At 55.7% G+C, this 56,634-nt stretch carries 58 protein-coding genes and 1 tRNA gene (1 of these 59 only partly in view); 29 read left to right on the top strand and 30 right to left on the bottom strand.

What is annotated here, in order from left to right; translation table 11 throughout:
* Positions 1-342, top strand: the 3' portion of a protein-coding gene (locus AACZ86_RS14265; RefSeq protein WP_339693644.1) for an ABC transporter transmembrane domain-containing protein. The gene continues 1,473 nt to the left of window position 1, outside the view; only the last 342 of its 1,815 coding nucleotides appear in the window; the start codon falls outside the window, past its left edge; it ends in the stop codon at positions 340-342.
* A gap of 45 nt (positions 343-387) precedes the next feature.
* On the opposite strand, the gene AACZ86_RS14260 is transcribed toward AACZ86_RS14265, so the two are convergent.
* The 5 genes from AACZ86_RS14260 to AACZ86_RS14240 all read right to left on the bottom strand — a co-directional run bounded on the left by AACZ86_RS14260 (position 388) and on the right by AACZ86_RS14240 (position 3,779).
* Entirely contained in the window at positions 388-1,014 is a 627-nt protein-coding gene (locus AACZ86_RS14260; protein WP_339693642.1) for a hypothetical protein, read from the bottom strand.
* 148 nt (positions 1,015-1,162) lie between these two features.
* Entirely contained in the window at positions 1,163-1,615 is a 453-nt protein-coding gene (locus tag AACZ86_RS14255; protein WP_339693640.1) for a biopolymer transporter ExbD, read from the bottom strand.
* A gap of 46 nt (positions 1,616-1,661) precedes the next feature.
* Complete coding sequence (locus tag AACZ86_RS14250; RefSeq protein WP_339693639.1) at positions 1,662-2,183, bottom strand: biopolymer transporter ExbD; 522 nt, start codon at positions 2,181-2,183, stop codon at positions 1,662-1,664.
* 106 nt (positions 2,184-2,289) lie between these two features.
* Positions 2,290-3,045: a MotA/TolQ/ExbB proton channel family protein gene (locus tag AACZ86_RS14245; protein WP_339693637.1), complete on the bottom strand. Its 756-nt coding sequence runs from the start codon at positions 3,043-3,045 to the stop codon at positions 2,290-2,292.
* Positions 3,046-3,125: 80 nt separating this feature from the next.
* Positions 3,126-3,779 (bottom strand): energy transducer TonB, encoded by a 654-nt coding sequence (locus tag AACZ86_RS14240; protein WP_339693635.1) that lies wholly within the window; start codon positions 3,777-3,779, stop codon positions 3,126-3,128.
* Positions 3,780-4,044: 265 nt separating this feature from the next.
* Here AACZ86_RS14240 and AACZ86_RS14235 point away from each other — a divergent pair, with 265 nt between their 5' ends.
* Together AACZ86_RS14235 and AACZ86_RS14230 are read left to right on the top strand one after the other, a co-directional pair.
* On the top strand, positions 4,045-4,881 hold the full coding sequence (locus AACZ86_RS14235; RefSeq protein WP_339693633.1) for a hypothetical protein: 837 nt from the start codon (positions 4,045-4,047) through the stop codon (positions 4,879-4,881).
* An 87-nt stretch (positions 4,882-4,968) separates the two neighbouring features.
* Positions 4,969-6,267, top strand: coding sequence for a homoserine dehydrogenase (locus tag AACZ86_RS14230; RefSeq protein WP_339693631.1), 1,299 nt, complete (start codon positions 4,969-4,971; stop codon positions 6,265-6,267).
* On the opposite strand, the gene AACZ86_RS14225 is transcribed toward AACZ86_RS14230, so the two are convergent.
* Positions 6,268-6,750: a hypothetical protein gene (locus AACZ86_RS14225; RefSeq protein ID WP_339693629.1), complete on the bottom strand. Its 483-nt coding sequence runs from the start codon at positions 6,748-6,750 to the stop codon at positions 6,268-6,270.
* A gap of 61 nt (positions 6,751-6,811) precedes the next feature.
* Between AACZ86_RS14225 and glpX the strand changes: the two genes are divergently transcribed.
* The 3 genes from glpX to AACZ86_RS14210 are packed head-to-tail and all read left to right on the top strand — an operon-like array spanning position 6,812 to position 9,611.
* A complete protein-coding gene (glpX, locus tag AACZ86_RS14220) occupies positions 6,812-7,786 on the top strand; it encodes a class II fructose-bisphosphatase (RefSeq protein WP_339693627.1) in 975 nt (324 codons plus the stop codon).
* Between the two features lie 2 nt (positions 7,787-7,788).
* Positions 7,789-9,024, top strand: coding sequence for an alpha/beta hydrolase (locus AACZ86_RS14215; RefSeq protein WP_339693625.1), 1,236 nt, complete (start codon positions 7,789-7,791; stop codon positions 9,022-9,024).
* Positions 9,021-9,611, top strand: a complete 591-nt coding sequence (locus tag AACZ86_RS14210) for a uracil-DNA glycosylase family protein (protein WP_339693623.1) — start codon at positions 9,021-9,023, stop codon at positions 9,609-9,611. Before AACZ86_RS14215 ends, AACZ86_RS14210 begins: the two co-directional genes overlap by 4 nt.
* Here AACZ86_RS14210 and AACZ86_RS14205 read toward each other — a convergent pair.
* A complete protein-coding gene (locus tag AACZ86_RS14205) occupies positions 9,608-10,099 on the bottom strand; it encodes an NAD(P)H-dependent oxidoreductase (protein ID WP_339693621.1) in 492 nt (163 codons plus the stop codon). The two genes, AACZ86_RS14210 and AACZ86_RS14205, sit on opposite strands and share 4 nt — an antisense overlap.
* Before the next feature lie 65 nt (positions 10,100-10,164).
* Between AACZ86_RS14205 and recJ the strand changes: the two genes are divergently transcribed.
* The 4 genes from recJ (at position 10,165) to AACZ86_RS14185 (ending at position 13,240) form a co-directional block, all read left to right on the top strand.
* Positions 10,165-11,931, top strand: a complete 1,767-nt coding sequence (recJ, locus tag AACZ86_RS14200; RefSeq protein ID WP_339693619.1) for a single-stranded-DNA-specific exonuclease RecJ — start codon at positions 10,165-10,167, stop codon at positions 11,929-11,931.
* 13 nt (positions 11,932-11,944) lie between these two features.
* Positions 11,945-12,328 (top strand): VOC family protein, encoded by a 384-nt coding sequence (locus AACZ86_RS14195; RefSeq protein WP_339693617.1) that lies wholly within the window; start codon positions 11,945-11,947, stop codon positions 12,326-12,328.
* An 81-nt stretch (positions 12,329-12,409) separates the two neighbouring features.
* Positions 12,410-12,484, top strand: a tRNA-Glu gene (locus tag AACZ86_RS14190).
* A 477-nt stretch (positions 12,485-12,961) separates the two neighbouring features.
* The gene (locus AACZ86_RS14185) at positions 12,962-13,240 is read left to right on the top strand and encodes a hypothetical protein (RefSeq protein WP_339693615.1); all 279 of its coding nucleotides are present in this window, start codon (positions 12,962-12,964) and stop codon (positions 13,238-13,240) included.
* A 33-nt stretch (positions 13,241-13,273) separates the two neighbouring features.
* On the opposite strand, the gene AACZ86_RS14180 is transcribed toward AACZ86_RS14185, so the two are convergent.
* Genes AACZ86_RS14180 through AACZ86_RS14140 form a run of 9 tightly spaced genes read right to left on the bottom strand, consistent with a single transcriptional unit; the run spans position 13,274 to position 22,042 of the window.
* The gene (locus tag AACZ86_RS14180) at positions 13,274-14,176 is read right to left on the bottom strand and encodes a VOC family protein (RefSeq protein WP_339693614.1); all 903 of its coding nucleotides are present in this window, start codon (positions 14,174-14,176) and stop codon (positions 13,274-13,276) included.
* Between the two features lies 1 nt (position 14,177).
* Positions 14,178-14,942, bottom strand: coding sequence for an enoyl-CoA hydratase-related protein (locus tag AACZ86_RS14175; RefSeq protein WP_339693612.1), 765 nt, complete (start codon positions 14,940-14,942; stop codon positions 14,178-14,180).
* Positions 14,939-15,805 carry a polysaccharide deacetylase family protein gene (locus AACZ86_RS14170; protein ID WP_339693610.1) on the bottom strand — a complete coding sequence of 289 codons (867 nt, stop codon included), beginning with the start codon at positions 15,803-15,805 and terminating at the stop codon, positions 14,939-14,941. The genes AACZ86_RS14175 and AACZ86_RS14170 overlap by 4 nt, the downstream gene beginning before the upstream one ends.
* The gene (locus AACZ86_RS14165; RefSeq protein ID WP_339693609.1) at positions 15,805-16,605 is read right to left on the bottom strand and encodes an SDR family NAD(P)-dependent oxidoreductase; all 801 of its coding nucleotides are present in this window, start codon (positions 16,603-16,605) and stop codon (positions 15,805-15,807) included. Before AACZ86_RS14165 ends, AACZ86_RS14170 begins: the two co-directional genes overlap by 1 nt.
* Complete coding sequence (locus tag AACZ86_RS14160) at positions 16,605-16,928, bottom strand: REDY-like protein HapK (RefSeq protein WP_339693607.1); 324 nt, start codon at positions 16,926-16,928, stop codon at positions 16,605-16,607. The genes AACZ86_RS14165 and AACZ86_RS14160 overlap by 1 nt, the downstream gene beginning before the upstream one ends.
* Entirely contained in the window at positions 16,925-18,121 is a 1,197-nt protein-coding gene (locus AACZ86_RS14155) for an amidase (protein ID WP_339693605.1), read from the bottom strand. Before AACZ86_RS14155 ends, AACZ86_RS14160 begins: the two co-directional genes overlap by 4 nt.
* An 8-nt stretch (positions 18,122-18,129) precedes the next feature.
* A complete protein-coding gene (locus AACZ86_RS14150) occupies positions 18,130-19,491 on the bottom strand; it encodes a phenylacetate--CoA ligase family protein (RefSeq protein ID WP_339693603.1) in 1,362 nt (453 codons plus the stop codon).
* Positions 19,488-20,795, bottom strand: a complete 1,308-nt coding sequence (locus AACZ86_RS14145) for an MmgE/PrpD family protein (RefSeq protein ID WP_339693601.1) — start codon at positions 20,793-20,795, stop codon at positions 19,488-19,490. Before AACZ86_RS14145 ends, AACZ86_RS14150 begins: the two co-directional genes overlap by 4 nt.
* Entirely contained in the window at positions 20,792-22,042 is a 1,251-nt protein-coding gene (locus AACZ86_RS14140) for an MmgE/PrpD family protein (RefSeq protein WP_339693599.1), read from the bottom strand. Before AACZ86_RS14140 ends, AACZ86_RS14145 begins: the two co-directional genes overlap by 4 nt.
* Positions 22,043-22,068: 26 nt before the next feature.
* Between AACZ86_RS14140 and AACZ86_RS14135 the strand changes: the two genes are divergently transcribed.
* Positions 22,069-22,821, top strand: coding sequence for a GntR family transcriptional regulator (locus AACZ86_RS14135; protein ID WP_339693597.1), 753 nt, complete (start codon positions 22,069-22,071; stop codon positions 22,819-22,821).
* Between the two features lie 5 nt (positions 22,822-22,826).
* Here the strand turns inward: AACZ86_RS14135 and AACZ86_RS14130 are convergent, their stop codons facing one another.
* From AACZ86_RS14130 to AACZ86_RS14110, 5 genes are all read right to left on the bottom strand, one after another.
* Complete coding sequence (locus AACZ86_RS14130) at positions 22,827-23,960, bottom strand: CoA transferase (RefSeq protein WP_339693595.1); 1,134 nt, start codon at positions 23,958-23,960, stop codon at positions 22,827-22,829.
* Entirely contained in the window at positions 23,914-25,107 is a 1,194-nt protein-coding gene (locus AACZ86_RS14125; protein WP_339693593.1) for a CoA transferase, read from the bottom strand. Before AACZ86_RS14125 ends, AACZ86_RS14130 begins: the two co-directional genes overlap by 47 nt.
* 82 nt (positions 25,108-25,189) lie before the next feature.
* Entirely contained in the window at positions 25,190-26,371 is a 1,182-nt protein-coding gene (locus tag AACZ86_RS14120) for an acyl-CoA dehydrogenase family protein (protein ID WP_339693591.1), read from the bottom strand.
* Positions 26,372-26,395: 24 nt separating this feature from the next.
* The gene (locus tag AACZ86_RS14115; protein ID WP_339693589.1) at positions 26,396-26,905 is read right to left on the bottom strand and encodes a MaoC family dehydratase; all 510 of its coding nucleotides are present in this window, start codon (positions 26,903-26,905) and stop codon (positions 26,396-26,398) included.
* 32 nt (positions 26,906-26,937) lie between these two features.
* On the bottom strand, positions 26,938-27,747 hold the full coding sequence (locus AACZ86_RS14110) for a CoA ester lyase (protein WP_339693588.1): 810 nt from the start codon (positions 27,745-27,747) through the stop codon (positions 26,938-26,940).
* Between the two features lie 112 nt (positions 27,748-27,859).
* On the opposite strand from AACZ86_RS14110, the gene AACZ86_RS14105 reads away from it, so the two are divergent.
* Positions 27,860-28,768 (top strand): DUF1838 family protein, encoded by a 909-nt coding sequence (locus AACZ86_RS14105; protein ID WP_339693586.1) that lies wholly within the window; start codon positions 27,860-27,862, stop codon positions 28,766-28,768.
* Between the two features lie 81 nt (positions 28,769-28,849).
* Here the strand turns inward: AACZ86_RS14105 and AACZ86_RS14100 are convergent, their stop codons facing one another.
* A complete protein-coding gene (locus tag AACZ86_RS14100) occupies positions 28,850-29,533 on the bottom strand; it encodes a hypothetical protein (protein WP_339693584.1) in 684 nt (227 codons plus the stop codon).
* A gap of 148 nt (positions 29,534-29,681) precedes the next feature.
* Between AACZ86_RS14100 and AACZ86_RS14095 the strand changes: the two genes are divergently transcribed.
* The 6 genes from AACZ86_RS14095 to AACZ86_RS14070 all read left to right on the top strand — a co-directional run bounded on the left by AACZ86_RS14095 (position 29,682) and on the right by AACZ86_RS14070 (position 37,869).
* Entirely contained in the window at positions 29,682-32,156 is a 2,475-nt protein-coding gene (locus AACZ86_RS14095; RefSeq protein ID WP_339693583.1) for a TonB-dependent receptor, read from the top strand.
* A gap of 121 nt (positions 32,157-32,277) precedes the next feature.
* Positions 32,278-33,570: an MFS transporter gene (locus AACZ86_RS14090; RefSeq protein ID WP_339693582.1), complete on the top strand. Its 1,293-nt coding sequence runs from the start codon at positions 32,278-32,280 to the stop codon at positions 33,568-33,570.
* On the top strand, positions 33,570-35,120 hold the full coding sequence (locus AACZ86_RS14085; RefSeq protein WP_339693581.1) for an FAD-binding oxidoreductase: 1,551 nt from the start codon (positions 33,570-33,572) through the stop codon (positions 35,118-35,120). The genes AACZ86_RS14090 and AACZ86_RS14085 overlap by 1 nt, the downstream gene beginning before the upstream one ends.
* Positions 35,121-35,225: 105 nt before the next feature.
* The gene (locus AACZ86_RS14080; RefSeq protein ID WP_339693579.1) at positions 35,226-36,281 is read left to right on the top strand and encodes a nitrilase-related carbon-nitrogen hydrolase; all 1,056 of its coding nucleotides are present in this window, start codon (positions 35,226-35,228) and stop codon (positions 36,279-36,281) included.
* Positions 36,278-37,510, top strand: a complete 1,233-nt coding sequence (locus AACZ86_RS14075; protein ID WP_339693577.1) for a class I SAM-dependent methyltransferase — start codon at positions 36,278-36,280, stop codon at positions 37,508-37,510. Before AACZ86_RS14080 ends, AACZ86_RS14075 begins: the two co-directional genes overlap by 4 nt.
* A complete protein-coding gene (locus tag AACZ86_RS14070) occupies positions 37,507-37,869 on the top strand; it encodes a hypothetical protein (protein WP_339693576.1) in 363 nt (120 codons plus the stop codon). Before AACZ86_RS14075 ends, AACZ86_RS14070 begins: the two co-directional genes overlap by 4 nt.
* A 25-nt stretch (positions 37,870-37,894) precedes the next feature.
* Here AACZ86_RS14070 and AACZ86_RS14065 read toward each other — a convergent pair whose 3' ends face one another.
* Positions 37,895-38,587, bottom strand: a complete 693-nt coding sequence (locus tag AACZ86_RS14065) for a hypothetical protein (RefSeq protein ID WP_339693575.1) — start codon at positions 38,585-38,587, stop codon at positions 37,895-37,897.
* A gap of 108 nt (positions 38,588-38,695) precedes the next feature.
* Here AACZ86_RS14065 and AACZ86_RS14060 point away from each other — a divergent pair, with 108 nt between their 5' ends.
* Complete coding sequence (locus AACZ86_RS14060) at positions 38,696-39,424, top strand: hypothetical protein (protein WP_339693574.1); 729 nt, start codon at positions 38,696-38,698, stop codon at positions 39,422-39,424.
* Between the two features lie 94 nt (positions 39,425-39,518).
* Here the strand turns inward: AACZ86_RS14060 and AACZ86_RS14055 are convergent, their stop codons facing one another.
* The 5 genes from AACZ86_RS14055 to AACZ86_RS14035 form a co-directional block, all read right to left on the bottom strand.
* Positions 39,519-40,541: an NAD(P)-dependent alcohol dehydrogenase gene (locus tag AACZ86_RS14055; RefSeq protein ID WP_339693572.1), complete on the bottom strand. Its 1,023-nt coding sequence runs from the start codon at positions 40,539-40,541 to the stop codon at positions 39,519-39,521.
* Between the two features lie 103 nt (positions 40,542-40,644).
* On the bottom strand, positions 40,645-42,075 hold the full coding sequence (locus AACZ86_RS14050; protein WP_339693570.1) for an aldehyde dehydrogenase family protein: 1,431 nt from the start codon (positions 42,073-42,075) through the stop codon (positions 40,645-40,647).
* The gene (locus AACZ86_RS14045; protein ID WP_339693568.1) at positions 42,075-42,995 is read right to left on the bottom strand and encodes a polysaccharide deacetylase family protein; all 921 of its coding nucleotides are present in this window, start codon (positions 42,993-42,995) and stop codon (positions 42,075-42,077) included. Before AACZ86_RS14045 ends, AACZ86_RS14050 begins: the two co-directional genes overlap by 1 nt.
* Positions 42,992-43,876 (bottom strand): polysaccharide deacetylase family protein, encoded by an 885-nt coding sequence (locus tag AACZ86_RS14040; protein ID WP_339693567.1) that lies wholly within the window; start codon positions 43,874-43,876, stop codon positions 42,992-42,994. Before AACZ86_RS14040 ends, AACZ86_RS14045 begins: the two co-directional genes overlap by 4 nt.
* On the bottom strand, positions 43,873-44,553 hold the full coding sequence (locus AACZ86_RS14035; protein WP_339693565.1) for an isochorismatase family protein: 681 nt from the start codon (positions 44,551-44,553) through the stop codon (positions 43,873-43,875). The genes AACZ86_RS14040 and AACZ86_RS14035 overlap by 4 nt, the downstream gene beginning before the upstream one ends.
* Positions 44,554-44,639: 86 nt before the next feature.
* Between AACZ86_RS14035 and AACZ86_RS14030 the strand changes: the two genes are divergently transcribed.
* From AACZ86_RS14030 to AACZ86_RS14005, 6 genes are read left to right on the top strand one after another with little or no spacing between them, the layout of a single operon-like run.
* Positions 44,640-46,031 (top strand): alpha/beta fold hydrolase, encoded by a 1,392-nt coding sequence (locus tag AACZ86_RS14030; protein WP_339693563.1) that lies wholly within the window; start codon positions 44,640-44,642, stop codon positions 46,029-46,031.
* Positions 46,031-46,531, top strand: a complete 501-nt coding sequence (locus AACZ86_RS14025; RefSeq protein WP_339693562.1) for a DUF3598 domain-containing protein — start codon at positions 46,031-46,033, stop codon at positions 46,529-46,531. Before AACZ86_RS14030 ends, AACZ86_RS14025 begins: the two co-directional genes overlap by 1 nt.
* On the top strand, positions 46,528-47,907 hold the full coding sequence (locus tag AACZ86_RS14020) for a 3-isopropylmalate dehydratase large subunit (protein WP_339693655.1): 1,380 nt from the start codon (positions 46,528-46,530) through the stop codon (positions 47,905-47,907). The genes AACZ86_RS14025 and AACZ86_RS14020 overlap by 4 nt, the downstream gene beginning before the upstream one ends.
* On the top strand, positions 47,907-48,524 hold the full coding sequence (gene leuD / locus AACZ86_RS14015; protein WP_339693561.1) for a 3-isopropylmalate dehydratase small subunit: 618 nt from the start codon (positions 47,907-47,909) through the stop codon (positions 48,522-48,524). The genes AACZ86_RS14020 and leuD overlap by 1 nt, the downstream gene beginning before the upstream one ends.
* A complete protein-coding gene (locus AACZ86_RS14010) occupies positions 48,521-49,453 on the top strand; it encodes a hydroxymethylglutaryl-CoA lyase (RefSeq protein WP_339693560.1) in 933 nt (310 codons plus the stop codon). The genes leuD and AACZ86_RS14010 overlap by 4 nt, the downstream gene beginning before the upstream one ends.
* A complete protein-coding gene (locus tag AACZ86_RS14005) occupies positions 49,450-50,625 on the top strand; it encodes a CaiB/BaiF CoA-transferase family protein (protein ID WP_339693558.1) in 1,176 nt (391 codons plus the stop codon). Before AACZ86_RS14010 ends, AACZ86_RS14005 begins: the two co-directional genes overlap by 4 nt.
* A gap of 237 nt (positions 50,626-50,862) precedes the next feature.
* Here the strand turns inward: AACZ86_RS14005 and AACZ86_RS14000 are convergent, their stop codons facing one another.
* The gene (locus AACZ86_RS14000) at positions 50,863-51,117 is read right to left on the bottom strand and encodes a hypothetical protein (RefSeq protein ID WP_339693556.1); all 255 of its coding nucleotides are present in this window, start codon (positions 51,115-51,117) and stop codon (positions 50,863-50,865) included.
* A gap of 52 nt (positions 51,118-51,169) precedes the next feature.
* Between AACZ86_RS14000 and AACZ86_RS13995 the strand changes: the two genes are divergently transcribed.
* From AACZ86_RS13995 to AACZ86_RS13980, 4 genes are all read left to right on the top strand, one after another.
* A complete protein-coding gene (locus AACZ86_RS13995) occupies positions 51,170-51,853 on the top strand; it encodes a hypothetical protein (protein WP_339693554.1) in 684 nt (227 codons plus the stop codon).
* Between the two features lie 673 nt (positions 51,854-52,526).
* Positions 52,527-52,769, top strand: coding sequence for an XrtV sorting system accessory protein (locus AACZ86_RS13990; protein ID WP_339693552.1), 243 nt, complete (start codon positions 52,527-52,529; stop codon positions 52,767-52,769).
* 223 nt (positions 52,770-52,992) lie between these two features.
* On the top strand, positions 52,993-53,643 hold the full coding sequence (locus tag AACZ86_RS13985; RefSeq protein WP_339693550.1) for a PEPxxWA-CTERM sorting domain-containing protein: 651 nt from the start codon (positions 52,993-52,995) through the stop codon (positions 53,641-53,643).
* 384 nt (positions 53,644-54,027) lie between these two features.
* Positions 54,028-55,392, top strand: a complete 1,365-nt coding sequence (locus AACZ86_RS13980) for an exopolysaccharide biosynthesis polyprenyl glycosylphosphotransferase (RefSeq protein ID WP_339693548.1) — start codon at positions 54,028-54,030, stop codon at positions 55,390-55,392.
* Positions 55,393-55,556: 164 nt separating this feature from the next.
* Here the strand turns inward: AACZ86_RS13980 and AACZ86_RS13975 are convergent, their stop codons facing one another.
* Complete coding sequence (locus AACZ86_RS13975) at positions 55,557-56,561, bottom strand: acyltransferase (protein ID WP_339693546.1); 1,005 nt, start codon at positions 56,559-56,561, stop codon at positions 55,557-55,559.
* Positions 56,562-56,634 lie beyond the last annotated feature (73 nt).

Below are 56,634 nucleotides of genomic sequence, written 5' to 3'. Positions count from 1 at the left end.
CGATTGTCCGGCGGCCAGCGCCAGCGCATCTCTATTGCCCGCGCCTTGCTTCGCAACACGCCGATATTGCTGCTCGACGAAGCGACCTCCGCCCTGGACGCCGAAAGCGAAAAGCTGGTGCAGGACGCGCTCGACCATTTGATGCAGGACCGCACGACTATTGTCATTGCCCATCGCCTCGCGACTGTCCGGTCCGCCGACCGCATCATCGTGATGGATGAAGGCCGGATTGTCGAACAGGGCGACCATGACAGCCTGATTGCCCAAGACGGACTATATGCGCGGCTTGCCGACCTGCAATTCAACAGCGCGGAAACAAGCCGCTCAAAAATCACGTCCTGACCAGTTTCGCGCTATAACGGCGGTGGTAATGGTTCACCGCCGTGCCTAATCCGCTTCTCGCGACTTTCGGAGACGGCGCCAGAGGAAACAGGCGAACAGATTGATCACCAGCAGGCTGGAAAGCGACGGAACGACGGCGGCTGCACCCGCCCCTTCCCCCAATGCCAGGCTGACGATGATTTTCATGACGGTTCCGACGTTGATCACCAGCAGACCAAACCAGGGATTGCGCTGCCAGAATGCGTAAAACAGCAAGAACAGGAATATCAGGACCGCCGTGATCAGCGCAAGGAGCGGCAGAATGCTCGCGTTGGAGAAAAAGAGGTCCGCCTCCCATTGCAGATATTCCCTGATCGCCGGATCGGCCGCATCAGGAGCAGCAAACCAGAAAAGACTGGTTGCGAGCAGCAGCATGAAACCGAGGACATGCCAGATTTTCCGCCGATAGGCATAATATGCTGCGGGAATGATGAACAAGGGGCGGGAATACCATGAAAAGAGATTCTGGTGTCGTTCCCAGACCCATGCACCCATATCCGTTCCGGACAAATAGGCGGACGTGAAGATGATGGCCGAATAAACCAGCATCAGCCCGATTATCCAGAGCAGGAGCAAATCGATTTTCGCTGATGTGGTCTTTGGCATTGCCTGTCCCCCCGCATATGGCTGCATGGGATACATCCTGCACGCAACTAAGTAGCGTGCTGCAATTTCCCCGGGCCCTTGTTGCAGAACGACAGTCTGGCTGGTGTCGGGCCTGCACCATAAAAAAGGGTCGCGATATTGCTACCGCGACCCCTTTCAATTCATTGCGTCGACCCTAATTCGGTGCGCGGCTCGCTTTGTTGAAGCTGCCATATTGTTCGTTACCGACAAATCCGAATTTCGTCACGCCGCTGTCCTTGATCACGGCCAAAGTGCGATCGGTGGTCAGATAGGCGCTCAGCGGATCGGGCTGGAACTGAAGCTCTGGTTCCGGAACCATTGATTTCGTCTGAGCCAGATATTGTTTAACCTGATTCAGCGTCACCTCTGTGTCGTTCCAGACGATCTGGTTGGTTGCCGTGATCCCGAGACGGTTTTTTACCGGATCGACAAAATTTGGCGGTGGCGGACTGTCATCCGCAACCGGCAGGTCGATTTTAACCGCGTGCGTTTGCACAGGGATTGTGATGATGAACATGATGAGAAGAACCAACAAGACGTCGATGAGCGGCGTCGTGTTCATCTCCATCATTGGCTCGCCGTCATCGTTTCCGCCACTCATTGCCATTCGTGAGTCTCCTTAAACCTTGTATAATTCTAGCTGTCGTTCGAAACTATTCGACGACAATCGGTGTGGACAAAAAGCCCACTTTCGCGAACCCGGCGCGCTGCATGGTGTATATCGCGCCACCAATGCACTTGTAGGGTGTGTTGATGTCTCCGCGGATATGGACTTCCGGCATATCTTCCGGCGTCATATTTTCGACGCCGCCAAAGGCTTCAATCTGGTCTTCCAGCTGTTTCACAGCTCTGGTCACCAACTCGGTAGAATTCACCGGAGTGGTGTTCCAGTAGACACGGCAATTACCGCCGGGAGTGGCTCCCGAATATTCGGCATCACCCGGGTCCCGTCCTGCGGCATCAGTCGTCGTGACGGACAGCAGCACATTCTCGCGCTTCGTCGTTGTCACTTCAAACGGAAGTACCGGAAGCTCGAGTTCCACGGACTGGATGACCACCGGAACCGCGATCAGAAAAATGATCAGCAGGACCAGCATAACGTCCACAAGTGGGGTTGTATTAATATCGGATAGAGGAGTTTCCTCTCCGCTACCGCCCCCAACATTCATCGCCATAGGATTTTATCCTCTCAAAACTAAACCATCTGAAGGGAACGAAGGCCCCCTTTTCGTGCGTTGGTCCGGTTGCCAGCCAAATGTGGCTGGCAACCCGACCTACGGCTTATTTCTTTGCGGCTGGTGCAGCAGGTTTCGCAGCAGCTGCAGCAGCGGCTGGAGCGATTGGTTTAACGCCGCCGTCCGAAGCCATATAGCCCAGAACATCGTTGGAGAAGGCTGACAGCTGTTCAGCGATCCGCTTGTTGCGTCCCTGCAGCCAGTTGTAAGCCAAAACGGCTGGAACAGCCACACCAAGACCAAGTGCGGTCATGATCAGAGCTTCACCAACAGGGCCAGCAACAGCATCAATCGAAGCCTGGCCAGCGATACCGATTTTGATCAGCGCGCGGTAAATACCGATAACTGTACCGAACAGGCCAATAAACGGCGATGTCGCACCAACGGTTGCCAACCATGGAAGGCCGGTTGCGAGTTTGGACTTGATCAGATCCTGTGACCGTTCGATCGATCCGTGCAGCCAGTCATGCGCTTCAACCGGGTCGGTCAATTTTGCATGGTCTGAATCAGCCTTGATCGCGTCGTCAACAATCTGGCGATAGGCGGAATTCTTGTCGAGCTTCGCAGCGCCTTCCTTGAGGGTGCCTGCACGCCAGAAAGACGTGCGCATGGCCTGGCCCTGTTTCATGACCTTGTTCTGCTCGAACAGTTTCGAAAACAGGATATAGAAAGAAGATACAGACATGATCGTCAGAATTGCAAGAACAGACCAGGCGATGACGCCGCCCTGCTGCATGGCTTCCCAGAAACCAAAAGCGTTTTGTGGTGCTGTCGAACCAGCGGCCAAAATTTCAATCAACATTTTAATATTCCCCTCAGGATAAATTAATAGCAAAAAATCTGTGCGGGAAGGACATCACATGATGCCCTCCCCAGTGTTCATTATTGAGGTATTTCCCAACGAACGGCGTTGGAATAATAGCCGGTTGTCGGATTTCCGTTTGAGTCCAGAGCAGGTCTGAATCGCGCACGGCGGGTCAGGTTTTTGCAAGCAGCCTGATCCAGATCGGAATGGCCGCTAGAACCAGTGATCTGACAATCGCTTACCCTGCCGTCGGCGTTGACAGTCAGCCGGAAACGGGTCGTACCTTCACGTTCCTCGCGCAGAGCCCGCGAAGGATAGTCATTCGCGTTAGCCCAGTTGCCAGGGTTGCCACGGGCCTCGGGATTCGCCCGCTGTGGCGGAGGAGGTGGCGGAGGAGGTGGGGGAGGTGCCACCACCGGTGCCGGCCGTGGCGGCGCGGTTGGAACCGATTGGATCACTGGCCTCGGTGCAACCACAGGCGCCACGATGGGCGGTGGCGAGACCACAGGAGGTGGTTCAATCGGCTGTTCAGGAGGTGGAGGCGGTTCATCCGGTTCTTCCGGCGGCTCTTCCTCTTGAATGTCGATCATGTCCAGTTGCGATGCAACCTTCGTGACGGCCTTATAGGCTAGTCCGGTGACTAGCGCATAGCCAAGTAACAGATGGATGACTACGACAAGAAAAATTGATATAATCTTGCTCGAACTCATCTCTTGGTCAGCATAAGCCATTCAGAAATGTAACTCCTTTTTCCCCATCAAGGTCGACGCTTCATCACTGAAGCCCTAGTTAAAGGGCATGGGGCTTGAAAAAACCGTCGCGACCTTTGTTATCCCGTATGACAGCTTTTCATTCACTTGGAAGCTGTCTTAAATTTGTTTTAACGTGGTAGTTCCAAGCAGGCAATCGCTTTGTTGGTTCAGCACCGATTAAGCTGTTAAAGACCTACAACAGGGGTTAAATGCAGCCTCCTGAAATCCTGTTCCAGAGAAAATCATGCGCCCTTTTATGATACTCGCCTTTACACTGTTTTTTAGCCAATTTGCGTCGGTTCCGGCTTTTTCGCAGGTCCCGGAACAGGCAGATCCGTTGCAATATGCCGACCTCGCCGACCTCAGCGCGGATGCCCCGATAATTGTGCATGCAACGGTTAAAGAAGCGATGAAAGTGGCCCCAGAACGGGCGCCAAATGCACCGCCGGGAACCCAGCGTTTTTATATTATCGCATCAACACATGCCCTGATTCGTGGTCAGGGAGGGGTCGGCGAAACGATTCGCTATATAATTGATCTTCCGCTTGATGACCGTGGCCGGGCTCCGAAAATCAAGAAAAAGCCATTCATTATCTTTGCCCGTCGTTCGGCGGGCGGCGGCGACAATGTACAGCTGGTCGCCAAGGATGCACAAATTGCCTGGACCCCCGACCGTGAACAGCGGGTCCATTCGCTGGTCCGCGAATTGCTGGCCCGGGAAGCACCGCCAGCCATTTCCCGCATCGCCAGCGCTTTTCACGTGCCCGGTACGATTATAGGCGAAGGCGAAACCCAGATATTCATGGAAACCGAGACCGGATCGCCGATTTCAATCACGGTGCTAAAACGGGCGGGACAGCAGAAATTCTGGGCGGTGTCGCTCGGCGAAATTGTCGACGAGGCCGCACGTGCTCCAGTCAGGAACGGCCTCCTCTGGTATCGCCTGGCCTGTTTTCTCCCCCGTCAATTGCCTTCCGGGGCGCTGGCCGGCGACACAGGCGCAAATGCGCAGCAGGCGCGGAGTGACTATCAGATGGTTCTCCGCGATCTCGGCAACTGCCCGAGGTCACGTCAGCCCTGATACGGCAGAACTAGTACTGGCATTCGTCAAGGGCGGCGCTAATAAGGCGCCAACAATCTCACCTGAAACGAAAAGAGGCCAATGATCATGACTGCTCCCCTTCGCATAGCGCTCGCTGGACTGGGCACCGTCGGGACTGGAGTCATCCGGCTCATCGAAGAAAATGGCGCGATGATTACGCAACGGGCCGGACGGCCGATCGTTGTAACCGCTATTTCCGCCCGCGACCGGAACCGGGATCGCGGCATTGATCTCGCGGCCTATCCATGGTTCGACCAGCCCGAAGACCTTGCATCGCTTGATGATATAGACTGCGTAGTGGAAATGATCGGCGGCTCCGAAGGCACGGCACTGGATCTGGCACGCAAAAGCCTGGCGTCAGGCAAGTCTTTCGTCACAGCGAATAAAGCAATGATCGCCCATCACGGGATGGAATTGGCCAAGGCTGCAGAATCCGGAAATCTGTCGCTGAGATATGAAGCCGCTGTTGCGGGCGGTATTCCTGTTATCAAGGGACTCCGCGATGGTGCCTCAGCCAACCGGATCGAGCGGGTTTACGGCATTCTCAACGGCACCTGTAACTATATTCTCACCGCGATGGAAAAACACGGCCATGCCTTTGACGATGTGCTGAAGGAAGCACAGGAGATCGGCTATGCCGAAGCCGATCCCAGCTTTGACATTGATGGCGTCGACGCAGCCCACAAATTGGCCATTCTCGCAGCGTTGTCCTTTGGCAAGGCGCTTGACTTCGAAGGCGTGGAAATCGACGGGATTCGTCACATCATGGCGGCGGATATCGGTCAGGCCAAGGCATTGGGCTATCGCATCCGCCTGCTCGGCATGGCCCGGCTCGATGACGGAAAATTATTCCAGCGGGTCAATCCCTATCTGGTGCCGGAAAGCCATCCTCTTGCCCATATCGACGGATCGACCAACGCAGTGGTTGCCGAAGGCAATTTTTCCGGCCGCCTGATGTTTCAGGGTGCTGGCGCAGGTGAAGGACCAACGGCCTCCGCCGTTGTCGCCGATCTGATCGACATTGCCCGTGGCGATGCCGGCACCGTATTTGCCGCGCCAGCCAGTGCAATGGAACCATGCGAGCGCGCCGAGAACGGCAACCGGGTCGGCAAAAGCTATATCCGCTTCATCGTCGCCGACAAGCCGGGTGTTCTGGCTGAAATTACCGCAGCTATGCGCGATGCCAATGTATCAATCGAGAGTCTCATCCAGACCGAGAAAGCCGCCGAGGGATCGGTGCTGATTTCCATGGTTACCCATGACAGCCGTGAACGGAATGTCGCGCGGGGTCTCGCAGCCCTGTCCAGTTCGACCAGTTTAAAGGCCGCTCCGGTAGTGATGCATTTGCTGAGTGATCAGGACTGATCAATCCGGTTGTTCAGGCGACAGGGGCCTGACCATCGCCTGCCGGACATAATCTTCATCAGGCACCTCCGGATCTATCACATTCCAGAGCCGGCCAGCGGCTCCGCCACCGCTGCCGCCGGCTCCTCCGAAGCTCACTTTAACCAGCGACACGCCCTTGAAGCAATTTCGCTCGTCCATGGTCACATAGCAACGGCCCTGCTGGATGATTTCGGGATTGGCTTTTGGCAGGGGTTCCCGGATTCGTTCTCCGGGTTTCGTCTCCAGTCCGGGAAACGGCAGGCGCTGCTGTCGATCAATTTCCGGGGTCCCGCAGACCACAATCTCGTCATTGGTCCGGTGGAGGAGACAGCCATCGGCATCAACAGCGACCAGTCGCCGGGCATGTTCTACCAATTGCCGGGTTCGGTCGTCCGGTGACACTGCCTGCGCCATCGCGCTGGACGGGATCAGCAAAAAGATCAGGAAAACCGGTCTCGACATTATAATATCGCTCCCCTATCGAGAATTCAAAATTACCCCTATAGAAGGACTACTCCACAATATGCCCGAAGCAAGCCAAATATTGGATCGCGTACTTGTCATGGAAATGGTACGCGTTACCGAAGCGGCGGCCATATCGGCGGCCAACCTGATCGGTCGCGGCGACGAAAAAGCGGCTGATGCCGCCGCTGTGGAAGCGATGCGCGCAGCGCTGAACGAGTTGGACATATGCGGCACCGTGGTCATCGGCGAAGGCGAACGGGACGAGGCTCCGATGCTTTTTATCGGCGAGAAAGTCGGGCGCGGCTGTGAAGGCGAAGCGCCGGCCATTGATATCGCGCTTGATCCGCTCGAAGGCACGACCATCACCGCCAAGGCAGGTGCCAATGCATTGGCCGTTCTTGCTATCGCGGAAAAGGGCAATCTGCTGAACGCGCCAGATGTGTACATGGACAAGCTGGCCGTCGGACCAGGCTATTCACCCGGCATCATCGATCTCGACAAGTCGGTTACCGAAAATGTAGCCGCCGTCGCCAAGGAAAAGGGCGTCGAACCCTCGGAAATCATCGTCTGCGTTCTAGACCGTCCGCGCCATGACAAGATCATTGCCGAATTGCGCGGGATCGGTTGCGGAATCATGCTGATTCCCGACGGCGATGTCGCCGGTGTGATTGCAACGTCGGACGAAGACACGACCGTGGACATGTATATGGGCAGCGGCGGTGCGCCCGAAGGCGTGCTCGCGGCTGCTGCGCTGCGCTGCGTTGGCGGACAGTTCAAGGGCCGTCTGTTGTTCCGCAACGATGACGAGCGCCAGCGCGCCTATAAATGGGGCATTGAAGATCTCGACAAAATCTATGACCTGAAGGAATTGGCCAAAGGCGATGTCATCTTCGCTGCGACAGGCGTTACCCACGGCTCGCTGCTCGAAGGCGTGAAGAAATTGCGCGGCGGCAAGATGACCACCGAAAGCGTAGTGATGCGCGCATCGTCCGGCACCGTGCGCTGGGTGAAGAGCGAGCATCGCAAGACCTGAATATGGCAATGGCAGGCCGTCAGATATTGAAGAATATTGCGTCGAGGGCCCGCTGGACAATTCTGGCATTGCCATGGTTGATCGCCGGCTGTGTGACGCCGGTGGAATATGGTGAAATACCGCATTCCGCCTATGTTGCCGCCGACCGGTGCAATCCGACTGCGAGCGATACGGTCGATGGCAACGACAAGCCTTTTTTCTTCGTCACGAGCCGGCTGCCGGACTGCCTGACCGAAAATATCAGCCTGCTCAATCATCGCGGAGACAAGGTCCGCTACGGCCGTTTCGCCGGACCGCGGGATGTCGAACGCGAACCGGGCAAAACGACCCGTACCATTCCGCTGGCTTTCTCCAATTCTCAGCTTTGGTGGACAAATCTTTCCAGCGAAATGAAAGCTGCCGACGGGCGGGTGCTGCTCTATGTCCACGGTTATCGGGAAACATTTTTTTCGAGTTCGAGCGATGCGGTCCAGATTGCGCGGCTGGCGAATTTCACCGGCCCTGCCATTCAATATAGCTGGCCTTCGCAAGGCGCCCTGCTGAAATATCCGGTTGATGAAACCAACATGTATTGGGACGAACGCAATTTTCGCAAATTCCTGATGCAGCTGGCGCAACTCGAAACGACGAAAGAAATCGTCCTCATTTCCCATTCGCTCGGCGCGCGACTGGTTTTGCCATCGGTGGAATATGTCGACCGCAATGTAACCAATAGCGATTCCAGCGTTATTTCGAACATCATTCTCGTTTCCCCCGATGTCGACACACAGGATTTCGAACGCGACATTGCTGAAGAGATATTGTCGGACCGGCGAGTCCGCAACGACCGCAGGATCACGGTTTACGCGTCGCTGCATGACCGGGCTTTATCCCTGTCCGACAATTATCACGGCTATCCCCGCCTTGGCTATCCGAGATGTTTTGATCCCTTTGAAGCTGCTGATCTAAAGGCGAAGAATCTGCCCGAGAGATGCTATGCAAAGCATCCAAAATATGTGGAGGCTATCGACAAAACGGCTCTGACCATAATCGATAGCACTGCTATCAGTCGCGGAACATCGGGTCACAGCAACTATCTGCTGAGCGCGCCGGTTTGCAAGGATTTTGCGGCAGTGGTCAACGGCGAGAGAACACCGAAGGGCAGGCAGGCAACGCATCTTGCGCATGTATTCACTCTTGTGCCGCCGCCAAAAGACGCGAAACCCGACCATTTGGCGATTTGCCGCCGGACAGAATGACGACAGGCGATCCCGATCGACTGGCTAAATTGCTTGCCGAGGTTCGCGCCTGCACGATCTGCTCTGGCTTGCCGCTCGGTCCCAAACCGCTGGTGCAAGCGGATAGCGCAGCACAGATTCTGCTTGTCGGGCAGGCTCCCGGCAGCAAGACCCACGAAAAAGGCAGGCCGTTCGATGATGCCAGCGGTAAGCGGCTGCGCGACTGGCTGGGCGTGACCGAGGATCAATTTTACGATCCCCGCCTGTTCGCCATCATCCCGATGGGTTTCTGCTTTCCCGGAACCGGCAAGGGTGGCGATATGCCGCCGCGACCGGAATGTGCGCCGGCCTGGCGCAAGCCGCTGCTAGAAGCCTTGCCGAACATCAAGCTGACACTGGTACTCGGCCAATATGCGATGAACTGGCATCTCGGAGATCGGAGACCCCGCACGCTGACCGAAACCGTGCAACGCTGGCAGGAATTCTGGCCGGAGCTTCTCCCCCTGCCCCACCCCAGCCCGCGCAATATCCGCTGGTTCAAGGCCAATCCCTGGTTCGAGGCGGACGTGATACCGGTCCTGCAGGACCGTGTGCGCGAACTGGTCTAGAAGACACCCATGGCTAAACCCGCCGATAGCGTGGCCCCGATCTCCGAACATTTTGCCAGATCGGTCGGTCCAATCGTTTTCTGCGCGAGTATCTCTTCTTCGGTCTGCGCATGGGTACAGATTATCTGGCTATCGATGACTTTCTTGAGCCGCCAGCCGGTCGCGATCCGCTCGACTTGCTTCCTGGCATTTTCGCCATCCGATCCGGCGCAGATCATCGCAGCATAAGGCCGTCCCTCGATCTTTCCGAGCAGGGGATAATAGCAGCGGTCGAAAAAGGCCTTCATCACCCCGGCAATCGCCGCCAGATTTTCCGGCGTCGCAAAAATATAGCCGTCGGCGGACAGCATGTCTTCCGGCTGACAGTCTTCGGCCCGCATGACGCATATCTCGCTACCTTCTTCCTCCCGCGCGGCATCGGCGGCAGCCTCGACCATCTGGGCGGTGCCGCCGGTATAGCTGTAATAAACGATCAGAAGTTTTTTCATCCCCCGCTCTCTAGCAAGCAACAGACCGATTGTCAGCGCCGCAGCTTTCACGCATAGCACCGACCATGAATGCAGTATTGAACGTAGAAAAATCCCTGTCCGGCCAGACCTGGCGCTGGCGCAGTACCAGCGCCGACGCGCGCGATCCCGGGTTCCAACCGGATGATCTGGTCACCCAATTGTTGCTCGCCCGTGGTGCCAGCCGGGAAACGCTGGAGGTCAACCGCGACCCGACGATCCGCGGCTTCATGCCCGATCCCTCGGTGTTTCAGGATATGGACAAGGCGGCGGACCGCCTGGCGCTTGCCATCAGGAATCAGGAAAAGGTCACAATATTCGGCGACTATGATGTCGATGGCGCGACCAGCGCTGCCTTGCTGATCCGCTTGCTGAGGGACCTTGGACTGGAAGCGAGCTATTATATCCCGGACCGGCTGATGGAAGGCTATGGTCCGTCGGGCGAGGCTCTGGTTAGGCTCGGCGAACAGGGCAGTAATCTGGTGGTCACCGTCGATTGCGGGGCAATGGCCTTTGAAGCGCTCGACATGGCCCATCAGGCCGGTGTCGAGGTGATCGTGGTCGACCACCATAAATGTGCGGTGGAACTGCCCAAGGCGCTCGCGCTGGTCAATCCGAACCGGCTGGACGAGAGCGATGCGGGCGCCGAACACGGCCATCTCGCAGCGGTCGGCATGGCGTTCCTGCTCGGGGCTGCTCTGGTCAGAACTCTGCGCAAGCAAGGCTTCTTCAAGGATCGAACCGAACCGAAATTGCTCGAGCTGCTGGATATCGTCGCTCTGGGCACGGTCGCCGATGTCGCGCAGCTGCGCGGCCTTAACCGGGCCTTTGTCGCGCAGGGCATCAAGGTGCTCGCAGGGCGCCAGAATATCGGCCTGTCGGCGCTGATCGACGCCAGCCGGCTCAAACGCGCACCGATCTGCTCCGACCTCGGCTTTGCTCTCGGTCCGCGGATCAATGCCGGTGGACGGGTCGGCAAATCGGATCTCGGCGTGCGATTGCTGATCACGCAAGATCCGGAGGAAGCGCAGGCCATCGCCGCCGAACTCGACCATTTCAATCAGGAACGTCGGGCGATCGAGGCCCATGTGCTCGAGGAAGCGGATGCCATGTGTTCCTCGCAGCAAAATCAGGCCGTAGCGGTACTCTCCGCCAAAGGCTGGCATCCCGGCGTGATCGGTATTGTCGCTGGCCGGATCAAGGAAAAGCTGAACCGTCCGGCGATCATCATCGCGCTGGACGAAGAGGGAATCGGCAAAGGTTCGGGACGTTCGATTTCCGGCATCGATCTCGGTGCCGCGATCATCGCCGCCAAGGATAGCGGTCTGCTTATCGCCGGCGGCGGCCACGCGATGGCTGCGGGCATCACCATCGAAGCGGACAAGGTCGACGCCTTTTCGGAATTTCTCAACGACCGGCTCGCGGACAGCGTCGGCAAGGCGCAGGATGGCAAGGCGCTGCTGCTCGATGCGGTACTGTCGCCGAAGGGTGTCAATCCGACGATGGTCGAAGCGATGGATGGCGCCGGCCCCTATGGTATGGGCTGGCCCGCACCGCGCATCGCCACCGGTCCGGTGCGAATCATCAAATGCGATATTGTCGGAACCGACCATGTCCGGATGATCGTCGCCGGCGATGACGGCGCCTCGATCAAGACGATCGCCTTTCGCGCTGCGGAAAGTGATCTCGGTCAGGCATTGCTCCACGCTCCGCGAGGGCGGAAATTGTGGATAGCAGGCCGCGCGAAGATCGATGACTGGGGCAGCCGCCCGTCGGCGGAAATCCATCTGGAAGATGCCGCCTGGGCCGATTGAGGGAGAAAAAAACATGTTCAGCCACATCACTTTGGGAATCAATGATTTCGCCGCTGTCGAACCCTTTTACGACGCGATCATGAAAACACTGGATATCGAACCTTTCCTGCGCCACGAAACCGGCAAAGCCTATGGCACCGCGACCGGTCCAAAACTGTTCATCGGCCCGGCTTTTGATGGCCAGCCTGCCCAGGCCGGAAACGGTAATCATGCAGCCTTTCTCGCGCCATCGCGTACCGCCGTCAATGCTTTTCATGCCGCCGCACTGGCGCATGGCGGGAGCGACGAAGGTGCCCCGGGACTGCGTCCCCATTATCATCCCAACTATTATGGAGCCTATGTTCGCGACCCGGAAGGCAACAAGCTGCAGGCGGTCTGCCACAGCGCCAGAAAATAGGCCGTATTTCCGGCGAAAAGAGGGTTGACCAAAGTCCAGCGCACCCCTAATGGCCGTGGCTCGCTGACCAGCAATTGGTTTGGCCCCTTCGTCTAAGGGTTAGGACGCGGCCCTTTCACGGCTGAAATACGGGTTCGAATCCCGTAGGGGTCACCACTACTTCACACATATCGCAGAACTCCGTGTGGGACGGTATCAAACCGTCCTTTCAACGGTTGAACAGACGATATTATCACGCTGCCCAACAGGTTTTAACGGATCATCTTTGATCAAAGTTGAATAATGGAGCGGTGATAGCACTACCGCTTCCTGGCTTTGCGGCGGCGGCGTGACAAGCGCCGGCCTTTTTCTCCCCGACAATTTCAAGCGACCTTCAATGCCCCGCTTTATACTGGGTGCGTTGATGATCAGACAGATTGCAACAAAGTCGGAAGCGAGAGGCCGAATGGAACAAGGTTCTGGATATGGACAAACTGAAGCAGATTGTCGCTCATTGGCAAATATAGATTTGGCTAACCGATTCCAGGCAAGATTTAATCGTTGAACCAGCCGAACATGAAATAGCGAATCAGGCCCGAGAAAAACTCAGCGACTGGCACAGACGATATACCAGGGCACCGGCCCCGCAATGGCTTGAAGATATTCACCGCAGCAGAACGCGCAGCGCTCGACCTTGCCTTTGCTGCGGGACAGGTCCCCAACGCCGCCACCGACGAACATTTCGCTGCACTGGATGTGCATTTTGACGAACGCCAGAAGACCGAAATCATGGCCGTGATCAGCATGTTCGGCTTTCTCAACCGCTGGAATGATAGCCTGGCGACCGCGCTTGAAGACAAGCCGTTTGAATCGGCGAGCAACTTGTTTACGCCAGACCAGTGGCAACCGGGGCAGCATCGCAGGACATCCTGAAACCGTCTGCCGGGTCACACTCGGCTCTCGATGCTACAGGATTTCGATCAGCTCCAGCAACTCCCCAGCAGGCCCTACGGTCGTCGCCGAGCGCCGTCCGCAATAAGGCGCTGAATCGCGCTTCTGCGGTACCGTGATCCATTCGACATCGATCTTGTCGAGATCATCGACGGCCAGGCTGACCAGCGCATTGCCCGGCGGCAACATGCCGTCGTGCCGTTCACGAACGGTAGCTTCCACGGGATAGTCATCAACTTCGATGATCGGCAGCCGGTCTTTTTGCACCATCGTCAGATCGGACAGCGCGTCCGCCGGTTTTCCGAAGGCGTCATTGATCATGCTGTAGGCCAGCGTATAGGTATCGCCCTCTGACAGAGCAAGACGCTCGCGATACCATTGGACCGTGGCGGCGCGATCCGGCGCCGCGAGAATGACGATGAAAATATGGTCCGTCGGCGAATGGGCCTTTGGCAGGTCGGAGGAAGGCGTGTTTTCGCGAACCTCGTTGAGATAGACCATCTCGCGCCCTGTCCCCAGCACCTGCATCGGAACGAAATAGGGCAGCCCTGCCAGTTCCTTGGGCGGACCGACAATATCAAAACCGCTGCCGTCCAGACGGTCCGGCCAGCCGAACACATCCTGCACGGTCAGCTCGAAGGCCGCCCAGCCAAAACTTGTCGTCGGCCTGAAGTCGAGACGATCAGGCTGTTCGACCAGACGGATATGGCAATCGGCACCGCTGGCCGGTTGCAGCGCAGCCATGGCGCAGCCAGCGCTGTCCGGGCAGCCCCAGCTGTCCGCGAGGTCGGACGACAGCGCACCCTGTTCGACAACGGACATGCCGAGTATATCGCGATAGCCCCGCAGTGCGGCTTCCAGATCAGGCACAACCGCTACGCCGCCCAGTATCGAGCCATGTTGTAGATTATGGGTCATATTAGAATTCCGGCTTTCTCTTCTCGAGAAACGCACTCACGCCTTCCTTGAAATCGTCGCTGTCAAACGCGGCGTTGAACAGCGCTTTGGTTGCGGCATCGTCGTCCGGCTGCCCTTCGAGGATGCGCTGGATGACATGTTTGCTCATCCGCTGACTGTGGGAAGAAACCGAAGCCATGACATCTACCAGCGCCATTGCTTCGCCATAGGGGTCGTCGGCCAATATGGTGATCAGGCCGATACGCAACGCTTCTTCGGCAGACAGGATCTGACCGGTGAACAGGATGCGTTTCGCCTGAGACGGGCCAACGGCATCGACCAGCAATTTGGTGTCGTGCAGCGGATAAACCAGGCCGAGTTTGGCCGGCGTGATACCAAAGCGGGCGGCAGCGCCGGCAATGCGCAGATCACAGGCCAAGGCAATCCCGCATCCGCCGCCGATGCAATCGCCGTCAATCACCGCAATCGTGGGCTTCGGGGCTTGTGCCAGTTCATGCTGGACCTTGCCGATTGCTGCCTGGTTTTTCGCTCGCCAGACCGGATCGGTCGATCCTGTGCCAAATTCGCCGATATCGGCTCCGGCGCAAAAGGCGCTGTCCTTGGTGCTGGCATGGACGGTCAAGACGCGGATGGACTCGTCCGCCATCGCATCGGCGAGCAGGTCGGGGAACAGCTCCCACATATCCTGGGTGAAAGCGTTGCGCTTGGCCGGGCGATCGATGACCAGATGCGCGATCTTGCCGTTTTTTTCCAGACGCAGAGTCATGCCGGATCCACCTTGGCCAGATGCTGGGCGATCTGGTGGCGTGAGGCGATCCAGACATCCTTCTTCGAACGGACATGTTTGAGAAATTCTTCAAACGCCCAGATCCGGCCCGGGCGGCCGATGATCCGCAGATGCAGGCCAAGCGACATCATCTTGGGATTGCCCTCTTCGCCTTCGCGGTAAATCTGGTCGAAATTATGCTTGGCATAGTCCAGCCAGTGCTGTGGCGTCATCGCCGGATCGGTCCACATTTTCATATCGTTGCTGTCCAACTGATAGGGCACGATCGTCAGAGGTTTGCCCGGCACGGTGTCCTTGTCCCAAAAAGGAATATCGCCCGAATAATCATCCATATGATAGGCGAAGCCTTCCTCGATCAGAAGCCGTCTGGTGTTGTCGGTATGGAAATAGCGCGACAGCCAACCATAAGGGCGGACGCCCACGGTCTTCTCGATTGAGCTGACCGCCTTGCGGATGAATTCGCGTTCTTTTTCCTCGTCCATCTTGAACTGGTGAACCCAGCGATAGCCGTGACTGACCGGCTCGTGTCCCAGATCGGCAATCGCGTGGGCAATCTCCGGATGGTTCTCCAGGCTCATCGCGGCGACGGTCCAGCTGGCCATGATATCAAATTGCCTGAGCAATTTTACCACCCGAGGGGCACCGGCCTTGATGCCGTACAGATAATTGCTCTCGTTGCCATAATTGCGGATCGGCGACTTGATATGGATGCCCAGTTCATCGACCGGCTCCATGCCGCGGTCGCCGCGAGCGATTGTCATCTCGCTGCCTTCTTCGACATTGACGACAATGCTCAGCGCCATTTTGGCGCCGTCCGGCCATTCCATGCGTTCTTCTTGCATCAGTGCATTTCCTCCCCGCCAGACACGTTCAGCGCCTCGCCCGTCATGTAGAAAGCGTCATCGCTAGCCAGCCACGCACACGCCGCAGCGGTATCGCTTGGCAAGCCCGGCCTGCCCATCGGGTTCTTGACGCTCATGTTGGCGACATATTCCTCGACCGTGTCAAACCCCAGAAGTTTGGAGAAATATTCATTCTGCTGCGCGCCGAGACCGGTCGTCACATGGTTGGGACAAACCGCGTTGACGGTTATGCCGTGCGCGCCCAGTTCGACTGCACTCGCTCTGGTCAGGCCGATCATGCCATGTTTCGAACTGACATAGGCCGGAAGATGCGGGAACGCCGTCTTGGCTGCCTGGCTGGCGATATTGATGATGCGCCCGCCATTGCCGGTTTTTACCATCGCTTTGGCCGCTGCCTGTGTGCAGTAGAAGGCGCCGGAGAGATTAACACCGATGACCGTCGCCCAATCTGCGGGATCGACCTCCAGCAATGGCTTCATCATGAAGCCGATGCCGGCGTTGTTGATGAATATATCGACTGCCCCGAAGGCTTTGACGGCCTGATCGACCAGCGCCTGACACTGGGCTGCGTCGCTGACATCGCAGGCAATGGTCGCAACCCTGACTCCGCGTCCGCGCAGTTCGTCGGCCACCGCCTGTTCCTCTTCGCCGATGACAAGGTCGGAAACAACGCAATTGGCGCCTTCATCGGCAAAACGCTGCAATATTCCCTGACCGAGCCCCTTCTGCTTTCCCGATCCGGTTACGACGACGGTTTTTCCGTCAAAGCGGCCTGCCATTAGATATCCTCGGTCAGAATGAATTGCGGATTATCGGCGAAATCCTGGAACGGGGCAGCAATCGCCTGAAATTCTTCGGTCGAGATATCGGCGACAAAATCATCCATGCCGTTGATGTCGAGCACTTCAATATATTGATAGGGCGAGGCTTCGTCCGACCCAAACAGACCGGTCGCCTTGTGGACCGTGAAGCCGTTTACCGAACCGAGCTTGTTCACGCCCGGGATATCGGCGGTCTTGGCCCAATTTTCATAATCGGAGGCGCTGACGCCCTGTTTGAGGTTGAATATGACGATGATGCGCATGATCTTTTTCTCCTTCATTTTCCGTAAAATAGGGGCGGTTGGCGATAGGCCGATAATTGGCCGTCGAGTTTTTTGGCCAGTTGCATCAGCCCGGCTTCGTTGCCGGCCGCTCCGACAAGCTGGACACCGACCGGCAGGCCTTGATCGTTCCACCCTGCAGGAATGCTGATCGCGGGCAAGCCGGCGATATTGGCAAGACAGGTGAAATCCGCCTGATTGGCGGGAGCCCTGTCGGCATGACTGAAAGCGGCCTGCGGAGCGGTGGGCAGCAGAATCGCGCCATGTTGTTCGACAACCGCATTTACGGCTTCGCTGACCTCGGCCAGAATTTTCCTGTCTTCGGCAAGATCGGGTTCACTGCGTTGGGGACCAAAGGTCATCAGAAACTTGAGATTTTCAGATATTCCGTCCGGATGGGTCGTCAGCAGTTCGCCAAGCGATTCGGACAAGGCGAGAGACGTCGAAATGAACCCCGCATAGCGGATGCGGGTGAGCGGATAGGGCAAGCAAAAACCGTCGGTGGCGTTCAAAGCCGCACAGGCTTTTCCGTAATTCTCCAACACGGCAGCCTCGCAGACCACGTCTCCGAGATTCTCCAACAAAGCAATATTATCAATGACTTGCGGAGAGTTCCATTCCATCAAGACCCGCGAACATGCTTCCAAATCTTCCAATGATCGCGCCAACGGACCGATGCTGTCGAGGTTCGCTTCGGCAATTTCGAGACCGTCCTGACTGATCGCGCCCCGTGTCGGCTTCAATCCATATATGCCGCAATAGGCCGCCGGTATCCGGACCGATCCCATCGTATCGGTGCCCAAGGCAACATTGCACAGTCCGGCAGCAACCGCCGCCGCGCTACCGCCCGACGATCCGCCGGGCGTATAGCCGAGGCGGTGCGGATTCTGGGTCGCACCAAAAAAGGGATTATCGGTCTTCGCTCCGAGCGCAGCCTCTTCCATGTTGAGCGTTCCGATGATCGCCGCTCCTGCTTTACGGAGCCTGGCCACAGCATCGGCATCGCGACTGGCGATGCGGTCACGATAGGCACCGATCCCGCCGGTCCAGGGCAATCCCTTGACCGCGATATTGGCCTTGACCCCGATCGTAAAGCCATTCAGCGGGCCGTCGCCGCATTGCGCGCTTTCGTCAAAGTCGACGAAGGCGTTAAGCGCGGCATTTCTGGCCTCAAGATCTCCCAACTGGATCATTGTCCGGTTCAAAGCCCCCGTTCGTCGATCAGCCGGATCGGCTTCTGCCGCACATCGATCTGGCTGGCTGCGGCGGTGCCGCCCACGTCGACCAGATCAACCGTAATCTCGATACCAAGCCCCTTGCGCAGAAGATCGGAAAGCTGGGATATGTCCGATCCGCCACGGCTTTCAAGAACGACTCTCATGTCGTCCCGGCCTTTTTCATCGCGGGTAACATAGCAGACATATTCACCGGTAAGATCGTCCCGGTTTTCGATAATCGAACCGACGGCATGCGGGAAAATATTGATCCCGCGTAGCTTCACCATATTGTCGCTGCGGCCCTTGAAACCCGATATCCGCTTGAACACCATACCGGTTGCATTGGTATCGGTCCGTTCTTCGGTAATGTCATGGGTGTTGAACCGTATACACGGCGCGATGTCGTCCTTGAACAGGCATGTCACTACCATATCGCCAGTCTCACCGGGAGCCACTGGCAGGCCGTCGTCGATGCCAAGCAACTCCAGATATTGCGCGTCTTCCCAGACATAGAGGCCATCGCGGTCCGGTCCTTCGCCAGCGATGCTGCCGGTGTCACCGACTCCGTACCAGTCAAAGGCTTTCGCCCCGTGCCACGCCGCCTCGGTCGAAGCCCGGTCCTCGGTTCCCAAATGGCCGATAATCATCTTGAGATTGATCCGGTCGAACAGATTTTCCGCTTCCGCGACATCCGCCAGTTTGCGGACATAGTCGACAAATCCGACCATGCAGGTGACGCCGAAATCCGCCATCAGATTGACCTGGTTGATAGAACGCGTCTCGATGCCGGTTCCCGCGCTCAGGAACAGGGAGTTGGTGAAATGGGTTACCGATTCCCGGATATAATGGCCGCCGTTGATCATCCCGTGCCCGTAGACCGATTGCACCACATCATCCCGGCCCAGTCCCATCCAGCGATACATACGACCGACGAGAAGATTGGTGATTTCGCGGCCTTTAGGGCCGAACATCAAAGGCTGCGGGCGGCCTGTCGTGCCACTGGTCGTGTGGAAGATAACCGGTGTGTCGCCGCGCCCGTCAAAGTCGCCATAAGGCGGATGGTCATTGACCGATGCCATGAGATCGGACTTGTCATAGACCGGCAATTTGGTGATATCGACCAGGCCCCTGATGTCGCCCGGCTCGATTCCCTGAGCGCCCCACAGACGCTGGTAGAAGGGGATTTCCCATCCGCGTTGCATCAGTTTCAGAAATTGCTTGTCCTGAATAGCGTAGAGTTCATCGCGGGACATGGCGGTGTAGCGACTAACGAAATCATCCCCTACCGGATATTGGTCCAGCATCTGTTTGGCGTCGAAAGTTTCGAAATAGGTCGGAAAGGTCATTGGGGCTCCGTGGCATAAGCTAGAGGATCATCAAAAATTCGGGGGTCGTGATTTGAGCTGGCGAGGTTGCGGGCAAGATCGAGCTTGGACCCGGTCTGCGCTTCGGACATTGGCGCAGAGGGGCTACCGAGATTATCGGTGATTTTGCGCTCGACTTTGCTGCCATCGCGCAATGTGATGGTCAGGCTTTGGGGCGTAAGGGCGTTGTGGTCCGGGTTGCCGTCAATCCGGACCGTCACTTTCTCTCCGAGCTTTAACAAATCCGGATTGCCAAATTCCTGCGACGTGAAACAGCGAGGATCAACAATGCCGTCGCGCAGCATCAATGGCACGAGGAAAGGCAGGCACAGCCGCGCATAGCTGGCACTCATATCCGCTTTATAGGGGCGCCCGACAAGACGGTGGATCAACGGCGGCGCAGCAATGTCGAGCGCTACAATCCGGGAGCTGTCGAGCGCGCCGTCGCGCAACATGTTGTCGAGTGCGCCCAATATTCCGTGGCTGGCCCTTCCTGACGGGAAGGGTTTGACACTGACATCTTCGATCAGCCAGCCTTTGCCCATATTATCGGTATAGAGGGTTAGGTCGCCGGGCTCGATGAGTTGGTAATAACCGAACGGTCCTTCCAGAGCATCATGTGGACCGTCCATTCCGGCGCTGACCAGATCGACCGCGGTAATCGCCGCCCGCGCCGCATTGGCAATTTGCAACGGCAAGGCAATCGACGCCTCGACATGCGCCTGCATCGTCCCCGCAGTCTGCGAATAGGCGAGGCCGAGAATGTCGGGAAATTTTTCTGTCGCGAAACCTTCCAGTCTCGCCACGGCCAGCGAAGCACCGATGACTCCTGCTGTCGCGGGGCGGAAAAATTGCATTCCACCGGTGGCGGCAACGCCGAGACCGCTGGCTATGTCAACGCCCACCGCAAGCGCGGTCAGAAAATCATCCTGATCACAACCGCCCATCCGGTCCGACGAAGCAAGCAAAGCCGCTGTGACCACCGACATCGCATGGACCACGGCGGGCTCGTGCACCGCATCCCATTCGAGACAATGAATCGCGAAACCGTTGAACCAGGCGGCCGATGGTGCAGGAAGACGATCACTCGATCCGAGCAGTCGTGCGTCAATTCCCGCTCCCCATCTCTGGACCGCGCTGAGCATCGCTTGCGCTTCGCTGGAAGCCGCTCCGGCCGCTCCGCCGGCCAAAGTGTCACCCAGCAGATATAATGCCGTCGTTTTCACATGGTCTGGCAACGCGTGATCGGCTGCTGCGAATTCGATAATTTTCCGAGTTGCGTTCATGATAACCAATCCGTCAGCATCTTGTCTATTGCACTTGCATCATCGCCATCGAGCGCCAGATCGACCGCCCGCTCGGCTTCCTTTTCCGGCAAACCGCCCCAGGCAATCAGCGAGCGTGCTTTTTCAATTATACCTTCTGTCGAAAGCGGGCGCTCGGGATCACCTCGCGTGTCGACAAGCTCGATCGTTTCGCCTGCGCAAGTGATGCGCGCTCCAAAATGCTGGGGATAACGGGAGCTGATATCGGATGCCTCCAAGACCGTCACCCGGTTCCGCGAACCGGCAAAGGCGGCTATGGCTTCAGGTTCGAAATCGGCGAGTTGCGGCACGCCTGATCCAGCGATAACCGCAACCGCATGCTGAATTGAAAATTTCGCATCATTTACCGACTGCGGTTCTGGCCGATCGCAAAAAGCTATCGCGTCGGCATAAGTCTCGATCAGAATATCGCCTTCGAGCGATCCGAGTCTTGCTTTCAATTCCAGCGCGACATCAATCGCCGGATGGGCGTGGCGACAGGCAGCCCACGGTTTGAAACTTACGTCATGGATGCGCCATTGATCCGGCAAGGTCATTGCTTTGGGATCCTTGCAGGTCGCAGCGTAAAGCCCTTGCGGGCCTTCGAGAATGAAGCGCGGGCCGGCAACCGAACCGCTAGCATAAGTTACCGCATTGATCCCGGTTTCGATAGCATGGACAATGTGCCACTGCTTGCCCTGTCCCGGTTCGTGCCGCATCTGCCAAAAGCCACCAGCGACTGATCCGGCCAGCCCCATTGCGGAAACCAACTGCGATGTCGTTTCATTGGCGGACGGATAGTCAAAGGCAGCAGCAACAGCTCCGAAATATCCGGCTGTCGCGGTATTGTGATAATATTCATAGTGCCGAGCGTCGAAGGTCGAGCCAATTGCGATACAGGCCTCATATCCGCGGACGGCATTATCCAGCATATTGTCCATCGGCTCCAGCCTTCGGCCTAGCAGGCAGGGCCATATCACGGGTCCGGGATGAAGAGTGGCAACGCGGTGAACATCATCCATTTCCAGAACGTTGCCCAGCCATGCGGATTTTCGAATAGCATCTGCTTGCGTGTCATGAACGCTCAGCCTTGCAACATCGCTCTGCCGCGCGCCGGCGACACATCCCAGCCAATCCAGAAGATGCAATCTCGCCCGTTGCCGTGCGGGCTCATCCACGGGGCGCATCAAATGGGCTACAAGTTTCTCTGTCACGCTCTCTTGCGTCATGTCGCTACCCGTCTTAAGGTCATCTTATGTCCGGACAAAAAGCTGAAGCACCGAAGAAAAAGAAGCCGCGTTATCTGGAGCTGGCGGACGAAATCCGTGAGGAAGTTCTGCGCGGGGATTATCCTGATGCCGGTGACTTTCCGACCGAGTCGGTGCTTTGCAAGAAATTTGGCGTCAGCAGGTTTACGGTTCGCGAGGCGTTGCGCAAACTCACGGCCGAAGGTCTGATCGCCCGCAGACGCGGATCGGGTACCATTGTTCAGCCCGCCACTGCGCGAGCCGGTGCGCTGCATCAACCGCTGAGCAATGTCGGCGAGATTATGCAATATGCCCGCGACACCACTATCAGTTTTAAAAAATTGCCGCCGCAAGCCATTCCGGTAAAGATCGCCGAACAGATCGGTATTACCACCAAAGCTGAATGGTTCGTCTTCCATGGCAAAAGGCTGAAACCGGACCGGAAGCGGCCGATCGCGGTAACGGTTGCCTGGATCAACCCCGAGCTCGCCGATTCTGTCGAGAGAATAGACGTCGATGGCGCGACGCTCTTTGGCCAGATCGAAGAATATGCGGATGTCACCGTTAACCGGGTGACCCAGGATATTCAGGCGATTGCGGCAACAAAAAATTTCGCGGGCGACCTTGGGCTTGAAGAAGGCGACCCGATCCTGCGCATCCTTCGTTGCTTTTTTGACGAGAATGACCGGCTGCTCGAGATTTCGGCCAGCTATCATCCTGGCGACCGCTTCGTCTATTCGATGCATATCGAGGTTGACTGAACGGCTCATTTCAAAAGTTCCGGGGCTTCCGACGGCTGCCAGTTATCTTCCGACCGGAATTTAAAAGCGGGGGCGATCTGGTGCGAACCATTTGCTTCGACGAGCAGGCCTCGTTCCTGAACAAAACCCTGATCGAGCGCTTCGCGGAAATTTAACACAGGCGAGAACGCGACATCCTTGTCCGCAAACCATTGCACCCATTGATCGCGGCTTTTGGTCGCAAATGTGTTGCGAAGAAATTCTATAAGGGATTTCTGCGGCTCTCCCGCTTCCATCTCGGCCAACGGTAGCAAATCGATCCGGTCGAGAGCGGTTAGCAGGACCTTCGCAAATTTGACTTCGCGGCCCCCGAGAACGACATGCTTCCCATCCATCGTTTTGTAAACATTATAAAATGCAGCTCCGCCCAGCGAACGCTGCGTCTGGGAGGTGGGAGAGTTTCCACCTTGTATCGCGCTGCCCGCAATATGGGCGCACCATGGCAACATCGAGTCATACATGGCGATGTCGACATAGTCGCCACGGCCGGTTTGTTGACGGCCAAGCAACGCCATCAGCACAGCGGACAATCCGTTCAGTCCCGCCGCCATATCCGCCGAAGGTACGCCCGGTACAACCGGCATGCCGTCCGGACCATCATTGACCGACAGAAAGCCCGAAAGAGCCTGCACTGCCAGATCATGGGCAGGATGATGTGCCATCTCGCCTTCCTGGCCAAAAGCCGAAATCGAGCAATAGACGATACGCGGATTTTTGGCAGCGACCGCATCATAGTCAAACCCGAGACGCTTCGTGACACCGGGCCGAAAGCCCTCGATCATCACATCGGCATCCGCAAGCAAAGCCCAAAGCCGCTCGCGCCCTTCGTCGGATTTCAGATCCAGCGCCAGCGCCTGCTTGCCGCGATTGAGGTTACGGAACCAGACCGACTGGCCGGCCTCGACCGGTTCCATTTCGCGGGCCGGATCGCCCGCAGGCGGCTCGACCTTGATCACCTCTGCGCCATGGTCCGCCATCATCATCGTCAGCATGGGACCCGGCAGAAACAGCGACAGATCGACAACTTTTATACCCGACAGCTTGCCCATAAAATCAGATAACCCCCCCGGCGCGAAGCTGTGCAATAGCATCGTCATCATATCCGATTTCATTCAAGATAGTGTCGCTATCGGCACCAAGCAGCGGCCCTGCTTTATTGGGAAGGCGCTGGCCATTGAGTTTGATCGGGCTGGAAAGAACATCCATCTCGGGATTGTCCGGATGGTTAACTGTGTCGCGCATGCCAATGGTTTGAAGCCATGGATTATCCAGGGCTTGGTTGAGTTCATAGACCGGAGAAACCGGCATATGGCCCTGCAGCAACTTTAGCCACTGCGCGACCGGCTTTTCGCTGAAGACCCTGTCCAGCAGGTCCGAAAGCTCGGTACGGTTGGTCAAACGATTGGCCGGCGTATCGAAACGCGGATCAGCGATCAGAGCATTTTGTCCGATGCGTTCGCATAATATCGGCCAGAATTTTGGAATCTGTGCCATCACAAACATCCACCCGTCGGCGGCCTTGAACATCTGGCTGGGTGTCGCCGATGGATGTGCTCCGCGTGGCACACGTCCGGTGATATCGCCTTCATTCATGTACCAGAGCGCAGGATAGCTGGTCTGGTGAATCGCCGCGGACAGAAGGTCCACATCGACGTCACAACCCTCTCCGGATCGTTGAGCATCAAGCAGGGCGGCGAGCAGACCGACCGCCATTTGTGTGCCTGACATGAAATCGACCATCGACAGACCAAAGCGGACCGGTGGGCCATCGGGATCGCCGGTCAATGCGCAAAAACCCGCTTCGGCCTGCATCAGATAATCATAGCCTGGCCATTTCGCGCGCTCATTGTCGCGACCATAAGCAGAAACATGGGCGCAGACGATGGCCGGATTTACCGCTTTCAGGGAGTCATAGTCGAGACCGATTTTTGCGGGCACATCGCCGCGCAAATTATTCGCCATGACATGCGATTCCCTGACCAGCTTGTGCAGGATTTCCGTACCTTCATCCGTACGAAGATCCAGAGTCAGCGACCGTTTGTTTAGATTGAAGCTCTGGAAATAGAGACTTTCCTGATCGCGCAACCAGTGCGGCCCGACATGCCGCGCCGTATCGCCGCCCTTGGGCGGTTCGATCTTGATGACGTCGGCTCCCAGTTGGGCGAGAAACATTGTACCATAAGGGCCGGCGCCATATTGCTCTGCCGAGAGGACGCGGAAGCCCTTGAGGGGTTGTTTTACGCTCATGACGAAATGTCGTTCCGGCGATCGCCGGAAGCTCCTGAAGATTGCAAATATAGGCGATGATATCCCGGCGTTCTCAAATCCATCAAGCCGGATTCCTTTTTACCCATTGTTTCGAAATAATCATCCGCTGCATTTCGTTGGTTCCCTCGCCGATACACATCAGGATGGAATCGCGATAATAGCGCTCAATGTCATATTCTTTCGAATATCCATAGCCGCCATGAATCCGCAGGCCTTCTTCGGAATTTCTGACAGCGGCTTCGGAAGCAAAATATTTGGCCATACCGGCTTCCATGTCACAGCGCTCGCCGCGGTCATAGATTTTCGCGGCATCCAGCGTCAGCAGACGTGCGGCCCGTGCGCGGGTCACCATTTCACCGAGCTTCAGTTGGATCGCCTGATGTTCGCATATCGGCTTGCCCATGGTCTCGCGTAACTGGGCATATTCTGTTGCCAGCCGCAAAGCGCCGTCCGCGAGGCCAACGCCACGCGCAGCGACGTTGATGCGGCCGAGTTCGAGACCGCCAGTCGCCTGGAAAAAGCCATGGCCTTCTACGCCGCCAATCAGATTTTCCGCCGGGATACGGTAATTGTCGAACATCAGTTCGGCACTGTCGATCGATTTGTAGCCAAGCTTGTCGAATTTCTTGCCGACGCCAAAACCTTCTCCCTTGGGCGCAATCATCAGGCTCATGCCCTTGTAGCGCGGGTCTGCCTTGGGGTCAGTCTTGACCAGCAATGCGAAGCACTCGCCCTTGATGCCGTTGGAAATCCAGGTCTTGGTGCCGTTGATCACATAGTCATCACCATCGCGCGTCGCGACGGTCCGGATCGCTTGCAAGTCGGTTCCCGCATTGGGCTCGGTCAGCGCCAGTCCGCCACGAATTTCTCCGCTTGCAAATTTCGGCAGCCATTTTCTTTTCTGATCTTCTGTTCCGAAACGCTCGACCGCCGCCGCCATGATCAGGTGCGAATTGACGATTCCGGTAATAGCCATCCAGTAGGAGGAGATATAGGCGATGATCTTCGCATAGGTCGTTGCAGGTAGGCCGAGTCCACCATATTCTTCGCCGATGGTGGCTCCGAAAAGACCCATTTCGGCCATTTGCGCTACAAGCTTTTCCGGCCATATATCGCCGTGATCATGTTCCATCACGACCGGAATGACTTCGCCTTCCACCCATTTCTGAATGGCGTCCATGAACGCGCGTTCGTCGTCCGGATCGATGGTTCGGATTTGATTCATATTTACGGCATCAGCCATTTTCATTTTCCTTGTTCGCGAATTCTAATCGTCTGCGCCGCCGAAGCCGCGTTTCCAGATCAACATGGTACGCTCGAATGTGCAAACCACGTCATCATTCTGATTCTTGCCAATTGTCTTGACCTTAACAATGCCTTGTTCCGGTCGTGAGGATGACTCGCGCTTGTCGAGCACTTCGCTCTCGGCATAGAGGGTATCGCCCGGGAACAGAGGGTGGGTAAGACGGATCTTGTCCCAACCCAGGTTGGCAACCGCTTTCTGACTCGTGTCTGAAACGCTCATTCCTACCATCAGCGCTACCGTCAGCGGTGAGCAGACAATCGGCTTCTTGAATTCGGTCTTCTTCGCGAACTCATAGTCAAAATGTGCAGGATGGGTGTTCATCGTCAGCAGCGTAAAGTGAACATTGTCGGTGTCGGTGATCGTCCGGCCGGGACGGTGCTCGTAAATATGACCAACCACGAAATCTTCGAAATAACGGCCAAATGTCTCGCGGAAACGACCGGGACTGACTTCAATAACTCCATCACGCATATCTATTTTTCCTTATCCAATTATAATTTCAATCAGGCGGATTTGATGATCCGCCGGTAGCGTTCCATGACCGGCGCTTCGAGCATCCGGCCATTGTGACTAATCGCTTTGCCACCCGCCTGGTCATAAGCGGCAATTGCTTCCCTTGCTTCGGTGATATCTGCCTCGCTCGGCCGCATCGCCGTTTGAATGGCTGCAATTTGCTTGGGGTGGATGGCTGCCTTGGCATGGAAGCCCATCGCCTTGGCGCGAGTACATTCTTCAGCAAGGCCATCTTCGTTCGACATGTCGATATAGGGCACATCGATCGCCATGATCTGCGCTGAAGCACAGCACATGATGAAAGCCCCCCGCGCAGCCAGAAGCGGCTCCCATTCCAGCTTGGTTCCAAGCTCAGCTGAAAAATCGCCACCACCAAACATCATCGCGGTCACGCCCTTGCTGGCCGCAATAGAATCTCCGGAGCGCAATCCCTTGACCGTTTCGATCAGGGGAATAAGGCCATCGACCTTGTCGCCGAGGATATTATGAGCAATTTGCATTTCGCTCGCGTTTTCTACCATCGGTATCAAAACCAGTGAGGGGCTGTGATCAGCATTCCTCAGCGCTAGCAGATCTGCGAGACCGTCAGCGGTGTTTAGACCATTGATCCGGACAGCGGTTTTTTCCCGATCAAGGCTAGCAAGGGCCGTCAGCACAGATTGGCGCGCAGCATCCTTTTGATCGGCAGGGACTGAATCTTCCAGATCAATGCAGATCAGATCGGCTCCGCTAGACGCCGCTTTTACGTAACGTTCGGGGCGATTCGCCGGAACAAAAAGAAAGTTGGTGAAGGTGATCATGATATCCAATGCTCAAAAATACGATATTGCTCCCTCCCAATTTGTCCGGACAAATATAAAGTCAACCTGAAAGTGAAATTAATTTACCCCATTCACTTGTGGAGAAAGAGCTATGAAAGCAGATTTTAAACTCAGTGTCGCATTAGCAATTGGCGCAGCAAGCACTGTTGTAACCCCCGCATTTGCACGAACTTTAGACCCCAATAAGGCGGAAGATGCGCTCGAAATCATGAAGCGCACGCAATGCGGTGAAGCCGACGGCGTGCCAGCGGTCTATTATTGGTCCGGGAAAGTTTATTCCCGGGTAGCCGGCGAACCTGACCGTCATTTGTTCAACGGCGAAGGCATGAACATACGTCAATGTGTTCGCGTCGAAGACCCGAAGCGCGGAGTCGGTTATCGCCAGGTGAGTCGCGAAGTGATGTTCTATCTTGACCCCAAGACCAACGAAGTGTTGCGGACCTGGGAAAATCCGTGGAGCGGCGAAACCGTCAATGTCATGCAGATCGCCAATGATCCGGTGAACGGCGGCGCCAGCTATCCTTATTCCGCGGACGGAAAGCCTTACAAGATTTCAACGATGCGCCGGCAGGGAAAATGGTTGTTCCTGCCGATGGAAGTACCATTATTCTATCACAATGTTCTGGCCGGCGATTATCAGGATTATGTCGGCAACAAATATCATGCGATGGAGATTTTCGACTTCGCCATGCTGGCCGACGAGATGCTTGATACCAAAAATCCGACCGCCTATCCGACCATCAGCTGGGTTCGTATCTCCGACTGGATGCCATGGATGAAAATGCGCGGACGTCAAGGCCAGATGGTGTTCAATGCGATGGGTGCGAAGCTGAAGAGCTATGATGACCTGCCGAAGGTGATCAAGGACGAGATTGCGCTCAACCATCCGGAATATACTGCGCCGCCTCCCGGTGACGATGCCCGGCCGAATGAAACGACCTGGACAGTGTTCAAGAAAATGGTCGATGCCGAACGGGCTGCCAAGGCGAGCGAGAAATAATACCGGAAGACATGGTTCCTCCCTGGGAGGCCGGTCGGGGGACCGGCCTCTTTTTTTGTCAGGGTGCGTCTTACTATTCGATCAAAATGGTTTGATATTGCCGAGAAATGCGGTCGCAAGTAGTAGAAAATAGACAATCCAGACCCAGATCCGGGTCCGGTTCATGGTGTGGAGCAGCGGGATTTCGGTCTCGTCCGACGATCCTTCGGCGATCAGCTTGCCAAGCTGTGGGCCTACCGGTTTGAAGGCCACGTCAATCATGATCGCAGCTGCAAATATCAGCCCGAACATCAGCGCTTTGGTCGCTAGCCAGACCGGAGCAAGAGGAAAGCCTTGGGATAACGAAACCATTCCGAGGCCGATATAAAAAACCGTCAGGCCAATGGTCAGCGGCTTCTCGATTTTGCGATCACGGGCGGCGCGTTCGGTCTGGTCGTGGCGGTGAGCGTCCCAGACCAGCCAGAGCCAGAAGCCGCCAACCGCCCAAGCCGCGACCAGCGTCCAGACCGGCAGGTCCCACCAGCCACCGGCATCGACCATGGTCAATGTCAGCGGCACCATCAGTGCCCAGGCGGTGCGCGGCACCATGTCAAGATTGACGAGCAGTTGCAGCAAGATCAGCCGTTGCGGCAGGTCATATTTGTCACGCTTGCGAAAATGTTGTCCGAGCATGAACACGCCAACATCCGCACCCAACCACAGCACAAACAAGATAATGTGCACAAAAACAAGTAGTTGGTAAAAACTGACGACCATAAAATCCATAATAATATCCCCCTATGCGCTCTTTTTGCCACAGATGATCGCGCAAATGAAAGCTGAACGAATCAATTTCTTGCCAAACTGTATACACTATGTAGATTTGTCCGGACAAATGGGAACGCTCCGGGAGAATGACATTTTGAAAAATTTAATGCTTGCATCAGTCGCACTGGCCGCTTTGGGAACTGCTATTCCCGCGCATGCGCAATCTGCCAACGAAAACGAGGCCGCTGAACAGGGCGGGCTCGGCGTTATCGTGGTGACCGCCCAGCGTCGCGAGGAAAGCGTGCAGAATATCCCGATTTCGGTCAGCGCTTTCGACGAGGAAGAATTGCTCCGCCGAGGGGTTTCCAATGCGCTGGAAATGGCGCAATTTGTTCCCAATCTGGTTGGGTTGAACAACACCGGTCTGGGTTCGGCAAATTCCTATTATCTGCGGGGGATCGGCAATAGCGAAACGATTCCGACCTTTGATCCGCCGATTGGCACCTATGTCGACGATATCTATATCAGCCGCCAAAATGCCAATAATCTATCGCTGTTCGACGTCCAGCGTCTGGAAGTTTTGCGTGGGCCGCAGGGCACGCTATTTGGCCGCAACACCACCGGAGGCGCGGTCAATCTCTTTCTCAAGGAACCCGGCAATGAATTTGCCGGTTTTGTCGAGGCGGGCTATGGTAGCTACGAAAAATATATGGCGAGGGCCTCGCTCGACATTCCGCTGGCGGATAGTTTTGCGGTCAAGGTCTCTGGATATTACCAGCAGGACGAGGGCTATGCCCAGAATACGACAACCGGTGAAAGGGTGAATGAAAATGACGGCTGGGGCGTCCGTCTCGGCTTTCGCGGCGAGCTGTCCGACACCGCCCGCTGGACCGGTTCCTATATGCACATCAATACCGAGGGCGCGAACATCCTGAATTTCGCTTGCGACCCCGCAAATCCAGCCAATTGTGACGGGCGCTTCGTCACCACCGGCTATACCGAAGACGGAAATCTTGGCGGCCGTTTCACCGGCAAGAAAGACAATTTCGGCCTTGGCAACGATACCGACATGGATTTCATATCGTCCAATCTGGAAATCGGCAGCGGCGAGGATTTTACAGTCAATATCATCACCGGTTATGTCTATACAGCGCAGGATTATGCGCTCGACTTTGCTGATGGCCGGGGGCTGCCAAGCCTGGCCAATCCGGTTCCGGACGTGCTCGGATATACTCTAGGCGGTTTCACCATTGTCAATGAAGGCGAATTTTCGCAGTTCACGCAGGAAATCAAACTGAACGCCTCGCTCGGCGACGGGCTGCTCGATCTGGTCGGAGGTCTCTATTATTTCGAGGAGGATAATTACAGCGATTTTGGCGATCTCTTTTCGATCAGCCTGCCATTCGCTCCGCCACCAGACGGCTTCCCGCTGATTCTGGCGGACCGCACCCTGCGCAATTCGACCAAGGCCTATGCGGGCTATTTGCAGGGCGATCTCAACGTCACCGACCGGATCAAGCTGACCGCCGGTATCCGCTACACGGATGAAACCAAGAAGTTCAGCATCAGCGACAACCGGGCAAGCTGCAACGACGGCACGCTTGAAGCGACCTGCATCGACGATCTGAACCTGACGGCTGCGAACGGCATGGCCATTCCCCAGACCCAGACAACCAAGATCTGGACACCCCGGTTTGCCGTCAATTTCCAGCCCAATGACGATCTGCTGCTGTTTATCTCGGCAACACGAGGATTTAAATCCGGGGGCTGGAACGCACGCGGCACAGCGCCGAGCGAGCTGTTGCCATTCGGACCGGAAACCGCCTGGAACTATGAAGCGGGTATCAAGTCGGAATTACTGGATAACCGGTTGCGGATCAATCTCACGGCTTACTATCTCGATATCGCGAATCTTCAGACGCCGTCCGCCTTCACAAGGACGAACGGGTCAATCGCATTCATAACCCGCAACTTCGCCGACTACGAGAATAAGGGTATCGAACTGGAGGTCACCGCTGTTCCGGTTGACGGACTGAACCTGTTCGCATCCTTTGGATATCAGGACGACAAGTACAAGATTGATGCCAATGCGCCCTTGCTCGATGCCTTTGGTGTCGGTTCGGTAGCCAGCCAGCAAGCCAGTTGCCTTGCCCAGCTGGCCGCCAATCTGGTTCCCGGCGGCGGCGCGGCTGAGGCATCAAACTGCGGTGTCGGCATTATTGCTTCGGACGGCACTCTGGCACAGCCTGTCCGGACTCCGAAATTCAATCTCGCAATCGGTGGCAGCTATGAAGCCGATCTTGGTGGCGGACTTTCACTTGTTCCGGCCCTCAACGCAAGTTGGCGGGACAAAAGCGAAGTGAGCACTAGCCAGTTCAGCCTCTTTAACGGGCCAATTACCAGCTCCACCGGAACCGTGTTCCCGTCTAATCCGTTTGGCGGCGACTTCATCGTCGGATCATTCAGCAAGAGTCGCTGGATCGTCAATGGCAACATAGCCCTGCGGAGCGACACGGGCTGGGCATTGTCTGCCGAATGCTCCAATTGCCTGGACCAGGAAGCCGTAGAATCATCTCTTGCCACCTACAGCTATCTGAACCCGCCTAGGACCTTCCTGATCAAAGCACGGTTCGACTTCTGAAACGATCGCAAGCAGTCTATGCACAGAAAAAAGGCGAGCCGTTTCGGTTCGCCTTTTTTATTCTGGTATAATAGACTGGTGGAGCTATAGTTGTCCGGACAAATTAAAGGCGAATAAATTTATGATGGCAACCACAGAAAAACGCGGCGAGTTTGCGCTTGGCTGGAAAGTGCTATTTGCCAGTGTGCTTGGCGTGGCTTGTGGAGCTTCACCGCTTCCCTTCAACGTCATCGGCTTTACGGTCGAGCCACTGATCGCTGAATTCGGCTGGACCCGGACCCAGATATTGATGCCGATCACCATCTTCGGGATCATTGCATCGCTGCTGGCGCCATTTTTCGGTTCGCTGGCGGACAAATATGGTGTGCGGAAAGTCGCGCTCTATTCGCTGCTGGCCTTCGGCGTATCTTTTGGCATGATTTCGCTCACGCCTACCGCGCAAGTAACGTCCACCCTCTATATTTACTACGCATTGTGGGTACTGGTCGGGCTGGTCGGTATCGGTTCGACACCGGTAAGCTGGAGTCGGGCGATCAACCTGTGGTTCTACAAGCATCGCGGTCTTGCGCTGGGCATATTGTTGATGGGTACAAGTCTCGCAGCACTTACCGTACCCAAGCTCGCGGTCTGGGGAATCGAAAATTACGGATGGCGGTCGATGTTTGCGATTGTCGCAGTCCTGCCGCTGGTTGTCGCTTTGCCGATCGGATATTTCCTGTTCCGTGAACCGCGATCGGACGAGCGTCCGAAAGCGATCAGCAGCGCGAGCGGCAATCTGACCGGCGTTACGCTGAGCACTGCCTTGAGAGACTATCGCTTCTGGCTGATCTGGGTATCGATTGCGATTGTCGCAGGTGCCTTTGGCGGTGCGTTTATCAATCTGCCTACCATGCTCTCCGATCGCGGGCTGGAAGCCCAGACCGCAGCATCGGTAATGGGTGTATTGGGAATCGGAATATTTGCCGGTCGGATTATCACCGGCATGTTGCTCGATCGCTTCTGGGCCGGCTTTGTGGCTTTCCCTCTGCTTTGCCTTCCCGCTATCTCCTGCTATATTCTGCTCGGCGACGGTGTCGCCTTTCCGATGGCCGCCCTGGCAGGTTTCCTGCTCGGTTTTGCGGCGGGCGCAGAGAGCGATCTGATCGCTTATCTTACCGGTCGCTATTTCGGCATGGCCAATTACGGAAAGATATACGGGATGCTCTATATGCCCTTCGGATTCTTCTCGGCCCTGTCTCCGATCATATATGCCTATGTCAGAGACACGACCGGGAACTATGATCCGGTCCTGTCGATCGCCATTTTTGCTTTTGTCATTGGCGGCGGACTACTATTGCTGCTTGGCCGTTATCCGGACAGTTTGCCGGAAGCAGAAGCACTGCCCACGGGCAAATTGGCGACGGAGGTAGTCTGATGGCAAGCAAAACAACTATATCCGCAACGGATCAGATCGCCAAAACCGGTGCGACCGTGCTGACCGAGAGTGCTATTCTCGATTTCTATGCGCATGATATTTATCAGCGCGGCGCGGACTTGCTGGCGGTTGTCAGGCCGCAGAACAAAGAGCAATTGTCGGCAGCTGTCGCAGCGACAACCGCGCAAAATATAGCGGTTATTCCGCGCGGCGGCGGGATGAGCTACACCGGCGGCTACACTTCCAGCCAGCCGGACGCGGTGCTGTTCGACCTCGCTTCGATGGACCGGATTCTCGAGATCAACGAAGTCGATATGACGGTCACGGTCGAGGCTGGCTGCACCTGGGCGGCTCTTTACGAAGCGCTGCAGGTCAAGGGCCTGCGCACGCCTTTCTGGGGGACTCTGTCTGGCCTGAAAGCCAGTATCGGCGGCGGCATGAGCCAGAATGGCGTGTTCTGGGGATCGGGTCGCTATGGCACGGCGGTGCAGAGCTGCCTGGCGATGGAAGTGGTATTGGCCGATGGAACGATACTCAATACCGGTGCTAATTTCACACGACCTTATGGTCCCGACCTGACTGGCATCTTTCTGGCCGACACCGGCGCTCTGGGCATCAAGGCGACCATCACGTTGCGCCTGATCCCGGAAGCGGAAGCTCATGGCTATGCCAGCTTCAGCTTTGAAAGCTATGAGGACACGCTCGCTGCGCTGGGCGAGATCGAACGGTCCGGCGTTTCCACCGAATGCTTCGGCTTTGACCCGGGCTTGAACGCCATCCGCATGAAGCGCGACAGCCTGACCAGCGATGCCAGGGCGCTTGGCAAGATGATGAAGAAACAGGGCTCGGTCTGGGGGGCGATCAAGGAAGGTGCCAAAGTTGTTGCCGCTGGGCGCGACTTCATGGACGAAGCGAAATTCTCGCTCCACGTGCTGACCGAAGCGCGCATTCAGGCGGCGGCCGATGATGATCTTGCGCGTGCGCGGAAAATGGCGCTTGCCAATGGTGCAACAGAGACCGAGAATACGATTCCCAAGATCATCCGAGCCAATCCGTTCGGACCGCTCAATTCCATGCTCGGTCCTGAAGGCCAGAGATGGGCACCTATTCACGGGCTGGTGCCGCATTCCAAAGCGGTTGCATGCTATGATGTGATCAAGGCATTATTTGCAGAACATAGCGAAGAAATGGATAGGCTTGGAATATTCACTGGCACGCTGGTGTCGGGGGTTAGCGGCTCAGGCGTGATTATTGAACCCTGTCTTTACTGGCCCGATGCTTCCAACCCGCTGCATCGCGATACGGTGGAAGATGCCCATCTGGCGAAGCTACCGAAACTGGAGGCCAACCCCGAGGCATGGGCTTTCGCGCAGCGGATGAAACAGGTGCTTGTTGACTTGTTCCACGATCATGGCGCGGTGCATCTGCAGATCGGACGGACTTATCGTTATCGCGACAGCCTCGATCCGGCGGCGGATGCTTTGCTCGTCGATATCAAAAAGTCAGTGGATCCCAGAGGCTTGATGAATCCCGGATCGCTAGGTCTTTAGAGGTCGATGGAGCTTGATCGCAGACAGATGGTGGCCGCCGCGATTTGCGCTTCCATGCCTACGAGGCTTTTTGCAGGTGCACGAAAATATGACAGTGAAAATGATATGACAAACACCAAAACATATGCAGCGGTCGCGATGCAACTGGCAGCGCGATCGGTGGAGAAAGCGCCCGACAAGGCGGCAGCGCGCTCGCAGATGATCGCGATGATCGCTGAGATCGAAAGCAAAATTCGTTCTGCCACCATGTTCATCCAGCAATATGCCGGAAGCCCGGTGAAGCTGGCGGTGTTGCCGGAATATCTGCTGACCAGCTATCCGGGGCGTATTTCCATCCCCGATTTCGCCGACAAGGCAGCCCTGGAAGTCGATGGTCCGGAATATGAAGCGCTCGGCGCGATGGCACAGCGACTGAATATGTTCATTGCCGGCAATGCCTATGAGGTCGACAAGAATTTTCCCGGCCTCTATTTTCAGGCCAGTTTCATTATCGCGCCGTCCGGTGATGTTGTGCTGCGCTACCGGCGGCTGAACTCGATGTTTGCACCGACACCGCATGATGTCTGGTCGAAATATCTCGACATTTACGGGCTGGACGGCGTGTTCCCGGTTGCCAGAACCGACATCGGCAATCTGGCTGCGATCGCGTCGGAGGAGATACTCTATCCTGAAATCGCGCGGGCCCATGCGTTACGCGGAGCGGAAATTTTTGTTCACAGCAGTTCGGAAATCGGTTCGCCGCTCGATACGCCCAAGGATATTGGCAAGCGGGCAAGAGCGCAGGAAAATATGGCCTATGTTATTTCGGCCAATACTGCCGGGATTGAAAATACTACTCTCCCGCTCGCGTCCGCCGACGGCAACAGCATGGTTGTCGATTACAAGGGCCGGGTGCTAGCCGAATCGAATAGCGGTGAAACTTTTACCGCCTTTGCTGACATTGATCTCGGTGCCCTGCGCGCCGCACGCCGCAAGCCGGCAATGACCAATTTTCTCGCACGGCAGAGACTCGAGCTTTTTGCCGCGACCTATGGAGATATACGGATACAAGGCGCCAACGGCCTGATGAAAGACGGAAAGGCGCAAATTCCGGACCGCGACTATTTCTTGCGGACCCAGGAAGAAGTGATTGAACGCATGATCAAGGATGACCTGATATGAGCAGCGACAACAAGCTCGATGTAGCACCTCCCTATACCGCCGTAGCGCGGCATGGCGTATCGCCGGTGGCTTCGCATGACGAAATTGCGCGGTTTGATTTTCTCGCCAATTTCAACAAATTTATGTCCGGTGCTCTCGCACCCGGCAACAAGCTGGCCTACGACGCACGCGTTCTGCCAAAGTTTGAGAAAGAACATGGCCGGCAACCAAAGGACCGGTTCGAGATTCGCCATGCGATGAACGACGACCCCTTTCACCAATTCTGGTCGGCGCTGAAACGCAATTCTATGGAGATGCGGCAGCAGAATGGCCGGGCGATCGTGCTGCGCCAGATTGAAGAACTCAACGCCAAGGCGCGTCAATATAATGAGGGACGCGAGACGCTGGAACTGCATCCCGAGATCGAGATTCCCCGTTATCAAAGCGCTGTCGACATCCACTGTATGCCGGGCAGCTATCACGGAGAGGAATATCCCGGGGATGTTTCTGCCGGCGCAAATTATGATAGCGGACTCTTCGCAACCACGGCTGGCGGTCTTGGCGCTTTATCCGATGGCGGCGGACAGGCGCTGGTTGAATGGATCAAGAAGACCCGTCCCGGCTGGGAACCGCGCCGCGTGCTCGACATCGGCTGCACCATCGGTCACAATATCGTCCCGCTCGCTCTCGCTTTCCCGAAATGCGAAATCTTCGCGATAGATACTGCGGCACCGATCCTGCGCTATGCTCACGCTCGCGCGCAATCGCTTGGAGCGACCAATATCACGTTCATCCAGGCCAATGCCGAGGACCTGTCGCGCTGGGACGACGGAAGCTTTGACTGGGTGCAGACGACCATGTTCCTCCACGAAACCAGCGGCAAGGCGCTGCCAAAGATTCTCTCCGAAGGTTACCGCGTGCTCGCCGACGACGGATTGATGTTGCATCTCGAGCAGCCGGAATATCATGACGGCATGCCCTTGTTCGAGCAATTTCTGCGCGACTGGGATGCCTTCAACAATAATGAACCCTTCTGGTCGTCGATGCACTCGCTCAACATGAAGGACGAAATGGTTGCCGCCGGCTTTGGCCGCGGAGAATTGTTTGAAACCGGTGTTCGTGCCGTGGTTGACCGGGAAATATTCCCCGAAGCGCCAACCGGCGAAGACGAGGACCATGGCCGTGCAGCTTATTGGCATGCCTATGGTGCGTGGAAGAATTCGGACGCTATGCAGGAGGCAGCAGAATGAGCGACGCAGCATTTGACTGGATGGCAGCGGCCAATAAAAAGGCCAAGGGCAAACGTCCCGAATATTTCAATGATCCCCAGGACGAGAGAATGCTCTCCATCCTGATGGCAGTGGTCGGCGAAGTGTCGGTTCTGCGCGAGCGGATGGACACTGTCGAACGGCTACTCGACGCCAAAGGTACGATTTCCCGAGTGGATATCGAGGGCTATGTTCCGGACAAAGCGGCGGCCTATGAGCGCGGCGTGATGATCCGCGAATATATCTATCGGGTGATGCGCGGTCCGCACCAGATGGTCGAGGAACTGAAACAGGCCGAACAGCCGGTAGAAGACGTCAGTCGGGAACTCAGAGAAATCTGAGCACCCTGTTCGATAAGTCGGCCCCCTAGAACGGCTTCACCGCTCCCAAGAAACAGACACCGGAAATCGTGATCCAGTAGATATAGGCAGCAAAGCGCGCTTGGGCGATTTCCCGCTCTAGCGCCGCTTCCTGCACGGGATCAGGCCCCTGAGCCAATATCCGGAACCGCTCGGTCCAGCGACGCATCACCAGCCGCAGGAACAGACCGATGCACAAGGCAAAGGCATAGAGCGCTATTTTGGAAGGATACCAGTGGTTTCCTTCGCCCGTTTCAACTGGCCCGGTGCCTTGAAAGGCCATGAATGAGACGACAAACAGTGCGAGGATCAGCGGATAGCGCAGTTTTTCTTCCAGCATGGTGACGGTGATGCCGATATTCGTTTCCCGCTTGATGAACGCGGTCCAGGTCATGCCCAGCCATACCGCGAAGAACAGCCACATCCACCAGATTCCAGACCCTTCGAGCATCGGCACAAAGCCGTATAGCTTGCCCATATGGAGCCCGAGAGGGAGCAGCAGAACAATCCCGGTGCGCGCCAATATGTCGATGCGATAGGCGGTTTCCATATGACGCTTGCGCTCTTCGAGCGAAAGGTTGCGGTTGGTGACATTATAGCTAGTCTGGAACACGCCCCATTCGCCGCCGAGCCAGTAAACCATCGCCAAGATGTGAATCCAGCGCAAAATGCTCAGTTCGTTTGCGGTTAGAAATTCCATAGCTTGCATCCCATCTATCACTACAAAGCGTATATCCAATTTGTCCGGACAAATTAGCCTTGGCAAGCGAATAATCGGGTGGCATGACAAAAACAAGGAGAAATTGCCATGAAGCATCGCATCATCGAAGGTCGTCTGGAATATACATCGCGCAAATCCGGAATGGAGGGCCAGAACCGGGGCTTCGAGACATTCATGTTCACGCGCCACAGCGATGGCAAAGTGACAATGCGCGCCCATTGCGAAATCGAGGAGCCGGAACCAACGGTCATGCGCGACATAATTTATTCACTGGACGAGAATAGCCAGCCGATGGATCTGCACGTTCGATTGACAGTTGGCGATGCGTTCATGGGAACGGGATGGATGCGGTTTGACGGTAGCCATGTCGAGATGGAAAGCTATGGTCCTTCCATCGGACGCTTGTCTCAACGCGTCGAGGCGGAACTTCCGCTGACCGGCTTTGGCACGCACCCGATCGCGTCCGATGGCTATATGCTTTCGACTCTGGATTGGGAGGCTCAGGACAAGCGGCTGCTGAACTTCTATCTGCCCTCCCCCGATCACCGTGGAGCGACTCCGCCACAAATCGCCCAGGTAAAAATCGGTGCACTATATCACGGCAAGGAAGAGGTGACGGTCCCCGCCGGCACTTTCAAATGCAAGCATCTGCAATTTATCGATGATGCCAGCATCGTGCCTGGCACTGGCGGCATGGCCGGCGAACACCCGCCATATGACGTCTGGATTACCGATGACGAAGACGGTATTTTCGTTCAGGGCGGCGTCGGCGGCTATATGATGACCTGGTATGAACTGGTCGAACTGAAGCGCTGATATTCAGCGGCGTGTAGGAAGCCATTGATCATCGGGACGGGTGCGCAGATCATGCGTTCAAACCGTTCACCGTCCCGATGCTCAGCGCTGACTATCAATCCATGCGGATTAGAATCTTCCCGAAATGTGAACCACTCGCCAGATGACGAAATGCGTCTGGCGCATCGGCAAAAGCAAATTCGTTATCGACGGGGTTGCTGATACCATGTTCCGCGACGATGGCAGCAGCCGCAGCCACCATTTCGCGACTTCCCGATGCAAGCCCTTTAAGGGTTATATTCTTGCCGATCATCTCGCCCTGACTGGCACTGGCTTGCGCTTGTGGTGTTCCAGATAGCGCACCCACTGTACCGATTCGTCCATTGACGGCAGTAGCTGCTACTGTTTCCGCAAGCGCCGGAAAACCCAATGTATCGACGACAACATCTGCACCACGACCACCCGTCTGCTCGAGCAATGCCACCGCCCAGTCCGGCCGATCACGATAGTTGATAACGTAGTCCGCCCCCATCTCTTTCGCTCTCGCCAGCTTTTCATCACTGGATGATGTGATCGCGCAATCCGCGCCGAGGGCTTTTGCCAATTGCAGTGCAAAAATCGACACGCCCCCGGTGCCTTGTGCCAAGACCAACTCGCCCGGCTTGACACCCCCAAACGCAACCATGGCGTGCCAGACTGTACCTGCGACAACCGACAGAGACGCTGCGGTCTGGTCATTGATTCCGGCGGGCAAGGAAATGGCGGCGCTCGCCGGAAGTGTAATTTTCTCTGCCAGCCAGCCATCAGCCGTCACGCCCAAATCGGCAGCGAATATTCCAAAATTATAGGGGCCATCTACCCAATTGACAAAATGTGGCGCCATTACCCTGTCGCCCACTTGGAATCCGGTTACACCGGCCCCAATCGCCTCGACCACACCCATGCCATCAGAAAGGGGTATGCGGCTCTCCGGAAGATCGTGTCCATAGTCACCGGCCAGCACCATGAGGTCACGGTGGTTGAGGCCAGCGGCAGTGATTTTGACCAGCAGTTCACCCGCTCCAAGAATTGGTTCTTCGCGTTCAGACATGCGCAGGCCGCCAATTCCGGTGCGGGCGCCTATTTCCCAGATTTTCATCAATCATACTCCCTTGGACAACATCGCAAATATTCGATCCAGAAATTCGCTCGATCTAGCGTCGCGGCCTGCAGTTGCACACCAAGATGCTACCGATCCACTATCAGCCTTGTGCGAATTTCTCTTCGGCAAAGTCCTGTATTCGTGCCGGTTCTGCAGTCTGGCGCATGAACGCCTGTTTTCGGAAAAAACGGGTGAGGCCACTTTCGCCCATCCGCGATGGCCCCATGCCCGACATTTTGAAACTCGAGTTTTCGGCGTCCCAGACCATGGCCGTCATTGATCCGTCGTTTATTGAAATTGCCCCCGCTTCCAGCCGCGCGCCAACCGCTTCCGCTTCTTCCGACGTTCCCGCCAGAATCGCGGCGGACAGCCCATAAATGCTGTCATTGGCTTGCGCGATAGCATCCTCGACGTGATCAAATGGAATGACAGGCAGCACCGGACCGAAGCTCTCATCCCGGACCACAGCCATATCCGGTGTCACATCAGCGATCACGGTGGGCCGCAAATATGTGCCACCGCCGAGGACTTCGACCGTTCCGCCCGTAAGTATCCGTGCGCCTTTTTCCTTGGCTTCTGCAATCTGTTCAGCAATTTTCTGCCCTTGCGGTGCAAAAATAAATGGTCCGATTTCGCCCTGGTTGATATCGGGATAGTTCAGCCTGACTTTGTCGGCTTCTGCGACCAGCGTGTCGAGAAATACACTATAGATCGGCCGCGCGACATAGAGCCGTTCGATCGACTGGCAAGCCTGGCCGGTTGCCAATACGCTTGCCCGAAGCGCGGTTTTCGCGGCTTCGACGGGATCGGCGCTAGCGAGGATGATCATCGGATCTTTGCCGCCAAGTTCGAGATTGGCCGGGATAAACGCTTCGGCTGCCGCGACCGCGACCTTGCGGCCGGTTGCGACCGAACCGGTGAAGCAGACATAGTCGACATTGGCGACCAGAACCTGTCCGGTCGCGGCATCTCCGACGATGATCTCAAGCACCTGCGCAAGTTCGGGGACGTCAGCAATGCTCGCTCTGAGCGGCTCGACGAATCGCGGGGTTATTTCGGATGGCTTGATCAGAGCTGCACAGCCAGCAAAGAGCGCGGGAATTGCGTCGATCAAACTGAGCGTCATCGGGAAATTCCAGGGCGCGATCGCCCCGAACAGTGGAAAGGGTACCAGACGGGTGCTGTTCATAATTGTCGGATTGGATGACTGGATATTGGCGGGAGAATGACGGTCGATGATGCCGGACGCCTGCGCCGCCCAGCGCCGGATGGTGCCGGGTACGCCGCCGACTTCGATCGCCGCTATTCCGGCCCTGCCGGTATCAATGGTAAGCTGTTCGACGATAGCGCCGGCGTGTTTTTCAATCTCATCGGCCCAGCGCAGCATGATCGCGCATCGTTCATCTATCGGCAGCGCTGCCCAATGGGGTTGATTACCGCGCAGCCGGGCTGCTGCAGCGGCAACGCCAGCGGCATCGATAGGCCTTATCTCGTAATCAAATTCACCGGTGCGGGGATTTCTAACTTTCATTATTGTCCGCTCCAGCTGTCGATTATGGTGTCGCCGCGGGCAAATCCTATGTCCGGGCGATCGGCAAAGTCGGCAATCAGCTTTTCGAAAGCCGAGATCCGATAGGGCAGGCCCATGATATAGGGCGTCAGGTGCATCGGCAGCATCCGTCCGCCAAATTTATCCGCTTCTCCCAGCAGCCAGTCGGCTGCATCGGTCATCTGCTGTGCGTAGCTGTCGACGGACTGCTGCTGGACGTTGATGATCTGGCGATCCGACAATTCATGGTTGAGCGGCAGATTGCTAATCGGTCCTGCCTGCGTCTGAAACGTATAAGGCAATTCGTCATTTGCCCAGTCGCACATATAATCGACACCGGCTTCGGTTAACAGCTTTGCCGTATTGAAGCTTTGCGATCGCGCTATGGAAAGCCAGCCGCGCGGACGCGCGCCAGTAGCTTTTTCCAGAGCGGTCAGCGATTCCATGATCAACGTCTTCTCGTCCGCCTCGTCCATTCCGCCGGCGATCGTGCCGTTCATATCGGTGCTGTGCGCGATAATTTCGTGGCCGCCAGAAAGGATGTCGGCGATAAGTTCCGGATAGCGTTCGGCAATGACGCTGTTGGTCGCAACGGATATTTTTGCGCCGACCTTTTCGAACGCGCCAAGTAAGCGGTAAATACCGATCCGTGTGCCATATTCCCGCGCCGTATAGTGACGATAGTCGGGGTAAGCGGTCTGCATATGGCCCGGCGCACGAAACGGATCGTCACTCGGAACCATCGGGAAATATTCGAGGCTTATAACCGGCCAGATCAAAAGCTTCTTTGCGTTGAACCATTGTAGAGGCTTGCGTTCGAAGAAATTCGAATAGGGATAATAGTCATGGTCCATGCCGCGGCGACGTTTGGGATATTCGAGATAGCTGGGGTCGAGGCTCATGCGCTTTGCTCCCGGAAACGGTCAACGATATCGCCTGCCTTGGTAATCCAGGCCCTGCCATCGCCGGCAATATGTTCCAGTACCGATTCAAACGCCCCGATGCGATGAGGCTGCCCGATCAGATAGCTGTGTAAAGGAATGCACATGACGGTTCCTGACGTCTCGCCCTCGTCCGCTAACCGGTCATATTGCCGGATCAGCGTATCGGCATATTCGCGCGGCGACATATTGTAGATGAAGAAGCCATAATGGTCATTGACCTCTAGGCTATAGGGGATTGCGATCAGCTTGCCGGATTTCACCTTCACATCGGTCGGCTGGTCATCATGATAGAGGTCGCAGGTATAGTCGAGGCCATATTCGGCGATCAGGTCGAGCGTGCGAGGCGTGTGGGTGAGGGCCGGCGCCAGCCAGCCACGGATCCGCTGGCCGGTAACACGTTCCACCGTCTCTATGCTGTCTTCGATGATCGCGCGTTCCTGCGCCTCGTCCATGCCATAGCTGTAACGCGTGTTATAAATGCCGTGACTGAAAAACTCCCAGCCGCGCTGGCTGGCATCCTCGACGACTTCAGGGATATGATCGCAGAGCGCGACCGAGAGGCTGACCGATCCGGGAAAGCCGTGCTTGGTCATCATCTCCGCCATGCGCCAGTGAGACACCCGGTTGGCATGATCGCGGTGGGAATAGCCGACCACGTCGGGATGCGGTTTGGCCCAGCTTTTGCGATGCGGATTGACCGCCGGTTCGAGCTCGTAAAATTCAAGATTGGGAGCCACCCATACAGCGCAGGCCTTGCCATCCGGCCATTCAATCTTGGGCCGGTTCCGGTAGGGGAGATAGTCGTACAGGCCGGGATCGGCTTTCTGAGCGTCGCTCATCGGGCGTCCAGCCAGTCAATCACCGTCTGCACCGGTTCAACATCGGCATATTTGATCTGCAAATCGGTCAGATTGGCGAAGTGATAGCTTTCATGCTTGTCGGCGCAGGTCTCGATCGGGACTATCGTGCGATAGCCATAACTGAGTGCGTCCACTGCCGTCGCCCGGACGCATCCCGATGTAGAGCCGCCGGTAACCACCACGGTATCAACCTTGTGCCAGACCAGATAGCTGGCCAGCTGGGTTTCGAAAAAGGCGCTGGGCATGCGTTTGGTATATTGCAGGTCATTGGCCCCGACCTCACAGCGCGGATCGAGCTTGTGACGCTCGCTGCCATATTTGACATTCTGCAGCGAATCCTCGGTATCAGTGCGCGTGCCCCAGACGCCAGCATCGCCAGCATCATCCTTATAGGCGACCTGGCTCCAGATTACCGGCATATCCTTGGCTCGCGCCAATTTTGAAATCTGGTTGATATAGTCGATCTGCAGGGGATCGGTCTCATAAGCGGTCTTGAACATGTCGGTACGCGTATAGGCCTGCTGCACATCGACATTCACAATCGCCAGCTTTTCGCCGAAGCCAAATTTTTTGCGCGCCGGATTTCCGATTAATTCCTCAAAAATTTCTCTCGCTGTGCGGCCATCTTCCACCATGTTGGTACCAATAAGCGTCATAGTCTTTGTTCTCCGGAATCAATTAAAGCATATTAAACACAAGAAAAAGCTTGTCGAGACATATTTGTCCGGACAAATTGGGGATTATGATTACACGCTATTTTATCGACGTCGAAACCAACGGCAACAAACGCCGCGTTCATTATCGCTTGGCGGGTAGTGGGCCACCGTTGCTGATGGTGCATCAAAGCCCTCGCAGCTCTAAAGAATATGAAGCCCTGATGCAAAAATGGGCGAAGCATTTCACCTGTATCGCGCCTGATACGCCGGGTTTCGGGCAATCCGATCCACTGCCTGGCAAGCCCGAGATCAATGAATATGCCGACGCCTTGATCGAGTTTCTCGATGCGCTCGGTGTCAAAAAATGCGCAGCTTATGGTTTCCACAGCGGCGGAATCATTCTGGTGACAGCGGTGAAACGGCATGCGAATCACTTCACGACCTTGGCGATTGGCGGCTATGCAATCTGGACGCCGGAAGAAATGCAGCTGTTCAGCGAAAAATATCTGCCTGAATTCCATCCGTCGGATTATGGCGAGCATCTGACTTGGCTGTGGAACCGGATATTGGAACAGAGCTGGTTCTTCCCCTGGTTTGCGACGGATAACGAGCATCGCCTATCGGTGGCCCATGGTGATCCGCAACGGGTGGACGCCGTGGTTCGGGAAATGCTTGATGCCGGAAACGCCTATCAGGCCGGTTATGGAGCCGTCCTTCGCGCACCGCGGGATATTCCGGCGGTAGATGCCGATGTGCCGCCCTGCCTGATCAGCGCCTATGACGGCGATCCGCTGCAGGATCATATCGACCGGCTCGGTGCAATGCCGTCGTCATGGTCCGCGATGAAGGTCGCCACACCCGAAGATCATCAGGCAGCCAGCCTTCAGCATCTTCTAACGGCAGAAACCGGTTTGACAGAGGAACTGCATCAGGCGCCTGACGAGGGATTTCTCGCGATTGAAGTCGAGAATTTCAAAGGCCTGATCCATTGGCGCGGCAAGAAAACGTCATCTAAGCTTGTGATCCACGCGCCAGGCAGGGCATTGTCCAAAGACGGAGCCAGCAACGGGGTTCATATCGACCTTGCCGGCCATGGCCTGTCAGATGACTGGCTTGGGAACCCGCCGACCGATTGGCATAGCTGGTCGAAACTCATTGACGCATGTGCAGAACAACTGGGCATTGAAAATATTATCTACGACCCCCTGCCCTCCGGCGACGCCGCATTGCTCTACCCGGATCTTTTACCCGATCGCTTTGGCTGTTATCTTACGAAAGCATGGCAGGCTGTTCGTGCAATGCAGATGTTTGAGCCATGGTATGAGGCAACGGCGGCCCACGCTGTTCCGGTTGATCCCGGCAGCCTGAGACCGGAAATATTGGCCGAACGGCATCTGGAGCTGCTCAACGCCAGAGCGGCTAGGGAATATCACCTTGCATCACTTACAAAATCACCAATCAAACCAAGGAATATATGATGGGAATTCGTGAAGATATGCCGCTGCTGGCCCGCCATGAAGGCGTCTGGGATGGCACTTATACCTATTTTGACGCACAGAATGAAAAAATTGACGAACATGCGTCGCGATTGCTCTGCCGCTTCCCGGATGACGAAAGCAAAGCGCCTTATCACCAGACAAATCACTATAAATGGGCGGACGGAAAGACCGAAATTCGGGAATTCCCCGCTGAATATCGCGACAAGCGTGTGTGGTGGAATAACGATCTGATTATCGGTTGGGCCGCGGAAGTTCCGCTGGATGAATATAACCGCACAGTGATGCTATATTGGCAACGCACTGGCGATCCCTCGCTTTATCTCTACGAGCAAATCCAGATTAGTGATGACGGGCAAGACCGTTGCCGCACATGGCACTGGATCCGCGACGGCAAGTTGGAAACACGAACGGCAATCCAAGAGACGTTCGTCACCAAAGACTGGCGCGCGATCGACAAGGAAATGGGGTACAGCATCTGAGCCAGCCACAAACTCTCTTCGACAAATTGTGGAACAGTCACGTGGTCGCCGATTTGCCCGGCGGTGGCGCTCTGGTTGCTATTGATCGGGTGTTTTTGCACGAACGGACCGGTGCTGCTGCGTTAAATTCCCTTGCCGAGGCAGGGCGCAAGGTGGCGGACCCATCTCGGGTATTTGCCGTGACCGATCATATTGTCGATACGCGGCCGGGGCGGACGGACAAAACGCTGATGCCCGGAGGTCAGGCCTTTATCACCGAGACGAGAGCAGCAGCAAAGGCGTCCGGGATCACACTTTTCGATGTGAACGATCCGGATCAGGGAATTGTCCATGTGATCTCTCCGGAACTCGGCATTGTTCTTCCCGGCTGCACGCTGATTGCACCGGATAGCCATACCTGCACGCAAGGCGCGTTCGGTGCTCTGGCCTGGGGCATCGGTTCGTCGGAAGCCGAGCATGCCATAGCAACCGGGACGCTGCGATTGACCAAGCCGAAATCGATGCGGGTAAAATTTACCGGGAAGTTGAACCGGGCCGTCACACCCAAGGACATGATATTGACCCTGCTGGCGCAATATGGCGCTGCGGGCGGTAAAGGACATGCCGTAGAATTTGCGGGTGAAGCGGTTTTGGCGCTCGATATGGAAGGGCGGATGACGCTCTGCAATATGGCGACAGAATTTTCCGCCATGTCCGGCTTCATTGCACCAGACAACAAGACGGTCGACTATCTGAAAGGCCGCCGCTACGCGCCCGTCGGCGCAGATTGGCAGCAGGCTTTGGCGAGCTGGCTGGTTCTGCGCAGCGATGCCAATGCCATTTTTGATCAGGAAATTGAAATCGATGCAAGTGCGATCACGCCGATGGTCAGTTGGGGCACCAATCCTGGCCAGACGATTGGCATAGATGGAGTGGTTCCCCATGATGCCGAAGCGGCCCCGCTCGAATATATCGGCCTTGCCAGAGGCCAGGCGATCAAGGGCGTCCCGATTGATGCCGCTTTTATCGGCAGTTGCACAAACAGCCGTCTGTCCGACTTGCGCCGCGCTTCGGCGATGTTCAAGGGCAGGAAAATAGCTGACGGTATCAAGGCGATCTGCGTTCCCGGGTCATCAGGGGTCAAACGTGAGGCGGAAGCGGAAGGGATTGACCTGATTTTCAAAGACGCCGGATTTGAATGGCGCGAAAGCGGCTGTTCGATGTGCTTCTATGCGGGCGGCGAGAGTTTTGCCGCCGGTTCTCGTGTCATCTCGACCACCAACCGGAATTTCGAAAGCCGTCAGGGGCCGAACGTTAGGACCCATATCGCAAGCCCCGAAACTGTCGTCGCCAGCGCGATTGCCGGTGTGATTGCTGATCCGGAGGAATTGATCTGATGGCAGAGCCTTTTACTATTCTGACCTCGCTGCCGATGCCGCTGATCCGCGACAATATCGACACCGACCAGATCATCCCCTCCCGCGAGATGAAAAGCACCGGCAAGACCGGCCTCACCGACGGACTATTTGCCGGCTGGCGTTACACCGCAATTGGCGGGCGGGAGCCCAATCCCGATTTCGTGATGAATGACCCGGCCTTTGCCGACAGCAAGATAATCCTTGGCGGTGCCAATTTCGGCTCCGGCTCGAGCCGTGAACATGCGGTCTGGGCGCTCGCCGAATATGGTTTTCGCGCCGTCGTTGCACAAAGCTTCGCGCCCATTTTTGCCGGAAACTGCGTACGCAATGGCATTTTGCCAGCGGTACTGGATGCCGCTGCGATCGAGGTCATCGAACAATCATGCGCGTCGGTGAGCATCGACCTGCAAGCCCAGACCATTGGTATCGCCAGCGGGCAGAGCTGGTCCTTTCCGATCGAGGAAGAAGCAAAATCAATGCTGCTGGAAGGGCTCGACGCGATCGATCTCAGTCTTAAAATGGCTGAGGAAATTACTGCATGGCAGGATGCGGATCGCGCCCTTCGCCCGTGGATATATTTAGGAGCAAATACATGACCAAATCGGTGACGATCAGCGAGGTCGGACCCCGCGACGGCCTGCAAAGCGTGGACCGCGTGATGGCGACCGAGGCGAAAAAGGCATGGATCAAGGCGGAAGCCGAAGCCGGCGTAACCGAGATCGAGGTCGGCAGTTTTGTTCCGCCAACCTTGCTCCCGCAAATGGCCGATACCGCCGAGATTGTTGCTTTTGCCAAAACGATTCCCAATCTCGACGTGGTAGCTCTTGTCCCGAATCTGAAAGGCGCCGAGCGCGCCATTGCTTGCGGCGCTGACAAGATATCCATCCCTTTTTCCATGTCCGAAACCCACTCGATCAACAATGTTCGCAAGGATCATGTTGCGATGATCGCCGAGATCAAGGCCATCGCTGAGCTGGTGGCGCAACAGCCGGAGGGGCAGCGCCCACATTTTGAAGTCGGCTTGTCGACCGCTTTTGGCTGCACGCTCGAGGGGCCGGTACCGGACGACCAGATCGTCTGTCTTGCCCTTGCCGCAATGGAGGCAGGTGTCGCCGAATGCGGTCTCTCGGATACCACAGGCTACGCCAATCCCGCGCAAGTGACGCGGCTGGTCCGCAAGGTGAAAGCGGCGATAGGGACGGACAAGCTCAACACGCTTCATCTCCACAATACGCGCGGGCTAGGGCTGGCCAATGTCATGGCCGGTCTCGCCGAAGGCATCACAACCTTTGACAGTTCGCTAGGCGGGCTGGGCGGATGTCCATTCGCGCCCGGCGCTTCCGGAAATATCGTGACCGAAGATCTGGTCTTCATGCTGGAAGCGATGGGTATCGACACCGGCATCGATCTGGAGAAGCTTTTGAAAGTGCGTGATATTGTTGCCGAAGCCCTTCCCGGCGAGCCCTTATACGGCTTCACACCAGACGCCGGCCTCCCCCTTGGATTTGAGAAAGCAGCAGCATGAATCAACCGACGCCTCTTGCAGGCCTGAAAGTTATCGAATTTACCCACATGGTCATGGGGCCCGCAGTCGGCGCGATCCTCGCTTCGCTGGGAGCGGAAGTTATCCGGGTTGAACCGATCGGCGGCGACCGCACGCGAAATCTGGTCGGTTCAGGATCCGGCTATTTCCCGATGTACAACCGGCACAAGCAGAGCATATCGCTTAATCTCAAGGACCCCGGAGGGCTGGACATCGCCAGAAAGCTGGTCGCTGGCGCCGACATATTGATCGAAAATTACCGGCCGGGCGCGATGGATCGGCTAGGCCTGGGCTATGAAGCCCTGTCCGAAAATAACGAGCGCCTAATCTATTGTTCGGAGAAAGGCTTCCTCCCCGGCCCTTATGAAAATCGGACCGCGCTGGATGAAGTGGCACAGATGATGGGCGGCCTTGCCTATATGACCGGCCCGCCCGGCCAGCCTTTGCGCGCCGGTTCCAGCGTGATCGACGTGACCGGCGGTATGTTCGGCGTCATCGCGATTCTCGCCGCCGTCGAGGAACGGCATCGCACCGGCAAAGGGCAAAAGGTGCAAAGCTCGCTGTTCGAAACCACGGTCTATCTGATCGGCCAGCATATGGCGCAAAAAGCAGTTACCGGCAAAGCCGCCGATCCGATGCCTGCGCGTATCTCCGCCTGGGCGATTTACGATGTGTTCCAGACACAGGATGATCCCATTTTCATTGGCGTTGTAACCGATGCGCTGTGGGAGAAATTCTGCAAATTATTCGCGCTGGACGAACTCTGGGCGGATGAAAGCATCCGCGAGAATAACTACCGCGTGGCTGCGCGCGACCGGATCATGCCGCAAATTCGCGCATTGGTCTCAACCTACAAGCGCGATGATTTGATCGCTTTGCTGGACGGCACAGGTTTGCCTTTCGCACCCATTGCCAGACCAGAAGACATGTTCGACGACCCGCATCTCAACGCAAACGGCGGACTGGAAGACGTTATTCTAGCCGATGGTACAAAGACAAAATTGCCAGCTTTGCCGATCGAAATGAATGGAACCCGACCTTCGGCACCGGCGACGTTGAAAGAAGAGGGTGCCGATTCTGGAGCTATCTTGCTGAGCCTTGGTTTTACCACCGATCAGATCGCTGCTCTGCGTTCGGATGGGACCGCCCAATAATGCGTTGCACAAACTGAAACAGATGTTCTTTGCCCCATCAGCTTCCAAATTTATGTCGTTCAGAAACTCCTCTGCGGTTTTCACATTGAGCTTTTCTATATCGTGATGGTCCCCGTCTGCGATAGAAACTTGCCAACGCTTCACACTCGGAGTCCGCGCGGCATGACACGACACTCGGATTCTATTAACCGATCCCGGCGCTCAGACGTCCTTCCCTGCCTCGGCATCGAGACTAGATCACCCAAAGCCGGTGGAGGAAACCGACAATGACCCATTATGCGGTTTATTCATGCTATAGTCGATTAAATCAGTCCCCACTCTGGCAGCGTTAACTTGGACATCAATCAACTTCGATATTTTCTGGCAGTGCTGGATTCTGGCAGTTTCCAGAAAGGTGCAAAATCGCTCCGGATTACGCAATCTGCGGTAACCCGGAGCGTAGCGAGGCTCGAAGAATATCTCGGTGTCAAATTGCTCGAGCGTGGCCGCCATGGGGCCGCCCCGAAAACCTGGTCGCTGACCCTTCGTGTGAAAGGTTAAAAATTTGCCCCGACTTCACCAATCCACCGGATTGATCAGCTATCGCAATTCCGACGGGTTTGAAGTTGGACGGGAGTGGTTTCGCATCAGTCGCAATGCTGACCGCTCCCGCACGCTTCGCGCCACGAGCGAAATGGATGAAGAACAGATCTTGCGCGACGTGGTGCTCAGCGTGGACGCTGACTGGAAGCTTCAGGATTCTCACGTCCGTTTGTTTGCGGACGGGAAATTTTCCGGATCCAGCTGGTTCTACTTCACCGATGATAAGATCGAGTGCGAAGCCATCCTTGCTGACAAAGGCCGTCTCAGGACCCGGATGGATATTCCAAAACGACCAGCGGTTTTTGCAGCTCATGCTCTGGCCTGTGACGGTTGGCAGGCGGGTGCCTATGATCATGATGATCCGACCGCCTACCAAACCATATTGAGCGCCCATTGCTCGCCGCGACCGGATGGCGGTAGCGGTCCGGAGCTAGGGATCAATTCGAAAAAGATCGAGTATCTTGGCGAGGAAATGATCACCGTCCCCGCCGGGACCTTCAAGACCCGGCGCTACGATATCCATCCCGACCGGACGGACTGGCCGCCCCTGAGCATCTGGTGCTGTGGCGAGGACAATGTCATGGTCAAGCTGGAGTGGGACGTACTCGGCTTCCACTATGTCTTATCCGAATTCGAAGAGGGCTGAAACAGAGCCAAGCGGGCTTGGTGACAAAGGAAAACTCGACATTCTTTGACGAATTGTTCCCTAATAACATCTATCGAAAAAATTTAGGGTCATGGGCTTATAATGATATGCTGTCGGTCACTTGGGCGTATAATGCACGCACTAGAGGATCAATGGGATGAAGAAGCATCCAGAAGGCTCAAGAAAAGGGCCGTTCCGAAGTATTATGATAGTCGGTTTCGCCGGCAGGGCGTTTATCCCATAGCTTTGCATAAGCTAGGACAGAGTGAATTTAGCTTGGCAATTAGCAGCCTAGCTTACCTTGCCACAGTTCCAAATTGTCTGGGAAACGCCGCTCTAAGAGTCCACAATTGCCTCAATTCAAATTTTCAATGTAGGTAAAATTAAGACCTGCTAGGCATAACCCCAATAAGGTTATGCGATCCCCGAAGCTCTGCTAGAGTTGTCTAGCGAGGCGTTTCCGTTATGCTTTATAGTTCATATGCATAGCAGAAACTCGTGGATAGCTAAGGACTCAGACGGCCGCAAAAATGGATAGATATCGAATTCTGGAAGGCCTTTACTGCATTATCCCGACAACACGGTCTTGCAAAAACGGCTAACGCCGCTATTCGCTCTAATTAGAAAACTGCTACGTCTGCTACAAAAATAAACTATCGAAAGTAGTTAGCTCATGGAAACGATTTGGGACTGGATCACAGTAATCGCCTTCGCCGGCTTGGCAACTCTGTTGTTGCAGAGATCCACGGAAGAGGAACCGAGCGATAAACTCTGGCAGTATTTTCCGCCAGCCATCGGCTGTGCGATCACCAACTACGTAGGTAACGAAGGCCAAAATGTGATTGCGGCTGGCATATTCGGTGCTGTCGTGGCTTATATTTTTGTGGTTCTCAAAGTTCGCTTGCCGAATTTTTAAACCCGGAAGCGGGCTGAATTTAACAATTTTTTCGATTGTGCATCATTCTGGGACACTCTGGAATATCTGACCTTTGTCGCTAAGTAGTCGTTAACAATTTGTTTACTTTTTACCACAGCCCACCTATAAACAGTGCGGGGATTCGGAGTGATTCGAGCACGGATGGCATCATTTGTGCTGAGGGCGCTGATCAGGGTCGAGTTTGGTATCTTGGAGCATCGATATGAAAAAATTTATTTTACTCGCCAGCGCGCTTGCGCTCGCACCTGCTACAGCGTCTCATGCTGCAGTGACTGTTTCGGCAGAAGTTGCTACTAACCCTTATGGGGGCCCGCTTCCGACGTATGATTTTGACTTGGGTGACCTTGTTCCCATTGCTGGCGGCACTCGCTACGATGGCTCTGTTGTTTCGGTCGCAACCACCCCTTTCGGCACCGATGGGTCTTTTTATGCGGTTGGTCCGGTAGCCGGTAGCCCCGCGGTATTGTCGCTAGCGGCGTTCACGATGATCGGCTCCCTGAGTCTTTCATGGGGTTCGGTAGACACGCATAACCTTCTGGAAGTGCTTGACAACAGCGCTATTCCGAACGTTCTGGCAACTATCACCGGTACTCAAATACAAGGGTTGGTCGGAACAGCGGGAACCTATTTCCCTCAGGGAGCTCTCGTTACCCTTAATTTTGATGGCGGTACGGAATCTCAGGTGGGTGGACTTCGCTTTTCTTCACGGAGCAATGCGTTCGAATTTGATAATATTGCGGTCGCGCCTATTCCGGAGCCTAGCATCTGGGCCATGATGCTTCTCGGCTTTGCGGCAGTGGGCTTTTCGCTCCGTCGTCGGGACAAGAAGAAACTTCGGGTTCGTTACGCGTAACACGAACAATTAATTATGAAAAAAGGCGCCGGAGAAATCTTGCGCTTTTTTTCGTTTCTCCTGTCACCCTTTCAAATGCCTAATATTTTTGAATCATTTTATCACGACCGCAGCAATCATGCTGAAATCTACAAATATGTAGGCCCAATACCGAATATATATGAGAGCTTTGAAGTTTGCCGGGGAACGACACGGGCAACAATATGGAGCAATATTGTTCCGAGGCATGATCGGAAGCATCAAGTGTCCGATTTATATATTATACCGGATTTCCTCTAATTCATCCTTGAATATATAGGTTTTTATAGGGTTGAAGAAAACGAAATAAATTTCAAGAATTGAATAGAGTGGAGAAGGAATATTCAAGAAATCGTTTCATCACAATTGAATAATAACGGACATGATCAGCGGATAAAATCCTATCCCGCGCGCGATAAGCGGACGTTTCTTTATGCATTTTCGTTGCTGCTGGATATTCTCTCGATGTTCGGCGGCTATGCGGCCGCGCTGCTGGTTCGTGATCCTCAATGGCTGCAAGCAGGCAATCAGGCATTGATCGTTGTGGCGCTGCCGATTTTCATAATGTTCGAGATTGCTCGGGGAGCACAGTCCGCCGAAACGCTTGCAAATCGGTTACTCGCTATCCAGCGCTCTCTTGGTGCGTTGGTCGCCAGCATACTTGTTGTGACTGGACTGACGTTTCTCTTCGGAGCGGGCGAAGTCTCCCGAGTAGGATTCGTCGTCACATTCGCGGCTACCGCAATACTCATCGTGATATCCAAGTTTGTCGTTGACCTGGTGTTTAAAAAAACGATGGATGGCTTGGCGATCGCGACTATTTTGCTAATCGATGGACTTGACGCAAAACCTGAATCCGGTGTCGATATTTTTGACGCCGGGCAAGCCGGATTATGGCCCGATCTGGATCATCCAGAGATGATAGACGCGCTTTCGCGGGTCATCGGTAGCTACGATCGAGTCATTATAGCGTGCAGATATGAACACCGGGCGGCATGGTCGACCTTTCTCAAAGGACATGATGTCGGGGGAGAGATCCTGCTTGACCGCGACTTACTGCATGGCGCGGTAGCGATTGGCTCATATGCTGATAACGATACCATCATAATATCGCACGGACCTCTCAATTTGTTCAATCGGCTTCAGAAACGTGGCCTGGATCTGATTGTGGCCTCGGTCGCGTTGATCTTTCTCTCTCCGCTTCTGCTACTGGTTGCTTTTGCCATCAAGATGGACAGCTCTGGCCCCGTCTTGTTCCGGCAGGTGCGGGTCGGCCAGGGAAACCGCCAATTCCGGATATTCAAGTTCCGCTCCATGCGGGTAGAAAGCAATGATGCCAAAGGAGACCGCTCGACGGGACGTGAAGATGATCGGGTTACGCGTGTGGGGCGTCTCATTCGTCGCACAAGCATCGACGAGCTGCCACAGCTTTTCAATGTACTGCGCGGCGAAATGAGCATGGTGGGTCCACGACCGCATGCACTCGGCTCGCTGGCGGGGGATGCGCTGTTCTGGCGAGTGTCCAACCATTATTGGCTCCGGCATGCCCTGAAGCCGGGCATAACCGGCCTGGCCCAGATACGCGGGTTTCGCGGAGCGACGGATAAAAAGGAAGATCTGGAAAAACGGCTGCGCTGTGACCTTGAATATCTGTCCAACTGGTCCATCGGTCTTGATGTCATGATTCTCGTCAAAACCCTGCCCGTTGTTATTCATAAGAACGCTTTTTAAGCGATGGGAATGGATGGTTGTAGCCGTTGGTATAACAAGATCGGTTACCTATATAATTGAATCTAGCCAGCGTATGCAATTTAGCAACAAGTGCCAGGAAATTTTGACTCCCCGATACCAATTTCGATCTGATCAAAGCGAACACTTACTACATTTTAGTTCAATTACGATTTCCGAGGCCGAGCCCCCCCAACAGAGGCTGCCAGCTTACGACCGAACGTATTGGCAGCTCGCTCGTAGTGAAATGTCGATAAATGGCTGATGCACCATGTCAACACAGCCAACGGTATTCTTAGTGCATATTTTTCAAACTTGCTGGCGTCATGCCCGCCCAATGCCGTGGCAGTAAGCATTCCGTGGAACACGTATAGTGCGTAACTAATCTGAGCTATGTAGCGAGCAATTCTGCTGGTCCACAGACGGTGCAACAGCATCGGAAAAGCGTATAAAGACGAGAGGATGGCAGCTCCGGCTATATATGGTCTGAAATACCCCAATTCGCCTGCTTGAGGCGAGCTGACAATAACCAAGGCAATCAGGAGTACGGGTGATACTGCCGATGAAATGCGGTGCAGAAAATGGCTGATTTTTGTATTATTCCAAATCAAAGCTACGCAGCCGCCAATGAAGATTTCGTCAACCCGATGCCATGTAACGATGCTGATCGTTTCGCCTGAATAAACTCGAAACAATGTTACGCATACCGTGAAAAAGGGGATAAGAAACAGCGCTTTTCGTCCCCCTACTAGCACCAAGCCGGCCATGAATATGTAGAATTGCATTTCAACACAAAGGCTCCATAAATGCTCGCCGCCGCGCATAAGTTCCGAAGGCGGCAGATTTGCGAAGAAGAGGACATTGGCCAAAATAATGTCGAAGTTTGCACCGTTTGCGACGGCAAGAACTATCATCGCCAACCACGCAAGCGGAATTATGCGAAACATTCGCTTTATCAGAAACGCGCCGATTCTGGGGTCCGCAGAGAGGAATTGGGTTATCAGGAAACCCGAAAGGCAAAAAAACAGGGCCATTCCCGACGCTGCTACTGCCGCATTCATTTCCCAACTTTTAGGCCCAATTGGTAGCCAGTGACCGGCAAGGACAAACAGGATGCTCAGCGCCCGCCAACCGTCAAGTATAGGAATATGCTTGTTTTGAGCTTGCGTCATCAATCTAAGGATTCGCGATCAAGAACTCTTGAGGGGAAGTTCCTTTTTTTGATAATTTGGCAGATAAACTAAT

It is taken from the genome of uncultured Parasphingorhabdus sp. (assembly GCF_963975735.1).
In the GTDB taxonomy this organism is placed as follows: domain Bacteria; phylum Pseudomonadota; class Alphaproteobacteria; order Sphingomonadales; family Sphingomonadaceae; genus Parasphingorhabdus.
Note: the sequence above shows the minus strand (reverse complement) of the source record. Positions and strands in the feature narration are given on the sequence as shown.

Coding starts and splice junctions, on each gene's coding strand:
- AACZ86_RS14030 (WP_339693563.1), top strand. CDS start 44,640: ATGATTACACGCTATTTTATCGACGTCGAAACCAACGGCAACAAACGC.
- AACZ86_RS14130 (WP_339693595.1), bottom strand. CDS start 23,960: ATGATGACGATGCTATTGCACAGCTTCGCGCCGGGGGGGTTATCTGAT.
- AACZ86_RS14170 (WP_339693610.1), bottom strand. CDS start 15,805: ATGCAAGAAGAACGCATGGAATGGCCGGACGGCGCCAAAATGGCGCTG.
- AACZ86_RS14055 (WP_339693572.1), bottom strand. CDS start 40,541: ATGAAAATCTGGGAAATAGGCGCCCGCACCGGAATTGGCGGCCTGCGC.
- AACZ86_RS14075 (WP_339693577.1), top strand. CDS start 36,278: ATGAGCAGCGACAACAAGCTCGATGTAGCACCTCCCTATACCGCCGTA.
- AACZ86_RS14180 (WP_339693614.1), bottom strand. CDS start 14,176: ATGACCCATAATCTACAACATGGCTCGATACTGGGCGGCGTAGCGGTT.
- AACZ86_RS14070 (WP_339693576.1), top strand. CDS start 37,507: ATGAGCGACGCAGCATTTGACTGGATGGCAGCGGCCAATAAAAAGGCC.
- AACZ86_RS14060 (WP_339693574.1), top strand. CDS start 38,696: ATGAAGCATCGCATCATCGAAGGTCGTCTGGAATATACATCGCGCAAA.
- AACZ86_RS14095 (WP_339693583.1), top strand. CDS start 29,682: ATGCTTGCATCAGTCGCACTGGCCGCTTTGGGAACTGCTATTCCCGCG.
- AACZ86_RS14000 (WP_339693556.1), bottom strand. CDS start 51,117: ATGGCGGCCACGCTCGAGCAATTTGACACCGAGATATTCTTCGAGCCT.
- AACZ86_RS14160 (WP_339693607.1), bottom strand. CDS start 16,928: ATGAAGGAGAAAAAGATCATGCGCATCATCGTCATATTCAACCTCAAA.
- AACZ86_RS14175 (WP_339693612.1), bottom strand. CDS start 14,942: ATGACTCTGCGTCTGGAAAAAAACGGCAAGATCGCGCATCTGGTCATC.
- AACZ86_RS14125 (WP_339693593.1), bottom strand. CDS start 25,107: ATGAGCGTAAAACAACCCCTCAAGGGCTTCCGCGTCCTCTCGGCAGAG.
- AACZ86_RS14255 (WP_339693640.1), bottom strand. CDS start 1,615: ATGGCAATGAGTGGCGGAAACGATGACGGCGAGCCAATGATGGAGATG.
- AACZ86_RS14105 (WP_339693586.1), top strand. CDS start 27,860: ATGAAAGCAGATTTTAAACTCAGTGTCGCATTAGCAATTGGCGCAGCA.
- AACZ86_RS14025 (WP_339693562.1), top strand. CDS start 46,031: ATGGGAATTCGTGAAGATATGCCGCTGCTGGCCCGCCATGAAGGCGTC.
- AACZ86_RS14155 (WP_339693605.1), bottom strand. CDS start 18,121: ATGATCCAGTTGGGAGATCTTGAGGCCAGAAATGCCGCGCTTAACGCC.
- AACZ86_RS14010 (WP_339693560.1), top strand. CDS start 48,521: ATGACCAAATCGGTGACGATCAGCGAGGTCGGACCCCGCGACGGCCTG.
- AACZ86_RS14110 (WP_339693588.1), bottom strand. CDS start 27,747: ATGATCACCTTCACCAACTTTCTTTTTGTTCCGGCGAATCGCCCCGAA.
- AACZ86_RS14205 (WP_339693621.1), bottom strand. CDS start 10,099: ATGAAAAAACTTCTGATCGTTTATTACAGCTATACCGGCGGCACCGCC.
- AACZ86_RS14090 (WP_339693582.1), top strand. CDS start 32,278: ATGATGGCAACCACAGAAAAACGCGGCGAGTTTGCGCTTGGCTGGAAA.
- recJ (WP_339693619.1), top strand. CDS start 10,165: ATGAATGCAGTATTGAACGTAGAAAAATCCCTGTCCGGCCAGACCTGG.
- AACZ86_RS14080 (WP_339693579.1), top strand. CDS start 35,226: ATGACAAACACCAAAACATATGCAGCGGTCGCGATGCAACTGGCAGCG.
- AACZ86_RS14005 (WP_339693558.1), top strand. CDS start 49,450: ATGAATCAACCGACGCCTCTTGCAGGCCTGAAAGTTATCGAATTTACC.
- AACZ86_RS14040 (WP_339693567.1), bottom strand. CDS start 43,876: ATGAGCGACGCTCAGAAAGCCGATCCCGGCCTGTACGACTATCTCCCC.
- AACZ86_RS14260 (WP_339693642.1), bottom strand. CDS start 1,014: ATGCAGCCATATGCGGGGGGACAGGCAATGCCAAAGACCACATCAGCG.
- AACZ86_RS14235 (WP_339693633.1), top strand. CDS start 4,045: ATGCGCCCTTTTATGATACTCGCCTTTACACTGTTTTTTAGCCAATTT.
- AACZ86_RS14100 (WP_339693584.1), bottom strand. CDS start 29,533: ATGGATTTTATGGTCGTCAGTTTTTACCAACTACTTGTTTTTGTGCAC.
- AACZ86_RS14140 (WP_339693599.1), bottom strand. CDS start 22,042: ATGACGCAAGAGAGCGTGACAGAGAAACTTGTAGCCCATTTGATGCGC.
- AACZ86_RS14115 (WP_339693589.1), bottom strand. CDS start 26,905: ATGCGTGATGGAGTTATTGAAGTCAGTCCCGGTCGTTTCCGCGAGACA.
- AACZ86_RS14065 (WP_339693575.1), bottom strand. CDS start 38,587: ATGGAATTTCTAACCGCAAACGAACTGAGCATTTTGCGCTGGATTCAC.
- AACZ86_RS14245 (WP_339693637.1), bottom strand. CDS start 3,045: ATGTTGATTGAAATTTTGGCCGCTGGTTCGACAGCACCACAAAACGCT.
- AACZ86_RS14215 (WP_339693625.1), top strand. CDS start 7,789: ATGGCAATGGCAGGCCGTCAGATATTGAAGAATATTGCGTCGAGGGCC.
- AACZ86_RS14120 (WP_339693591.1), bottom strand. CDS start 26,371: ATGGCTGATGCCGTAAATATGAATCAAATCCGAACCATCGATCCGGAC.
- leuD (WP_339693561.1), top strand. CDS start 47,907: ATGGCAGAGCCTTTTACTATTCTGACCTCGCTGCCGATGCCGCTGATC.
- AACZ86_RS14135 (WP_339693597.1), top strand. CDS start 22,069: ATGTCCGGACAAAAAGCTGAAGCACCGAAGAAAAAGAAGCCGCGTTAT.
- AACZ86_RS14230 (WP_339693631.1), top strand. CDS start 4,969: ATGACTGCTCCCCTTCGCATAGCGCTCGCTGGACTGGGCACCGTCGGG.
- AACZ86_RS14050 (WP_339693570.1), bottom strand. CDS start 42,075: ATGAAAGTTAGAAATCCCCGCACCGGTGAATTTGATTACGAGATAAGG.
- AACZ86_RS14240 (WP_339693635.1), bottom strand. CDS start 3,779: ATGGCTTATGCTGACCAAGAGATGAGTTCGAGCAAGATTATATCAATT.
- AACZ86_RS13990 (WP_339693552.1), top strand. CDS start 52,527: ATGGAAACGATTTGGGACTGGATCACAGTAATCGCCTTCGCCGGCTTG.
- AACZ86_RS14165 (WP_339693609.1), bottom strand. CDS start 16,605: ATGGCAGGCCGCTTTGACGGAAAAACCGTCGTCGTAACCGGATCGGGA.
- AACZ86_RS14195 (WP_339693617.1), top strand. CDS start 11,945: ATGTTCAGCCACATCACTTTGGGAATCAATGATTTCGCCGCTGTCGAA.
- AACZ86_RS14085 (WP_339693581.1), top strand. CDS start 33,570: ATGGCAAGCAAAACAACTATATCCGCAACGGATCAGATCGCCAAAACC.
- AACZ86_RS14150 (WP_339693603.1), bottom strand. CDS start 19,491: ATGACCTTTCCGACCTATTTCGAAACTTTCGACGCCAAACAGATGCTG.
- AACZ86_RS14225 (WP_339693629.1), bottom strand. CDS start 6,750: ATGTCGAGACCGGTTTTCCTGATCTTTTTGCTGATCCCGTCCAGCGCG.
- AACZ86_RS13975 (WP_339693546.1), bottom strand. CDS start 56,561: ATGACGCAAGCTCAAAACAAGCATATTCCTATACTTGACGGTTGGCGG.
- AACZ86_RS14045 (WP_339693568.1), bottom strand. CDS start 42,995: ATGAGCCTCGACCCCAGCTATCTCGAATATCCCAAACGTCGCCGCGGC.
- AACZ86_RS14250 (WP_339693639.1), bottom strand. CDS start 2,183: ATGGCGATGAATGTTGGGGGCGGTAGCGGAGAGGAAACTCCTCTATCC.
- AACZ86_RS13985 (WP_339693550.1), top strand. CDS start 52,993: ATGAAAAAATTTATTTTACTCGCCAGCGCGCTTGCGCTCGCACCTGCT.
- AACZ86_RS14210 (WP_339693623.1), top strand. CDS start 9,021: ATGACGACAGGCGATCCCGATCGACTGGCTAAATTGCTTGCCGAGGTT.
- AACZ86_RS14035 (WP_339693565.1), bottom strand. CDS start 44,553: ATGACGCTTATTGGTACCAACATGGTGGAAGATGGCCGCACAGCGAGA.
- glpX (WP_339693627.1), top strand. CDS start 6,812: ATGCCCGAAGCAAGCCAAATATTGGATCGCGTACTTGTCATGGAAATG.
- AACZ86_RS14145 (WP_339693601.1), bottom strand. CDS start 20,795: ATGAACGCAACTCGGAAAATTATCGAATTCGCAGCAGCCGATCACGCG.